This window comes from Streptomyces sp. NPDC029122 (assembly GCF_055569445.1).
This window is the reverse complement of the sequence record NZ_JBVHWK010000005.1, coordinates 1-42,338: the sequence shown is the minus strand read 5'-3', so window position 1 is coordinate 42,338 and position 42,338 is coordinate 1. Positions and strand designations below refer to the sequence as shown.

The 42,338-nt window shown below is 72.8% G+C and carries 43 protein-coding genes, 1 tRNA gene and 1 riboswitch; of the genes, 31 read left to right on the top strand and 13 right to left on the bottom strand.

What is annotated here, in order from left to right; genetic code table 11:
- Positions 1–135 precede the first annotated feature (135 nt).
- Entirely contained in the window at positions 136–1,449 is a 1,314-nt protein-coding gene (locus tag ACZ4WZ_RS08335) for a methyltransferase domain-containing protein (RefSeq protein ID WP_467886757.1), read from the bottom strand.
- A 377-nt stretch (positions 1,450–1,826) separates the two neighbouring features.
- On the opposite strand from ACZ4WZ_RS08335, the gene ACZ4WZ_RS08330 reads away from it, so the two are divergent.
- The 16 genes from ACZ4WZ_RS08330 (at position 1,827) to ACZ4WZ_RS08255 (ending at position 19,267) form a co-directional block, all read left to right on the top strand.
- On the top strand, positions 1,827–3,617 hold the full coding sequence (locus ACZ4WZ_RS08330) for a DUF5941 domain-containing protein (protein WP_467887373.1): 1,791 nt from the start codon (positions 1,827–1,829) through the stop codon (positions 3,615–3,617).
- Positions 3,614–4,366, top strand: a complete 753-nt coding sequence (locus tag ACZ4WZ_RS08325; protein ID WP_467886755.1) for a phosphocholine cytidylyltransferase family protein — start codon at positions 3,614–3,616, stop codon at positions 4,364–4,366. Before ACZ4WZ_RS08330 ends, ACZ4WZ_RS08325 begins: the two co-directional genes overlap by 4 nt.
- Positions 4,354–5,415: an iron-containing alcohol dehydrogenase family protein gene (locus tag ACZ4WZ_RS08320; protein WP_467886753.1), complete on the top strand. Its 1,062-nt coding sequence runs from the start codon at positions 4,354–4,356 to the stop codon at positions 5,413–5,415. The genes ACZ4WZ_RS08325 and ACZ4WZ_RS08320 overlap by 13 nt, the downstream gene beginning before the upstream one ends.
- Positions 5,393–6,172 (top strand): CDP-alcohol phosphatidyltransferase family protein, encoded by a 780-nt coding sequence (locus tag ACZ4WZ_RS08315; protein ID WP_388930978.1) that lies wholly within the window; start codon positions 5,393–5,395, stop codon positions 6,170–6,172. The genes ACZ4WZ_RS08320 and ACZ4WZ_RS08315 overlap by 23 nt, the downstream gene beginning before the upstream one ends.
- Before the next feature lie 8 nt (positions 6,173–6,180).
- Entirely contained in the window at positions 6,181–7,053 is an 873-nt protein-coding gene (locus ACZ4WZ_RS08310; protein ID WP_467887370.1) for a glycosyltransferase family 2 protein, read from the top strand.
- Positions 7,054–7,150: 97 nt separating this feature from the next.
- Positions 7,151–8,080: an ABC transporter permease gene (locus ACZ4WZ_RS08305; protein WP_467886749.1), complete on the top strand. Its 930-nt coding sequence runs from the start codon at positions 7,151–7,153 to the stop codon at positions 8,078–8,080.
- Positions 8,073–8,855 carry an ABC transporter ATP-binding protein gene (locus tag ACZ4WZ_RS08300; protein ID WP_467886747.1) on the top strand — a complete coding sequence of 261 codons (783 nt, stop codon included), beginning with the start codon at positions 8,073–8,075 and terminating at the stop codon, positions 8,853–8,855. Before ACZ4WZ_RS08305 ends, ACZ4WZ_RS08300 begins: the two co-directional genes overlap by 8 nt.
- Before the next feature lie 476 nt (positions 8,856–9,331).
- Complete coding sequence (hpnC, locus tag ACZ4WZ_RS08295) at positions 9,332–10,225, top strand: squalene synthase HpnC (RefSeq protein ID WP_467887368.1); 894 nt, start codon at positions 9,332–9,334, stop codon at positions 10,223–10,225.
- Positions 10,222–11,172 carry a presqualene diphosphate synthase HpnD gene (hpnD, locus tag ACZ4WZ_RS08290; RefSeq protein WP_467886744.1) on the top strand — a complete coding sequence of 317 codons (951 nt, stop codon included), beginning with the start codon at positions 10,222–10,224 and terminating at the stop codon, positions 11,170–11,172. The genes hpnC and hpnD overlap by 4 nt, the downstream gene beginning before the upstream one ends.
- Positions 11,172–11,519 carry a hypothetical protein gene (locus ACZ4WZ_RS08285; protein ID WP_467886741.1) on the top strand — a complete coding sequence of 116 codons (348 nt, stop codon included), beginning with the start codon at positions 11,172–11,174 and terminating at the stop codon, positions 11,517–11,519. Before hpnD ends, ACZ4WZ_RS08285 begins: the two co-directional genes overlap by 1 nt.
- Positions 11,516–12,895, top strand: coding sequence for a hydroxysqualene dehydroxylase HpnE (gene hpnE / locus ACZ4WZ_RS08280; RefSeq protein WP_467886738.1), 1,380 nt, complete (start codon positions 11,516–11,518; stop codon positions 12,893–12,895). The genes ACZ4WZ_RS08285 and hpnE overlap by 4 nt, the downstream gene beginning before the upstream one ends.
- Positions 12,892–14,043: a polyprenyl synthetase family protein gene (locus ACZ4WZ_RS08275; RefSeq protein WP_467886735.1), complete on the top strand. Its 1,152-nt coding sequence runs from the start codon at positions 12,892–12,894 to the stop codon at positions 14,041–14,043. Before hpnE ends, ACZ4WZ_RS08275 begins: the two co-directional genes overlap by 4 nt.
- Before the next feature lie 114 nt (positions 14,044–14,157).
- Positions 14,158–16,194, top strand: coding sequence for a squalene--hopene cyclase (shc, locus tag ACZ4WZ_RS08270; RefSeq protein WP_467886733.1), 2,037 nt, complete (start codon positions 14,158–14,160; stop codon positions 16,192–16,194).
- Entirely contained in the window at positions 16,194–16,829 is a 636-nt protein-coding gene (locus ACZ4WZ_RS08265; protein WP_467886730.1) for a phosphorylase family protein, read from the top strand. The genes shc and ACZ4WZ_RS08265 overlap by 1 nt, the downstream gene beginning before the upstream one ends.
- 6 nt (positions 16,830–16,835) lie before the next feature.
- On the top strand, positions 16,836–17,867 hold the full coding sequence (gene hpnH / locus ACZ4WZ_RS08260) for an adenosyl-hopene transferase HpnH (protein WP_388931001.1): 1,032 nt from the start codon (positions 16,836–16,838) through the stop codon (positions 17,865–17,867).
- The gene (locus tag ACZ4WZ_RS08255; protein ID WP_467886726.1) at positions 17,864–19,267 is read left to right on the top strand and encodes an aspartate aminotransferase family protein; all 1,404 of its coding nucleotides are present in this window, start codon (positions 17,864–17,866) and stop codon (positions 19,265–19,267) included. Before hpnH ends, ACZ4WZ_RS08255 begins: the two co-directional genes overlap by 4 nt.
- 79 nt (positions 19,268–19,346) lie before the next feature.
- Here the strand turns inward: ACZ4WZ_RS08255 and ACZ4WZ_RS08250 are convergent, their stop codons facing one another.
- The gene (locus tag ACZ4WZ_RS08250; protein WP_467886724.1) at positions 19,347–20,165 is read right to left on the bottom strand and encodes a tyrosine-protein phosphatase; all 819 of its coding nucleotides are present in this window, start codon (positions 20,163–20,165) and stop codon (positions 19,347–19,349) included.
- 318 nt (positions 20,166–20,483) lie between these two features.
- A riboswitch (cyclic di-AMP (ydaO/yuaA leader) is annotated at positions 20,484–20,646 on the top strand.
- A gap of 4 nt (positions 20,647–20,650) precedes the next feature.
- Between ACZ4WZ_RS08250 and ACZ4WZ_RS08245 the strand changes: the two genes are divergently transcribed.
- From ACZ4WZ_RS08245 to ACZ4WZ_RS08235, 3 genes are all read left to right on the top strand, one after another.
- Positions 20,651–21,658 (top strand): M23 family metallopeptidase, encoded by a 1,008-nt coding sequence (locus ACZ4WZ_RS08245; protein WP_467886721.1) that lies wholly within the window; start codon positions 20,651–20,653, stop codon positions 21,656–21,658.
- Positions 21,659–21,821: 163 nt separating this feature from the next.
- On the top strand, positions 21,822–22,607 hold the full coding sequence (locus tag ACZ4WZ_RS08240) for an SGNH/GDSL hydrolase family protein (RefSeq protein WP_467886719.1): 786 nt from the start codon (positions 21,822–21,824) through the stop codon (positions 22,605–22,607).
- A 138-nt stretch (positions 22,608–22,745) separates the two neighbouring features.
- Positions 22,746–23,981, top strand: coding sequence for an MBL fold metallo-hydrolase (locus tag ACZ4WZ_RS08235; RefSeq protein WP_467886716.1), 1,236 nt, complete (start codon positions 22,746–22,748; stop codon positions 23,979–23,981).
- Between the two features lie 13 nt (positions 23,982–23,994).
- Here the strand turns inward: ACZ4WZ_RS08235 and ACZ4WZ_RS08230 are convergent, their stop codons facing one another.
- The 4 genes from ACZ4WZ_RS08230 to ACZ4WZ_RS08215 form a co-directional block, all read right to left on the bottom strand.
- Positions 23,995–24,297, bottom strand: a complete 303-nt coding sequence (locus ACZ4WZ_RS08230) for a winged helix-turn-helix domain-containing protein (RefSeq protein WP_467886713.1) — start codon at positions 24,295–24,297, stop codon at positions 23,995–23,997.
- A complete protein-coding gene (locus ACZ4WZ_RS08225) occupies positions 24,297–24,749 on the bottom strand; it encodes a hypothetical protein (RefSeq protein WP_467886710.1) in 453 nt (150 codons plus the stop codon). Before ACZ4WZ_RS08225 ends, ACZ4WZ_RS08230 begins: the two co-directional genes overlap by 1 nt.
- A 98-nt stretch (positions 24,750–24,847) precedes the next feature.
- Positions 24,848–25,708: an alpha/beta fold hydrolase gene (locus ACZ4WZ_RS08220; protein ID WP_467886707.1), complete on the bottom strand. Its 861-nt coding sequence runs from the start codon at positions 25,706–25,708 to the stop codon at positions 24,848–24,850.
- Positions 25,709–25,847: 139 nt separating this feature from the next.
- Positions 25,848–26,753: an oxygenase MpaB family protein gene (locus tag ACZ4WZ_RS08215; protein WP_467886704.1), complete on the bottom strand. Its 906-nt coding sequence runs from the start codon at positions 26,751–26,753 to the stop codon at positions 25,848–25,850.
- Positions 26,754–26,808: 55 nt separating this feature from the next.
- Here ACZ4WZ_RS08215 and ACZ4WZ_RS08210 point away from each other — a divergent pair, with 55 nt between their 5' ends.
- Positions 26,809–27,432: a flavodoxin family protein gene (locus tag ACZ4WZ_RS08210; protein ID WP_467886701.1), complete on the top strand. Its 624-nt coding sequence runs from the start codon at positions 26,809–26,811 to the stop codon at positions 27,430–27,432.
- Positions 27,433–27,527: 95 nt separating this feature from the next.
- Here ACZ4WZ_RS08210 and ACZ4WZ_RS08205 read toward each other — a convergent pair whose 3' ends face one another.
- Positions 27,528–28,661, bottom strand: a complete 1,134-nt coding sequence (locus ACZ4WZ_RS08205; protein ID WP_467886698.1) for an amidinotransferase — start codon at positions 28,659–28,661, stop codon at positions 27,528–27,530.
- Between the two features lie 116 nt (positions 28,662–28,777).
- Here ACZ4WZ_RS08205 and ACZ4WZ_RS08200 point away from each other — a divergent pair, with 116 nt between their 5' ends.
- The gene (locus tag ACZ4WZ_RS08200) at positions 28,778–29,152 is read left to right on the top strand and encodes a hypothetical protein (RefSeq protein WP_467886695.1); all 375 of its coding nucleotides are present in this window, start codon (positions 28,778–28,780) and stop codon (positions 29,150–29,152) included.
- A gap of 82 nt (positions 29,153–29,234) precedes the next feature.
- On the opposite strand, the gene ACZ4WZ_RS08195 is transcribed toward ACZ4WZ_RS08200, so the two are convergent.
- On the bottom strand, positions 29,235–29,450 hold the full coding sequence (locus ACZ4WZ_RS08195; protein ID WP_467886692.1) for a hypothetical protein: 216 nt from the start codon (positions 29,448–29,450) through the stop codon (positions 29,235–29,237).
- A gap of 260 nt (positions 29,451–29,710) precedes the next feature.
- Here ACZ4WZ_RS08195 and ACZ4WZ_RS08190 point away from each other — a divergent pair, with 260 nt between their 5' ends.
- The 5 genes from ACZ4WZ_RS08190 to ACZ4WZ_RS08170 are packed head-to-tail and all read left to right on the top strand — an operon-like array spanning position 29,711 to position 33,614.
- Positions 29,711–31,582, top strand: coding sequence for a sensor histidine kinase (locus ACZ4WZ_RS08190; RefSeq protein WP_467886689.1), 1,872 nt, complete (start codon positions 29,711–29,713; stop codon positions 31,580–31,582).
- Positions 31,579–32,037: a roadblock/LC7 domain-containing protein gene (locus ACZ4WZ_RS08185; RefSeq protein ID WP_467886686.1), complete on the top strand. Its 459-nt coding sequence runs from the start codon at positions 31,579–31,581 to the stop codon at positions 32,035–32,037. Before ACZ4WZ_RS08190 ends, ACZ4WZ_RS08185 begins: the two co-directional genes overlap by 4 nt.
- Positions 32,034–32,471, top strand: a complete 438-nt coding sequence (locus ACZ4WZ_RS08180; protein ID WP_467886683.1) for a DUF742 domain-containing protein — start codon at positions 32,034–32,036, stop codon at positions 32,469–32,471. Before ACZ4WZ_RS08185 ends, ACZ4WZ_RS08180 begins: the two co-directional genes overlap by 4 nt.
- Positions 32,449–33,072, top strand: a complete 624-nt coding sequence (locus ACZ4WZ_RS08175) for a GTP-binding protein (protein WP_467886680.1) — start codon at positions 32,449–32,451, stop codon at positions 33,070–33,072. Before ACZ4WZ_RS08180 ends, ACZ4WZ_RS08175 begins: the two co-directional genes overlap by 23 nt.
- The gene (locus ACZ4WZ_RS08170) at positions 33,069–33,614 is read left to right on the top strand and encodes a GAF domain-containing protein (RefSeq protein ID WP_467886677.1); all 546 of its coding nucleotides are present in this window, start codon (positions 33,069–33,071) and stop codon (positions 33,612–33,614) included. The genes ACZ4WZ_RS08175 and ACZ4WZ_RS08170 overlap by 4 nt, the downstream gene beginning before the upstream one ends.
- Positions 33,615–33,637: 23 nt before the next feature.
- Here the strand turns inward: ACZ4WZ_RS08170 and ACZ4WZ_RS08165 are convergent, their stop codons facing one another.
- The gene (locus ACZ4WZ_RS08165) at positions 33,638–34,534 is read right to left on the bottom strand and encodes a transketolase family protein (protein WP_467886674.1); all 897 of its coding nucleotides are present in this window, start codon (positions 34,532–34,534) and stop codon (positions 33,638–33,640) included.
- A gap of 12 nt (positions 34,535–34,546) precedes the next feature.
- Entirely contained in the window at positions 34,547–35,248 is a 702-nt protein-coding gene (locus tag ACZ4WZ_RS08160; protein WP_467886671.1) for a transketolase, read from the bottom strand.
- Between the two features lie 158 nt (positions 35,249–35,406).
- Between ACZ4WZ_RS08160 and ACZ4WZ_RS08155 the strand changes: the two genes are divergently transcribed.
- From ACZ4WZ_RS08155 to ACZ4WZ_RS08145, 3 genes are all read left to right on the top strand, one after another.
- Positions 35,407–35,480, top strand: a tRNA-Pro gene (locus ACZ4WZ_RS08155).
- Positions 35,481–36,013: 533 nt separating this feature from the next.
- The gene (locus ACZ4WZ_RS08150; protein ID WP_467886668.1) at positions 36,014–36,766 is read left to right on the top strand and encodes an ASCH domain-containing protein; all 753 of its coding nucleotides are present in this window, start codon (positions 36,014–36,016) and stop codon (positions 36,764–36,766) included.
- Between the two features lie 282 nt (positions 36,767–37,048).
- A complete protein-coding gene (locus ACZ4WZ_RS08145; RefSeq protein WP_467886665.1) occupies positions 37,049–37,642 on the top strand; it encodes an isochorismatase family protein in 594 nt (197 codons plus the stop codon).
- A 185-nt stretch (positions 37,643–37,827) separates the two neighbouring features.
- On the opposite strand, the gene ACZ4WZ_RS08140 is transcribed toward ACZ4WZ_RS08145, so the two are convergent.
- Genes ACZ4WZ_RS08140 through ACZ4WZ_RS08130 form a run of 3 tightly spaced genes read right to left on the bottom strand, consistent with a single transcriptional unit; the run spans position 37,828 to position 40,389 of the window.
- The gene (locus tag ACZ4WZ_RS08140; RefSeq protein ID WP_467886662.1) at positions 37,828–39,030 is read right to left on the bottom strand and encodes an oxygenase MpaB family protein; all 1,203 of its coding nucleotides are present in this window, start codon (positions 39,028–39,030) and stop codon (positions 37,828–37,830) included.
- 32 nt (positions 39,031–39,062) lie between these two features.
- On the bottom strand, positions 39,063–40,115 hold the full coding sequence (locus ACZ4WZ_RS08135; RefSeq protein WP_467886659.1) for a polyprenyl synthetase family protein: 1,053 nt from the start codon (positions 40,113–40,115) through the stop codon (positions 39,063–39,065).
- On the bottom strand, positions 40,108–40,389 hold the full coding sequence (locus ACZ4WZ_RS08130; RefSeq protein ID WP_467886656.1) for a polyprenyl synthetase: 282 nt from the start codon (positions 40,387–40,389) through the stop codon (positions 40,108–40,110). Before ACZ4WZ_RS08130 ends, ACZ4WZ_RS08135 begins: the two co-directional genes overlap by 8 nt.
- A 269-nt stretch (positions 40,390–40,658) precedes the next feature.
- Here ACZ4WZ_RS08130 and ACZ4WZ_RS08125 point away from each other — a divergent pair, with 269 nt between their 5' ends.
- The gene (locus ACZ4WZ_RS08125) at positions 40,659–41,090 is read left to right on the top strand and encodes an Hsp20/alpha crystallin family protein (protein ID WP_467886653.1); all 432 of its coding nucleotides are present in this window, start codon (positions 40,659–40,661) and stop codon (positions 41,088–41,090) included.
- A 141-nt stretch (positions 41,091–41,231) separates the two neighbouring features.
- Positions 41,232–42,338, top strand: a 1,107-nt coding sequence (locus ACZ4WZ_RS08120; RefSeq protein WP_467886651.1) for an Hsp70 family protein, incomplete at its 3' end; no start/stop codon positions are given.

Sequence of the window (42,338 nt, the reverse complement as noted above, 5' to 3'; positions counted from 1 at the left end):
TCGGCACCCCCCCCTTTTCCTCCGACCCTCTCCCTTCATCCTGCCGCACAACACCGTCTCTTCCCCCCTTCTCCCCTCCCCCCCCCCCCCCCCCCGCCGGGGGGGGGGGGGGGGGGGCGGACGTCCGCCGGTGGATCAGATCCCGAAGGGGGCCGGATAGGAGATCGTGCCCGCCGGCACCGGAACCGAATCGTCCAGCACCAGGGCCATCATCGCCTCGTCGGGCACCTCGAAGGGCGCCCTGATCCCGAACCGCGAAGCGGGCACGAAACCGAACCGCGGGTAGTACGAGGGATGCCCCAGCACCAGCACCAGCGCCTCCCCGCCCTCCCGCGCGGCCGCGAGCAGCGCCCGTACGACGGCACTGCCGGCGCCCGAGCGCTGGACGGCGGGATCGGCGGCCACGGGCGCGAGGGCCAGCGCGGGCACCCCGTCCACCGCGCAGCGGGTCAGCAGGGCGTGCGCCGCCACCGACCCGTCCGGGCCCTCGGCCACGTACGAGAGCCCCGGCAGCCAGGCGCCCGGGTCGGCGCGCAGCGCGTCCACGAGATCAGCCTCCAGCGGGGTCCCGAAGGCCGCCAGGTTGACGGCCCGTACGGCCGCCGCGTCGGCCGCGGTCTCCGGGCGGGCCCGCCAGCGGCCCTCCTCCCCGGCGGTCACCGGGGCCAGCACGTACCCGGTGTACCCGTACTCGTGCCCGTGCCGCTCCCGTACGGCGAGCTCCTCGCGTACGCGGCCCAGCGCGGCCTCCCCGGCCGGGGAGGCGGCCCGGGCCGCCCGGACCCGCTCGCCCAGCGGGCCGTCGTACTCGGCCCGGTCGGAGTCGGGCTGCGGCCGCGTACCCAGGACCCGATACCCGGCGGCCTGGGCGGCCGCGGTGTTGCGGGCGGTGGAGCGCAGCGGGTACCGCGGGTCCCAGAAGGACCGGGCGCCGGGCGAGGGCTCCTCGACGGTCCACTCGCACGCGCTGAGCACGAGCCGGCCGTCGGGAGCGAGGAGGCGCTTCCACTCGGCGAGCGCCCGGTCGAAGCCCGGGGACACCTCCCCGCGGAAGCCGGGGGAGAAGGCGGAACCCTCCGCCCACACGAGGTCGAAGGAGCCGTCCCCGAAGTCCTCGCGGGGGAGTGCGCCGATGTCCGCCGGCACGGCGCGGACCCGTCCGGCGAGCCCGCGTGCCGCGGCGGCCGCGCGCAGCTCGTCGAGGAAGGGCCCGTAGGGGCCGACGGCGGTCACCTCGGCGGCCCCCGCCCCGCCCGCCTCGGCGGCGAGCAGCAGGGCGTCGCGGCCCGGGCCGCACCCCAGGACGAGGACGCGGGGCCGCTCGGGCAGCGGTCCGCACAGGGAGAGCAGGTGCCGGGTGGAGGCGTCGGAGCCGGGGGAGTGCCGGGGCAGCCCGCGGTACAGCTCCATGAAGGCGGCGAAGGAAGGAGAAGCGGTGTGGTCGGTCAACGTGAACCCTTGGAGACGGGGGCTCCGGCCGACGGGGCCTTACCGGTGTGGGGTCAGACCCGGCCGGACACCCGGAAGGAATCGGGGACGTACCGGAGTTCGCCGCGCACGGCGGCGACCACTGCGACGGTCATCGACCCACCTCCCGCGGATCCGGCTCTCGTGCCGCTCCTCTGCTGCGCGCCCGGTGATCACGCGCGCGCCGCCGTCCACCCTAACACCCGCCTCCGAAGGGGCCCGATCGCTCCTGAAGAGCTGGTGAATGCGCCCTTCCATTCATCCGATAGCCTCTGCCGACAGCCCTGCCGACGTGCTGCCGCCGCCCCCACCCGGGGCGCCCGCCCGTCGGGAATGTCCGTCGCAAGGAGTGAGTTCGTCTGCCGACCGCCATCCTCACCGGCCCGCCGGTACCCGGATCACCGCTCGAGGACGAGCTCCGGTCGCTCGGGTTCGACGTCCGCCCGGCCACCGGTCCCGAAGACACCGCCGCCGTCCTCGCCGCAGTCCCGGCGCAGGAGCGGGTGGCGGTCGTCGACAGCGCCTTCGTCGGGCATCCGCACGCCCTGCGCCTCGCGCTGACCGACCCGCGCTTCGACGCCTGCGCGGTGACCGGCGCCTTCGCCGTCCGGGCGGGGGCCCGCGCGGCCCTCGACAAGGCCGCCGGCCTGGCGCCGGCGGGCACCGGCCCGTACGCGGACCGGCTCGCCGCGACCGTGGAGGCCGCCGGGACCGCCGTCCAGCGGCCCGAGCTCGGCAGCCTGGTCGCGGCCGTGCCCGACGGGGAGGCGGAGCGCGCGGAGGCCCTCGCGGCCGTCGCGGCCGTGGACGACGAGGCGGTGCGCCTGCGCACGGCCGTGAAGTCCCGCGACGGCTTCTTCACCACCTTCTTCATCAGCCCGTACTCGCGATACATCGCCCGCTGGTGCGCCCGCCGGGGCCTGACCCCGAACCAGGTCACCACCGCCTCCCTGATCACCGCGCTGATCGCGGCCGGCTGCGCCGCCACGGGAGAGCGCTGGGGCTACGTCGCCGCCGGCGTGCTGCTGCTCGTCTCCTTCGTCCTGGACTGCACCGACGGGCAGCTCGCCCGGTACTCGCTCCAGTACTCGACGATGGGCGCCTGGCTGGACGCGACCTTCGACCGCGCGAAGGAGTACTCCTTCTACGCGGGCCTCGCGCTCGGCGCGGCCAGGAACGGCGACGACGTCTGGGCCCTCGCGCTCGGCGCGATGATCCTCATGACCTGCCGGCACGTGGTGGACTTCTCCTTCAACGAGGCCAACCACGACGCCACCGCGGCCGGGAAGTCCGTCACGGGCAGTCCGACGGCCGCCCTCTCGGACCGGCTCGACAGCGTCGGCTGGACCGTCTGGGCCCGCAGGATGATCATCCTGCCGATCGGCGAGCGCTGGGCCATGATCGCGGTGCTGACCGCCGTGACCACCCCGCGGACCGTCTTCCACGCCCTGCTGATCGGCTGCGCCTTCGGCGCCCTCTACACCACCGCCGGCCGGGTGCTGCGCTCCGTGACCCGCAAGGCCACCCGTACCGACCGGGCCGCGCGGGCCCTCGCGGACCTGGCCGACTCGGGCGTGCTCGCGTGGACCGGCTCCCCCCGCCCCGGGAAGCGGCCGGGCAGCGCCGCGCTGTGGCCGGCGCTCGCCGGCTCGGTGCTGATGGCCGGCGGTGCCGTGACCCGCGGCTTCGGAGACCCCTGGCTGATCGCGACCGCCGTCGCGTACGTGTTCCTCGCCGGCGCGGCGGTGGCCGGCCCGCTCAAGGGCCCCCTCGACTGGCTGGTCCCGCCGCTCTTCCGGTTCGCCGAGTACGTGACGGTCCTGGCCCTGGCCGCCCGGGCGGACGCCCCCGGGGCGCTCCCGGCCGCATTCGGACTGGTCGCGGCGGTCGCCTACCATCACTACGACACGGTCTACCGGATCCGTGGCGGCTCGGGCGCTCCGCCGCACTGGCTGGTGCGGACGACCGGCGGCCACGAGGGCCGGGTCCTGCTGACCGTGGTCCTCGCCGCCGTCCTCGCCCGTGACGCGTTCCCCGTCGCGCTCACGGCCATGGCCGTGTTCGTGGCACTCGTGGTGCTCGTCGAGAGCATCCGCTTCTGGGTCTCCTCCGGGGCACCCGCCGTACATGACGAAGGAGAACCAGCATGATCGGCCTCGTCCTCGCTGCCGGTGCCGGACGCCGCCTGCGTCCCTACACCGACACCCTGCCCAAGGCCCTCGTGCCCGTCGGCCCGGAGGGCAAGGAGGACAGCCTCACCGTCCTCGACCTGACCCTGGGCAACTTCGCCGAGGTCGGCCTCACCGAGGTCGCCATCGTCGTCGGCTACCGCAAGGAAGCCGTCTACGAGCGCCGGGAGGCCCTGGAGGCCAAGTACGGCGTCAAGATCACGCTGATCGACAACGACAAGGCCGAGGAGTGGAACAACGCCTACTCCCTGTGGTGCGCGCGTGACGTCCTCAAGCAGGGCGTGATCCTCGCCAACGGCGACACCGTCCACCCCGTCTCCGTCGAGAAGACCCTGCTCGCCGCCCGCGGCAACGGCCAGAAGATCATCCTCGCCCTCGACACGGTCAAGAGCCTGGCCGAGGAGGAGATGAAGGTCGTCACCGCCGACGGACAGGGCGTGCGGAAGATCACCAAGCTGATGGACCCGGCCGACGCGACCGGTGAGTACATCGGCGTCACCCTCATCGAGCCCGAGGCCGCCGAGCAGCTCGCCGAGGCCCTGAAGACCACCTTCGAGCGCGACCCCGACCTCTACTACGAGGACGGGTACCAGCAGCTCGTCAACGACGGCTTCACCATCGACGTCGCCCCCATCGGGGACGTCAAGTGGGTGGAGATCGACAACCACGACGACCTCGCCAAGGGCCGGACGATCGCATGCCAGTACTGACGCGGCTGATCCCCTCGCCGGTCGTCGTCGACATCAGCCGCGGGGCGATGGACAAGCTGGACGGCATCCTCGCCGACCAGCGGATCTCCACGTCCGGCCGGCTCGCGATCGCGATCAGCGGGGGCTCCGGACAGGCGCTGCGCGCCCGCCTGGAGCCGGCCCTGCCGTACGCCGACTGGTACCCGGTCGTGGACGGCACCATCGACTCGGCGGTCAAGCTGGCCGACGACATAAAGGGCCGCCGCTACGACGCCGTCGTGGGGCTGGGCGGCGGGAAGATCATCGACGTGGCGAAGTACGCCGCGGCGCGGGTCGGCCTGCCCATGGTGGCCGTCGCCACCAACCTCTCCCACGACGGCATCTGCTCCCCGGTGTCCATCCTGGACAACGACAACGGCCGGGGCTCCTACGGCGTCCCCACGCCGATCGCCATGGTGATCGACCTCGACGTGATCCGCGAGGCCCCCACCCGCTTCATCCGCGCCGGCGTCGGCGACGCGATCTCCAACATCTCCGCCATCGCCGACTGGGAGCTCTCGCACCGCGTCACCGGCGAGTCCGTGGACGGCCTGGCCGCCGCCATGGCCCGTACCGCCGGCGAGTCGGTGCTGCGCCATCCCGGCGGATGCGGCGACGACGAGTTCCTCACCGTGCTCTCCGAGGCCCTCGTGCTCTCCGGCATCGCCATGTCCATCAGCGGGGACAGCCGCCCCTCCTCCGGGGCCTGCCACGAGATCAGCCACGCCTTCGACCTGCTCCACCCCGGGCGCTCCGCGCTCCACGGCGAGCAGGTCGGCATCGGCGCCGCCTTCGCCATGCACCTGCGCGGGGCCGCCGAGCAGTCCGGCCTGTTCACGGAGGTCCTGCGCCGCCACGGCCTGCCCGTGCTGCCCGAGGAGATCGGGTTCAGCGTGGACGAGTTCGTCGCGGCGGTCGAGTACGCCCCCCAGACCCGCCCGGGACGCTTCACCATCCTGGAGCACCTCAACCTGTCCGCAGCCGAGATCAGGGACGCTTACGCCGACTATGCCCAGACCATCCGTAGCTGAACTCCGGCCCGTCGTTCACCCGCCGGGCGTCAAGGACCGGCGCAGTGGCGAGCACTGGGGCGGTCGCCTGTACATGCGCGAGATCTCCCTGCGCATCACCCGCCTGCTGGTCACCACCAAGGTCACGCCCAACCAGCTGACCTACGTGATGACCCTCGCCGGTGTCCTCGCCGCCCCGGCCCTGCTGGTGCCGGGCGTGCTCGGCGCCGCCCTCGGCGTGGTCGCGGTCCAGCTGTACCTGCTGCTCGACTGCGTCGACGGCGAGGTCGCCCGCTGGAAGAAGCAGTACTCGCTCTCCGGTGTCTACCTGGACCGGGTCGGCGCCTACCTGTGCGACGCGGCCGTCCTCGTCGGTTTCGGCCTGCGCGCCGCCGACCTGTGGGGCAGCGGGCGGACCGACTGGCTCTGGGCCTTCCTCGGCACCCTCGCCGCCCTCGGCGCGATCCTGATCAAGGCCGAGACCGACCTGGTCGGCGTCGCCCGGCACCAGGCCGGCAAGCCCGTGGTCCAGGAGTCCGCCGCCGAGCCGCGCTCGTCCGGCATGGCGCTCGCCCGCCGGGCCGCCGCCGCGCTCAAGTTCCACCGGCTGATCCTCGGCATCGAGGCCTCGCTGCTGATCCTGGTGCTGGCCGTCGCCGACCAGGTCCGGGGCGACCTGTTCTTCTCCAGGCTCGGCGTCGCCGTACTGGCCGGCATCGCCCTGCTGCAGACCCTGCTGCACCTGGTGTCGGTCCTGGCCTCCAGCAGGCTCAAGTGACGGCCCCGATGCGGCTGGGCGCCGTGATCATCACCATGGGCAACCGCCCCGACGAGCTGAAGGCGCTCCTCGACTCGGTCGCCCGGCAGGAGGGCGACCCCGTCGAGGTGGTCGTCGTCGGCCAGGGCGTCGAGGTCACCGGGCTCCCGGAGGGCGTGCGGACCGTCTCCCTCCCCGAGAACCTGGGGATCCCCGGCGGCCGCAACGTCGGCATCGAGGCCTTCGGGCCCGGCGGCGGCGAGGTCGACGCCCTGCTCTTCCTCGACGACGACGGGCTGCTGGAGCGCACCGACACCGCCGAGCTGTGCCGGCAGGCCTTCGCCGAGGACCCGCGGCTGGGCATCGTCAGCTTCCGCATCGCCGACCCGGAGACCGGCACCACCCAGCGGCGCCACGTGCCCCGGCTGCGTGCCTCCGACCCGATGCGCTCCTCCCGGGTGACCACCTTCCTGGGCGGCGCCAACGCGGTCCGCACGAAGGTGTTCCAGCAGGTCGGTACGCTGCCCGGGGAGTTCTTCTACGCCCACGAGGAGACCGACCTCGCCTGGCGGGCGCTCGACGCCGGGTGGCTGATCGACTACCGGGCGGACATGGTGCTGCTGCACCCGGCGACCGCTCCCTCCCGGCACGCGGTGTACCACCGTATGGTGGCCCGTAACCGGGTGTGGCTCGCCCGTCGGAACCTGCCCGCCCCGCTGGTCCCGGTCTATCTGGGCGTCTGGCTCGCGCTGACGCTCGTACGCAGGCCCTCGGCGCCCGCGCTCAAGGCCTGGTTCGGCGGGTTCAAGGAGGGCTGGACCACACCCTGCGGCCCCCGGCGTCCGATGAGGTGGCGCACGGTCTGGCGGCTGACGCGGCTGGGCCGGCCGCCCGTGATCTGACAAGCTCGGGTCTGGGACCATGGGCCCCACCACGGGTCCGGCGCTCCAGCCCCCGATGCCCCTCCTGCCGCATCTTGAAGACGGAAAGTTTCAACTTGTGAGTGACACAACCCACGACGGCGCCCTCGCCACGAGCAAGCCGCCGTCCGACGACGCGGGGCTCAGTCCCGAGGAGCTCGCCAGGAAGTACGGCCTGTCCGTCAGCGGCGCGCGGCCCAGCCTGGGCGGATACGTGCGGCAGCTCTGGGGGCGGCGCCACTTCATCATGGCCTTCTCCCGGGCCAAGCTGGTGGCGCAGTACAGCCAGGCCAAGCTCGGCCAGCTCTGGCAGGTGGCGACCCCGCTGCTCAACGCGCTGGTCTACTACCTGATCTTCGGCCTCATCCTGAACGCGGGCCGCGGCATGGAGAAGGGGGTCTACATCCCCTTCCTGGTGGTGGGCATCTTCGTCTTCACCTTCACCCAGAACTCGCTGATGGCGGGCGTCCGGGCGATCCCCTCCAACCTCGGCCTGGTCCGGGCGCTGCACTTCCCGCGCGCCTCCCTGCCGATCTCCTTCTCGATGCAGCAGCTCCAGCAGCTCATGTACTCGATGATCGTGGTGCTCGTCGTCACCGTCGCCTTCGGGAACCACCCGCGGCTGTCGTGGCTGCTGGTGATCCCGGCGCTGGTGCTGCAGTTCGTCTTCAACACCGGGCTCGCGCTGGTCTTCGCGCGGATGGGGTCCAAGACCCCCGACCTCGCGCAGCTGATGCCCTTCCTCACCCGTACGTGGATGTACGCCTCCGGCGTGATGTTCTCGATCAACGAGATGCTGAAGGACAGGCCGGCCTGGATCGCGGACGTGCTCCAGTGGAACCCCGCCGCGATCTACATGGACCTGATCCGCTTCGCGCTGATCGACGGATACGGCCGGGAGAACCTCCCGCCGCACGTGTGGGCCTTCGCGGCCGGCTGGGCCGTGCTGATCGGCCTCGGCGGCTTCGTGTACTTCTGGAAGGCTGAGGAGCGTTACGGCCGTGGCTGACAACACCCAGGGGCGCGTCCCCACCGTCATCGCGGACGACGTCCACATCGTGTACCGCGTCAACACCGGCAGCTCCGGCAAGGGCAGTGCCACCGCCGCGCTGAGCAAGATCCTGCGCCGGGGCAAGGGCGACGCCCCGGGCGTCCGCCGGGTCCACGCCGTACGGGGCGTCTCCTTCACGGCGTACCGGGGCGAGGCCATCGGCCTCATCGGCTCCAACGGCTCCGGCAAGTCGACCCTGCTGCGCGCCATCGCGGGTCTGCTGCCCTGCGAGTCCGGCAGGGTCTACACCGACGGCCAGCCCTCGCTGCTGGGCGTGAACGCCGCGCTGATGAACGACCTCACCGGTGAGCGCAACGTGGTCCTCGGCGGTCTCGCGATGGGCATGAGCCGCGAGCAGATCAAGGAGCGCTACCAGGACATCGTCGACTTCTCGGGGATCAACGACAAGGGCGACTTCATCTCCCTGCCGATGCGCACCTACTCCTCCGGCATGGCCGCGCGGCTGCGCTTCTCCATCGCGGCGGCCAAGGACCACGACGTCCTGATGATCGACGAGGCGCTGGCCACCGGTGACCGCAGCTTCCAGGTGCGCTCGGAGAACCGCATCCGCGAACTGCGGGAGAAGGCCGGCACGGTCTTCCTGGTGAGCCACAACAACAAGTCCATCCGCGACACCTGCGACCGGGTGCTGTGGCTGGAGAAGGGCGAGCTCCTGATGGACGGGCCCACCGAGGAAGTGGTTTCGGCGTACGAGAAGGCCAGCGGCCACTGACCCGAGGGTCCACCGCCGCTCCGGACCGCAGGCCCCCGCCGCTCACCGCGGCGGGGGCCTCGCCGTGGTCCGGCGCGGCCGGCGGGTGCGGGAGAACGGCCGGCGCGACGGAGCGCCCGGAGACCGAGAACGCCGGAGCGTGAGATTCCGCGGCCCGGGCCGACATTCCGGGGCGCGGGGAACACCCGATAGGCCCGCGCGGCGTTGTACAGCGTAAGCTGGACCAGTTCTCAATCGCGCCAAGAGGGGACGATTCCCCGCAGCCGGCTCCGTGGGGATACCCCCGGGCAAGGCCCGGCGGCGTGTCCGAAATAGGATGACTTGGGTCGGCAGTGTAGAACGGGAGACGTGACGGCAATGGCTACGGGAATTCTCCGGCCCCCAGGCACAACGGCCGTCCCCGCCCCGGGCGGCGGGCGGTGACCCCCGGGCACGGCATCCGTCCCGCGCCGCCGGCCGGCGAAGGCACCCCCGACCTGCTCCACACCAGGGCCACCCTCGGCAAGGCCGCGGCGGAGAACTTCCCCGTCGCCCCCGCCTTCCTCCCGCGCGCCTGGCGCGAGGGCCTCATGGCGGTCTACGGGTACGCCCGCCTCGTCGACGACATCGGCGACGGCGACCTCGCCCCCGGCGGCCGCGACGCCGTCCTCCTCGGCCTCGACGCCGCCGCGGCCGACGACCGGCTCGCGATGCTCGACGCCTTCGAGGCCGACCTGCTGCGCGTCTTCGGCGGCACCGACGGCCCCCCGCGCCACCCCCTGCTGCTGGCGCTGCAGCCCGTCGTGCGCGACCACCGCCTCACCCCCGAACCCTTCCTCGGGCTCATCGAGGCCAACCGCCAGGACCAGCGGGTGGCCCGCTACGCGACGTACGGGGAACTCCTGGAGTACTGCGAGCTGTCGGCCAACCCCGTCGGCCGCCTCGTGCTCTCCCTCACCGGCACCAGCACCCCCGAGCGGATCCGCCGCTCCGACGCGGTCTGCACCGCCCTGCAGATCGCCGAGCACCTCCAGGACGTCACCGAGGACCTGGGCCGCGACCGGATCTACCTCCCCGCCGAGGACATGCGCCGCTTCCACGTGAGCGAGGCCGATCTGGGGGCCGCCTCCGCCGGGGCGTCCGTCCGCTCCCTGATCGCCTTCGAGGCCGAACGCACGCGCGAGCTCCTGAATGAAGGCACGCCGCTCGTGGGTAGCGTCCACGGCAGGCTACGGCTGTTGCTCGCGGGATTCGTGGGAGGGGGGCGCGCCGCCCTGCGAGCCATCTCCGCCGCCGGCTTCGACGTGCTGCCCGGCCCGCCCAAGCCCACCCGGAGCCTCCTGCTCCGCGAGGTGGCCGCCGTCATGCGTACAGCGCCGAGAAAGGGGTGAGCCCGAACGTGGAGGGCCCCACACACGCGTCAGCACCGTCCGCCCAGGTCCTCGCGGCCTACAGCTACTGCGAGGCCGTCACCGGCACCCAGGCGCGCAACTTCGCGTACGGCATCCGGCTGCTGCCCACCGACAAGCGGCAGGCGATGTCCGCGCTGTACGCCTTCTCCCGGCGCGTCGACGACATCGGCGACGGCACCCTGGCCCCCGGCGCCAAGCTGGCCCGGCTGGAGGAGACCCGCGCCCTCCTCGGACGGATCCGGGCCGAGGAGATCGACGAGGACGACACCGACCCGGTCGCCGTCGCCCTCGCCCACGCCGCGCGCCGCTTCCCGATCCCCCTCGGCGGCCTCGACGAACTCATCGACGGCGTCCTGATGGACGTCCGCGGCGAGGAGTACGAGACCTGGGACGACCTCAAGACCTACTGCCGCTGCGTGGCCGGGGCCATCGGGCGGCTCTCGCTCGGCGTGTTCGGCACGGTCGGCCCGGCGGACCGCGCCGACGAGTACGCCGACACCCTGGGCCTGGCCCTCCAGCTCACCAACATCCTGCGCGACGTCCGCGAGGACGCCGGCAACGGACGGACCTACCTGCCCGCCGAGGACCTCGCCAAGTTCGGCTGCTCCGAGGGGTTCCAGGACGGCCGCGCCCCCGCCGGCTCCGACTTCGCCGGGCTCGTGCACCACGAAGTCCGCCGCGCCCGCGCCCTGTTCGTCGAGGGCTACCGGCTGCTGCCGATGCTCGACCGGCGCAGCGGCGCCTGCGTGGCCGCCATGGCGGGGATCTACCGGCGCCTCCTGGACCGCATCGAGCGGGAACCGGAGGCGGTGCTGCGCGGACGCGTCTCGCTCCCGCCCCACGAGAAGGCGTACGTGGCCGTACGCGGCCTGTCCGGCCTCGACGCCCGCACCGTCTCGCGCCAGAGCACCCGGAGGCGGACCTGATGCCGCCCACGGACCTCCCGCGCCCGGCAGCCCGCGCGGACGACGGGGTCCGTGCCGCCGCCGCCGGACCGGCCGGCGACCGTCACCGTTCCGCCGTCGCGCTGTCCGCCGTCGCGCCGTCCGCCGCCCGCCGGAGCCGTGCGGCGCGGGCCGCGCGCCCGGGGAACACCGCCGCGGCCGTCGGCGCCGCCCGGGCAACCCGGCCGGGCCGGGACGCGTCCCTCACCGCGGGCGCCGGCGGCGGGCGCACCGCCCGCCGAGCGGCCGGGCCCGTCCGGACGGGCTCCGACCGGAGCGCCGCACCCATCGGCCCGGAGGGCCGGAGCACCACCCAGGAGGCGTCATGAGCGGCAGCGACCAGCACGCCGTCGTCATCGGCGGCGGGCTCGCCGGCGTCACGGCCGCGCTCGAACTCGCCGACTCGGGAATGCGGGTCACCCTGCTCGAAGGGCGCCCGCGGCTCGGCGGCCTCGCCTTCTCCTTCAAGCGCGGCGACCTGACCGTCGACAACGGCCAGCACGTCTACCTGCGCTGCTGCACCGCCTACCGGTGGTTCCTCGACCGCGTGGACGGCACGGACCTCGCCCCGCTCCAGGACCGGCTCGACGTGCCCGTCCTCGACGTGGCACACCCCCGCGGACCCCGGCTCGGACGGCTTCGCCGCAGCGCGCTGCCCGTGCCCCTGCACCTGGCCGCCTCACTGGCCACCTACCCGCACCTCTCGCTCGCCGAGCGGGCGGGCGTCGGCCGCGCCGCCCTCGCGCTGCGCCGCCTCGACCCCGCCGACCCCGCGCTCGACGGGCTCGACTTCGGCACCTGGCTCGCCCGGTACGGGCAGTCGCCGCGCACCGTCGACGCCCTGTGGGACCTCGTCGGCATCGCCACCCTCAACGCCACCGCCGGGCAGTCCTCGCTGGGCCTGGCCGCCATGGTCTTCAAGACCGGCCTGCTCTCCGAGAACGGCGCCGCCGACATCGGCTGGGCCCGCGTCCCGCTCGGCGACCTCCACGACACCCTCGCCCGCAAGGCCCTCGACGCCGCCGGCGTACGCACCGAGCTGCGCACCCGGGTCACCTCGGTCTCCCGTACCGAGGAGGGGGCCTGGCGGGTCGACACCGAGGGCGAGTCCCTCGACGCGGGCACCGTCGTACTCGCCGTCCCGCAGCGCGAGGCGCACGCCCTGCTGCCCGCCGGAGCGCTGGCCGACCCCGACAAGCTCCTCGACATCGGCACCGCCCCCATCCTCAACGTCCACGTCGTCTACGACCGCAAGGTGCTCAAGCAGCCCTTCTTCGCGGCGCTGGGCACCCCCGTCCAGTGGGTCTTCGACCGCACCGACGCCTCCGGACTCGCCGACGGCGGCCAGTACCTGGCCCTGTCCCAGTCGGTGGCCCAGGACGACATCGACGAGCCCGTATCGGCGCTGCGCACCAAGTACCTGCCCGAGCTGGAGCGGCTGCTGCCGGCCGCGCGGGGTGCGAAGGTACGGGACTTCTTCGTCACCCGCGAGCGGACCGCCACCTTCGCCCCCAGCCCCGGCGTCGGCCGGCTGCGCCCGGGCCCCCGCACCGACACGCCGGGGCTCTATCTCGCCGGTGCGTGGACCGCCACCGGCTGGCCCGCGACCATGGAGAGCGCCGTCCGCAGCGGCCTCGGCGCGGCCCACGCCGCGCTGGCCGCTCTCGGCCGCCCCCGCGAACACCCCCTGCAGGAGGCGGTATGAGCACCACTACCACCAGCACAGCACGTACAGGAACCAGAGGAGAGCCAGTGAACCCGGGGAACCCGGCTGTCGAGAACACGGATGCCGGCACGGGCGGAGCCGGCGGGGGAGTGGAGAAGTCCGACACCCTGGCCCTCCTCGAACGCGGCCGCACGCTGTCGACGCCCGTGCTCCGCGCGGCGGTGAGCCGGCTCGCGGCACCCATGGACACGGTCGCCGCCTACCACTTCGGCTGGATCGACGCCCAGGGCAACCCGGCGGACGGCGACAGCGGCAAGGCCGTGCGCCCCGCCCTCGCGCTGCTCTCCGCCGAGGCGGCGGGCGCCTCCGCCGAGGTCGGCGTCCCCGGCGCCGTCGCCGTGGAGCTCGTCCACAACTTCTCGCTGCTGCACGACGACCTGATGGACGGCGACGAACAGCGCCGCCACCGCGACACGGTGTGGAAGGTGCACGGGCCCGCCCTCGCCATCCTGGTCGGCGACGCCCTGTTCGCCCTCGCCAACGAGGTGCTGCTGGAGCTGGGCACCGTCGAGGCCGGCCGGGCGACCCGCCGCCTGACCACCGCCAGCCGCAAGCTCATCGACGGCCAGGCCCAGGACATCTCGTACGAGCACCGCGAGCGCGTCAGCGTTCGGGAATGCCTCGAGATGGAGGGGAACAAGACCGGAGCCCTGCTCGCGTGCTCGGTGTCGATCGGCGCCGTGCTCGGCGGCGCCGACGACCGCACGGCCGACAAGCTGGAGGAGTACGGCTACCACCTCGGCCTCGCCTTCCAGGCCGTCGACGACCTCCTCGGCATCTGGGGCGACCCGGAGTCCACGGGCAAGCAGACCTGGAGCGACCTGCGCCAGCGCAAGAAGTCCCTGCCCGTCGTCGCGGCCCTCGCCGCGGGCGGACCCGCCTGCGAGGAACTCGCGCGGCTGCTCGCGGCCGACGCCAAGAGCAACGACTTCGAGAACTTCTCCGAGGAGGAGTTCGCCCACCGCGCCGCCCTCATCGAGGCCGCCGGCGGCCGCCAGTGGACCGCCGACGAGGCGCGCCGCCAGCACACCATCGCCATTCGGGCCCTCGACGACGTGGACATGCCGCAGCGGGTGCGCGAGCAGCTCGTCGCCCTCGCCGACTTCGTCGTCGTGCGCAAGAGGTGATCTCCGCCGGAAAGTGGATATGAATCGCGAGTCGCCGGCCGGGGACCCCTCCTGAAGGGACCCCGGCCGACGGCAGACCCGGGCACAGCAGAAGCACTGTTCGAAGGGGAAGCCATGACAGCGACGACCGACGGCGGCGGTGCGATCACCGACGGCGCGGATCCGCGACACGACAGCACGGCGGTCCCGGCCGCCGTGGCCACGGCACCGTCCGGCGGCGGCACCGGCCTGCGGAAGGCCGTCCAGGACGCCGCCGACCGGGCCACCGCCGAGCTGCTGGCCCGCCAGGACCCGGCGGGCTGGTGGAAGGGCGACCTGGAGACCAACGTCACCATGGACGCCGAGGACCTGCTGCTGCGCCAGTTCCTCGGCATCCGGGACGAAGCCGTCACCCACGCCGCCGCCCTGTTCATCCGGGGCGAGCAGCGCGACGACGGGACCTGGGCCACCTTCCACGGCGGACCGCCCGAACTCTCCGCCACCATCGAGGCGTACGTCGCCCTGCGCCTGGCCGGGGACCCGCCCGACGCCCCGCACATGGCCCGCGCCTCGGCCTGGATCCGGGCCCACGGGGGGATCGCCGCCGCGCGGGTCTTCACCCGCATCTGGCTGGCCCTGTTCGGCTGGTGGAGCTGGGACCACCTGCCGGAGCTGCCGCCCGAGCTGGTGTTCCTGCCGCCCTGGGTGCCGCTGAACATCTACGACTTCGGCTGCTGGGCCCGCCAGACCATCGTCCCGCTCACCGTGGTCTCGGCGCTGCGCCCCGTCCGCCCCGCCCCCTTCGCGCTCGACGAGCTGCACACCGACGCGCGCAACCCCGTCCCGGCCAAACCCCTCGCTCCGCTGGCCAGTTGGGACGGAGCCTTCCAGCGGATGGACAAGGCCCTGCACCTCTACCGGCGGCTCGCCCCGCGCCGGCTGCGCAAGGCGGCCATGGACTCCGCCGCCCGCTGGATCATCGAACGCCAGGAGAACGACGGCTGCTGGGGCGGGATCCAGCCCCCCGCCGTGTACTCGGTGATCGCCCTGCACCTGCTCGGCTACGACCTGGAGCACCCGGTGATGCGCGCCGGACTGGAATCCCTCGACCGCTTCTCGGTGTGGCGCGAGGACGGCGCCCGGATGGTCGAAGCCTGCCAGTCCCCGGTCTGGGACACCTGCCTCGCGGCCATCGCCCTGGCCGACGCGGGCCTCCCCGCCGACCACCCGGCCCTGGTGAAGGCCGCCGACTGGATGCTGGGCGAGGAGATCCGCCGCCCCGGGGACTGGGCCGTGCGCCGGCCCGGACTCGAGCCCGGCGGCTGGGCCTTCGAGTTCCACAACGACAACTACCCCGACATCGACGACACGGCCGAAGTGGTCCTGGCGCTGCGCCGCATCAGCCCCGGCCACCCCGAACCGGCCAGGGTCGAGGCCGCCATCGCCCGCGGGGTGTCCTGGAACCTGGGGATGCAGTCGAGGAACGGCGCCTGGGGCGCCTTCGACGCCGACAACACCAGCCCCTTCCCCAACCGGCTGCCCTTCTGCGACTTCGGCGAGGTGATCGACCCGCCCTCGGCCGACGTCACCGCCCACGTGGTGGAGATGCTCGCCGCCGAGGGCAGGGCCGCCGACCCGCGCGCCCGGCGGGGCATCGCCTGGCTGCTCGCCGAACAGGAGGCGGACGGCTCCTGGTTCGGCCGCTGGGGCACCAACTACGTGTACGGGACCGGCTCGGTGGTCCCGGCCCTCACCGCCGCCGGCATCGCGCCCTCGCACCCCGCCGTCCGGCGGGCCGTGCGCTGGCTGGAATCCGTACAGAACGAGGACGGCGGCTGGGGCGAGGACCAGCGCTCCTACCAGGACCGCTCCTGGGCCGGGAAGGGCGCCTCGACCGCCTCGCAGACCGCCTGGGCGCTGATGGCCCTGCTGTCGGCCGGCGAACGCGAGGGCCGTGCCGTCCGGCGGGGCCTGGCGTACCTGGTGGAGACCCAGCGCCCCGACGGGACCTGGGACGAGCCGCACTTCACCGGGACCGGCTTCCCCTGGGACTTCTCCATCAACTACCACCTCTACCGGCAGGTGTTCCCCCTCACCGCCCTCGGCCGGTACCTCCACGGCGAGCCGTTCGCCCCGGACCGGAGGCCCGTCCCGTCCGCCGGGGGGGTCTGATGCCCGCCCGAGCGGACCCGCCGCCGCTGCTGGTCGCCTGCGCGCTGCGCATCGAGCAGGCGGCCCTGCGCAGCGCGGGCCGCGCCGGTCCCGGGGCCGGCGCCCTGCTGCGTACCGGCATGGGCCCCCGCGCGGCCGAGCGGGCCGTCGCCCGGGCCCTGGAACGGCCGGGGATGCGCCGGGCGGCGGTCCTCGCCACCGGTTTCTGCGCCGGACTGGTACCCGGCATGCACCCCGGCGACCTGGTCGTCGCCGAGGAGACCCGGGACCCCCGCGGGGTGATCACCTGCACCGGCACCGCCCTGCTCGCCGAGGCACTGGCCCGCGCCGCTCCGGGCCGGACCGTGCACACCGGCGCACTGACCGGATCCGACCACGTCGTCCGCGGCCAGGAGCGCGCGCAGCTGCGCGCCACCGGCGCCGTCGCGGTCGACATGGAGTCCGCGGCCACGCTGTGGACCGCCGCGGCACCGGGCCGTCCCGTTGCGGCCGTCCGGGTGGTCGTGGACGCTCCGGAGCACGAGCTCGTCCGCATCGGCACGGTCAGGGGTGGAATATCTGCCTTCCGTGTCCTGCGTGCCGTACTGCCCGCGTTCTATGAATGGCACCGTTCGTTGCTGCTTCCCAGGAGGTGAATCCAGATGGCCATGCCTTTGCGACAGTCCATCAGGGTCGGGACCTATCTTCTCGAACAGAAGCTCCGCAAGCGCGAGAAGTTCCCATTGATCGTCGAGCTGGAGCCGCTCTACGCCTGCAACCTCGCCTGCGAGGGCTGCGGGAAGATCCAGCACCCGGCCGGGGTGCTCAAGCAGCGCATGCCCGTCGCCCAGGCGGTCGGCGCCGTCCTGGAATCCGGCGCGCCCATGGTCTCCATCGCGGGCGGCGAGCCCCTGATGCACCCGCAGATCCACGAGATCGTGCGCCAGCTGGTGGCACGGCGGAAATACGTGTTCCTCTGCACCAATGCCGTCCTGCTCCGGAAGAAGATCGAGAAGTTCACCCCGTCCCCCTACTTCGCCTTCGCCGTCCACATCGACGGCCTGCGCGAACGCCACGACGAATCCGTGGCCAAGGAGGGCGTCTTCGACGAGGCGGTCGCAGCCATCAAGGAGGCGAAGCGCCGCGGATTCCGCGTGACGACCAACTCCACCTTCTTCAACACCGACACCCCGCAGACGATCATCGAGGTCCTGAACTTCCTCAATGACGACCTCCAGGTCGACGAGATGATGATCTCGCCCGCCTACGCCTACGAAAAGGCACCCGACCAGGAGCACTTCCTGGGCGTCGAACAGACCCGGGAACTCTTCAGGAAGGCCTTCGCCGGCGGCAACCGGCGCCGCTGGCGGCTCAACCACTCCCCGCTCTTCCTCGACTTCCTCGAGGGCAAGGCCGATTTCCCCTGCACCGCCTGGGCCATTCCCAATTACTCGCTCTTCGGCTGGCAGCGCCCCTGCTACCTGATGAGCGACGGCTACGTGCCCACGTACCGGGAGCTGATCGAGGACACCGACTGGAGCAAGTACGGCCGGGGCAAGGACCCCCGCTGCGCGAACTGCATGGCGCACTGCGGCTACGAGCCCACCGCCGTCCTCGCCACCATGGGATCCCTGAAGGAGTCCCTGCGCGCCGCCCGCGAGACGGTGGGCGGCAACAGGGAACCGTCGGCATGACCCCCGGACGCGACGGGCGCCGGGGCTTCGACCTCGCCGCGCTGCTGGCCGAGCGCGGCGGGGAGCGCTACGAGCTGCACGCCCGCCACCTCAACCACCAGCTGCCCCGCATGCTGCACACCATCGGCTTCGACAAGGTCTACGAGCGGGCCGAGGGAGCCCACTTCTGGGACGCCGAGGGCAACGACTACCTCGACATGCTGGCCGGGTTCGGGGTGATGGGCCTCGGCCGTCACCACCCGGTGGTACGCCAGGCCCTGCACGACGTCCTGGACGCCCGGCTCGCCGACCTGACCCGCTTCGACTGCCAGCCGCTGCCCGGGCTGCTGGCCGAGAAGCTGCTGTCGTACAGCCCGCACCTCGACCGGGTCTTCTTCGGCAACAGCGGCACGGAGGCGGTGGAGACCGCCCTGAAGTTCGCCCGGTACGCCACCGGACGGCCCAGGGTCCTCTACTGCGACCACGCCTTCCACGGGCTGACCACGGGCTCGCTGTCCGTCAACGGCGAAGGGGGCTTCCGAGAAGGATTCGCCCCGCTGCTGCCGGACACGAAGATCGCGCTCGGGGACCTCGCGGCGCTCGAACGGGAACTCGCGCGCGGGGACGTGGCCGCCTTCGTGGTGGAACCGGTCCAGGGCAAGGGAGTGCACGCGGCCCCGCCCGGGTTCCTGCTCGCCGCGCAGGAACTGCTGCACCGGCACAAGGCGCTCCTCATCGCCGACGAGGTGCAGACCGGCCTCGGACGGACCGGGGACTTCTACGCGTACCAGCACGAGCCCGGGGTGGAACCGGACCTGGTGTGCGTGGCCAAGGCCCTCTCCGGTGGCTACGTGCCCGTCGGCGCGACCCTGGGCAAGGACTGGATCTTCCAGAAGGTGTACTCGTCCATGGACCGGGTGCTGGTGCACTCGGCCAGTTTCGGCTCCAACGCCCAGGCCATGGCGGCCGGGCTGGCGGTGCTGTCGGTCATGGAGGACGAGGAGCTGGTGGCCAACGCCCGGGCCATGGGCGACCTGCTGCGCGGACGCCTCGCGGCGCTCGTGGACCGGTACGAGCTGCTGCACGAGGTGCGCGGACGCGGGCTGATGATCGGCATCGAGTTCGGCAGGCCCTCCTCCCTGGGCCTGCGCAGCCGCTGGGCGGTGCTCCAGGCGGCCCGCAAGGGGCTGTTCGCCCAGATGGTCGTGGTGCCGCTGCTGCGCAGGCACCGGATCCTCACCCAGGTCTCCGGGGACCACCTGGAGGTCATCAAGCTCATCCCGCCGCTCATCGTGGACGAGGCGGACGTGGAGCGGTTCGTCGGTGCCTTCCAGGAGGTCATGGACGAGGCGCACGGCGGGGGCGGGCTCATGTGGGACTTCGGCAGGACCCTGATGAAGCAGGCGGTCGGCAACCGCTGAGGCGCCGGCCGGAGGGGGTCCGTCCGCGCCCCCTCCGGCCGCCTTCCGCCCCCTCCGGCTGCCCGTCCGGCTCCTGCGCTCAGTCCAGGAGCCGGTCCCGCAGCCGCTCCAGGGTCTCGGGGGCGAGCGCCAGCCCCTCGGCGAGGTAGCGGTCGACGCCGCCCCACCGTTCGTCGATGGCCGTGAAGGCCTCCAGCAGGTACTCCGCGCGGGCGTCGAACAGGGGCGCCAGCAGTTCCATCACCTCGGGGGAGCGGGCCTCGGGCGCGTCGCCGCCCCGGCGCACCCGGTAGCGGTTGTGCGGGGCACTGGACTCCAGGTAGTCCGCCACGATCGCCTCGCGCTCCACGCCCAGGGCGAGCAGGGTCACCGCGACCGACAGCCCCGCCCGGTCCTTGCCGGCGGCGCAGTGCATGAGCGCCGGCACGCTGTCCAGCGCGAGCGCGTGCACGACGCGGCTCTGTTCGGCGGTGCGCGTGTGGATGATCGTGCGGTACGAGTCCCTCATGCGGGCGGCCGCTCTGCCCTCGCCCAGGAGTCCGCGGAGCTGGTCGAGCTCGCCGTCGCGGACCATCTTCCAGAACTCGCGGCCGTCGGCGGGGTCCGTCAGCGGAATGTTCACGTTGCGCACACCGGGCAGTTCGACGTCCGGGCCCTCCAGGGCATGGTCGGCTGCGTTGCGGAAGTCGAAGACGGTGTGCAGTCCCAGCGATCCGAGGAACTCTGCATCGGTTTCGGTGGCATGCGCCAGATGTCCGCTTCGAAACAGTCGTCCCGGCCTGACCCTCCGTCCGTCGGTGGTCGGCAACCCGCCCACATCACGGAAGTTGCGCACTCCGGACAGCTCCGCACCGGGCTGGTGTCCGGCCGGAAGGGGCTGGGGTATCTGCTGAGTCACGTGTATTCCTCCGTGTGGTCCTGTGGTGTCCGAATTGATCCGGTTGGGAGCAACTTGCCGTATGTGGAGGCGAGATCGGGCAGGGCCCCGTGAGCCAGATCATACGGTGACCGTGCGTGCCTGATCACGAAAACCGAATTGCCTTGTGGAGGGGGTTGTTGATGGTGCGGAATGGACGCAGGGTGACCGGAATTCCATTGATCCTTCATATCTGCGATTGCGTCAGGTAATTCACGGCTTGTTGCCCGGTGCCCCGCTCGATTACCTTCGCGATCGATCCGGGTGGACCGCCTAATCCTGCCGCCGCCCGGGAACCGCACCCGACCATCGCGCGCGGCAGGAGCGGGGGAACCAGGTAGGCCGCTGTTCCGGAGCGTTTCCGGCGCAGCTTGGGGTGAAGCCGAACCCGTGCTCCGCACGTACGGCCGGACATCTCCAGTCCGAACCCGACAGCTCACCTCGCAGGCGCCGGAGAGGAATCCGCCATGCCCGCAAAGGGTAAGCACCGCCGTCCGAAGTCCCGTTCCATATCCCGCGGTCTCGCCGTCGCGGGAACCGGCGGGGCGGCCCTCGCGCTCCCGCTGATGGGTGCCGTCGGCGCCCACGCCGCCCCGGGAGCCGCCCCGGCCGAGGCCGCGCCCGCGCAGAGCGCGCAGGCCCCCGAAGCCCTGCCGTCGCAGGCCCCCGCCGCCGCACCCACCGTCTACACGGTCGTGCCCGGCGACTACCTCTCCAAGATCGCCGCCGAGCGCCGGCTGGACGGCGGCTGGGAGCGCCTGTACGCCGACAACCGCGAGGCCGTCGGCGCCGACCCGTCCCTCATCCACCCGGGCCTGAAGCTGACCCTCGGCGGCGGCCGGGCCGCGGCCCCCGCCCCGAAGGCCCCTGCGGCCCCGGCCGAGGGATCCTCGAGCGATGCTCCGGCCGGCTCCAAGGGCAAGACCGGCGGGAGCTCGTCCCCGAAGGGCACCGCGCAGGGCACGGCCAAGGGCTCCGGCGGCACGGCGGCCCGCCCCTCCGGCGGCACGGCCGCCCAGGGCTCCGGCGCCGCGGCCAAGAGCGAGAAGGCCTCCGCGCCCGCCACCGCCTCCGGGTTCACCGCCCCCGTCGCCGGGGGTGTCTCCACCCAGTACCGGGCGAGCGGAGCCATGTGGTCCTCCGGCTACCACACCGGCGTCGACTTCATCGCGCGCACCGGCACCACCGTGAAGGCCGTCGGCGCGGGCACCGTCGTTTCCGCAGGCTGGGGCGGCGCGTACGGCAACGAGGTCGTCATCAAGCACGCCGACGGCAAGTACTCCCAGTACGCCCACCTCTCCTCGCTGTCCGTCTCGGCGGGCCAGAGCGTCACCGGCGGCCAGGCCATCGGCCTCTCCGGCGCGACCGGCAACGTGACCGGCCCGCACCTCCACTTCGAGATCCGCACGGGCCCGTCCTACGGCTCGGACGTCAGCCCGCTCGCCTACCTCCGCTCCAAGGGCGTGAGCATCTGACGGCACCCGCCGTCGGCACGGTGACCCGCGTGGAGCCGGGACCCGAGGGGGGTCCCGGCCCCACGTGTACTTATTCCTTATCCCCTGCGTGGTATAGATCACGGCCCGTCAACCCCTCATTACGTTGGCGTAGGTTGGTTGCCAAGGTGAAGGATGTCTTTCCGTGGCAGCGACGAAGACGACACTGAAGACCATCGGCTCGTACGCGGCGATCGGGGACAGCTTCACCGAGGGCGTGGGGGACCCGGGACCCGGGGATTCTTATCTCGGCTGGGCGGACCGGCTCGCCGTGCTCCTGGCCGATCAGCGCGACGAGCACGACTTCCGCTACGCGAATCTGGCCGTGCGGGGCAAGCTCCTCGACCAGATCGTGGCCGACCAGGTCCCCAGGGCCAAGGAACTCGCACCGGACCTCGTCAGCTTCTGCGCGGGCGGCAACGACATCATCCGCCCCGGCAGCGACCCGGACGACGTCGCGGAACGGTTCGAGGCGGCCGTGGCCGACCTCACGAGTTCCGTCGGCCTGGTGATGGTGACGACCGGCTTCGACACCCGGGGCGTGCCGGTCCTCAAGCACCTGCGCGGCAAGGTCGCGACGTACAGCGCGCACGTCCGCGCCATCGCCGACCGGTACGGCTGCCCCGTGCTCGACCTCTGGTCCCTGAAGTCCGTACAGGACCGGCGGGCCTGGGACGGCGACCGGCTCCACCTCTCGCCCGAGGGGCACACCCGCGTCGCGCTGCGTGCCGCGCAGGTCCTCGGCTACGAGGTGCCGACCGACCCGGACCAGCCCTGGCCGCCCGTCCCGCCGCGCGGTTCGGTGGACGTGACCCGGGACAACATCCAGTGGGCGCGCGAGCACCTCGTGCCGTGGATCGGCCGCCGGCTGCGCGGAGAATCCTCCGGCGACCACGTCGAGGCCAAGCGCCCGGACCTGCTGCCGCTGTAGCGCGGGCGCGGGGGAGGGGCGGGGTGACGGTCGCGACACCGGCCCGGGCACGGCGCGGCGGAATCCTGCGGGGCCGGTGGGCGTTGGGATGGTCGTAGTCGTACGACCGTCCCTGCCTGCACCTTCCCAGGAGGCGCCTTGACCGGCTCCCTACCCCTGCGTCCCCGGCTGCGCGCCCTGCGGCCCGAAACCTTCGGCGCGGACCCCTCCGGCCCACGGCTGGAGCGGATCCTGCGCTCGCCGAACTTCGCCGACGGCGTCTTCCAGAACCCGGTCGGGGCGCGGATCAGGCCCTCCGGGTCGATGGCGGAGTTCGCGAAGACCTACTTCGACAAGGCGCAGCGGGTCCGGCGCAGCCCCGGCGCGCCGATCCCCGTGCACCCGACCACCCTCGCCGACCTCGCCAAGCCGCCGGCGAGCGGGTTGCGCCTGACCTGGATGGGCCACTCCAGCGTGCTCGCGGAGATCGACGGCCGCCGCGTGCTCTTCGACCCCGTGTGGGGCGAGCGGTGCTCCCCCTTCCCCTTCGCCGGGCCCAAGCGGCTCCACCCGGTCCCCGTGCCCCTGGCCTCGCTGGGCTCCGTCGACGTCGTCGTGATCTCCCACGACCACTACGACCATCTCGACCTCCCCACCATCAAGGCCCTCGCCGGCACGGACACGGTCTTCGCGGTCCCCCTCGGCGTCGGCGCGCACCTCGAGCGCTGGGGCGTCTCCCCGGACCGGATGCGCGAGTTGGACTGGAACGAGGCCACCGAGGTCGCCGGCCTCACGCTCACCGCCACGCCCGCCCGGCACTTCTGCGGACGCGGCCTGCGCAACCAGCAGTTCACCCTGTGGGCCTCCTGGGTCGTGAACGGCGGGGAGCACCGGATCTTCCACAGCGGCGACACCGGCTACTTCCCCGGCTTCAAGGAGATCGGCGCCGAGCACGGGCCGTTCGACGCCACGATGATCCAGATCGGCGCCTACTCCCAGCACTGGCCGGAGAACCACACGGACTACGTTCCGCTGCCGGGCGGCTGGCCGGACATCCACATGACCCCCCAGGAGGGCGTCCAGGCCCACCTCGACCTGCAGGGCTCCAAACCGCACGGCGTCCTGCTGCCGATCCACTGGGGCACCTTCAACCTGGCCTTCCACGCCTGGGCGGAGCCGGGCGAGTGGACGGTCGATGCCGCCGAGGAGGTGGGCCAGCCGGTGGCGGTCCCCCGTCCCGGCGAGCCCTTCGAGCCCGCCGGCAGGCTGCCGGCGGAGCCGTGGTGGCGTCCTGTCTCCCATCCGATCGCCCGGCCGTGGCGTCGCCCCGAGCCGGTGGAAGCCGCAGCGGACGAGTCCCGCGCGGGGGAACTGGACCTCGCCGAAGAGCGGTGACGGCTCGGGGCGGCTATGCCCGGGGGTCGCGGGCGGCCGCCACGATCCTCTCCAGCGCCGAGGCGTGCCGCTGGAACGCCTGCCGCCCGTGCGGAGTGAGGCGGAGGTGGGTGTGCCGGCCGGTGCGGCTGCGCGTCTTGCGTACCTCGACGTAGCCGGCGTCGGTGAGGGCGGTGATCTGCTTGGACAGGGCCGAGTCGCTGGTGCCCACGGTGTCCCGGACGAAGCCGAACTCGACCCAGTCGGCCGGGGCCAGCAGTGCGACGACCGAGAGCCGTGCCGGTACGTGCAGGAACTCGTCGAAGTCGGGGTCCATCAGCCCCGGCCGTTCCCGCGGATCATGGTCTCGAGGGCGGGGCGGAGCGCGTACGAGGCGCCCACGGCCGTCAGCGCGGTGACGGCGGCGGCGAACGTGTGCCGTGCCGGCAGGCCGGTGAAGTACGCGGCGATGGCCACCGCCCAGAAGAACACGAGGAGCAGGACGCCGAAGACCGCGTAGGACAGGGCCTCCGGGCCGGCGGCCCTGCGGCGGACGGGGGCCCGGCGCTGGTGCACGAACAGCCCGCCCAGGGTCAGGGCGTTGCCCGCCAGGACCGCGGCGGTGTTCCACGGGCTCGGCAGGTCGAAGGACGAGCACACGGCGAACAGGCCCAGCGCCGAGACGATCAGGTAGGGGCGGGAGTAGGCGTGACGGAGGTATGCGTCGAACGTCTGCTGTCGGCGGTGGTGAATGGCGTCCAGGGCGGTCCGGGCGTCGTGGGCAGTCATGTGCGGCATCCCTGATCGTGTGCTCCGTGTCTTCTTTCCTCACAGGAAACTACCATCTGTTTTCCTGAGAGGAAAGAAGCCGCTCCGTGGCGAACCCCCTACGCCCGCTGGTCGGCTTGGGCGGCGTGGGTGAGGATCGCTTCGGCCAGTCGTGGGAGCTGGGCCCGGGGGAGGGCGTGGCCCATGCCGGGCATCTCGACGAGCCGGGAGCCGGCGATCGACCGGGCGAGGTGGCGGGCGTGCGCCGGGGGGAACACGGGTTCGGCGTCGGCGGAGGTGATCAGCGTGGGCACCTCGTTGCGGGCCAGCTGCTCGGTGCGGTCCATGCCGGAGTGGTCGGCGCGCCCGTGGGTCATGGGGGCGTCGTACCGGCCCGCGTGCTCGATGATCCGGCGTTCCAGCGCGCGGAACTCCTCGGGGTCGAAGGGTGTTCCGGTGCCGTTGAGCGCCCGCCAGTGCCCGACCCTGCGGTCGAGTTCCGCTTCGAGACCGCGGTCCTCCCAAGGGGTCGCCCACATGCCGAGGATCTCCGCGTCGATGCCCGGCAGCTCCTCGTCGGGGGTGCGGCTGCTCAGTGCGCAGGTTCCGATCAGGGTGGCGCTGATGACCCGCTCGGGGTGGTCGGTCATGAGCAGCTGGGTCAGCATGCCGCCCATGGACATGCCGACCACGTGGGCGCGGTCCACTCCGTAGGCGTCGAGAACGGTGACGATGTCCTCGGCCAGGTCGAGGACGCGGTAGGGGTGCTCGTCGAAGGACCAGCTGGAGCGGCCGGTGTCACGGTGGTCGTAGCGGATGACGCGGTACTGCCGAGCGAGCGCCGCGACCAGTTCGTCGGGCCACCCCAGGCCCGAGGCGCCGGCCCCCATGACCAGCAGCAGGGCCGGGTTCCGGGGATCGCCGTGCTCCTGCGTCCACAGCCGCACCTCGGCGCTGACGGGGATCGTTCGCTGCTTCACGGTCACTCCTACTGAGACGAGACGTTGCGTCTTGCTTCGGGTGATCAGTGTGCCGGATGTGCGGGGCTCGGTCAATACGAGACGTCGCGTCTTGTCGTGGGTAAGGTGGTCGCCCCGTGCCGCCCCCAGCCGAGCGCCCTCAGCGGACCTCGTCCGGACCGGAGGGGTCCGACGGCGGGGGCGGATACAGCACCCAGCGCAGCGCCCACGTCACGGCATGACCGCCGACGCGGGCCACCGGCGCCGGGACCCGCGCGACCACGGGCAGCGGAGCGGACGTGACCGCCGACCTCGCCCAGGGCGGGAGCAGTTCCACGGCCGCCGCCGCCAGCAGCGCGTACGGCAGCCGGGCGGCCCCCGGCAGCGGCGGATCGGCCAGCAGGAACCGGGCGGTGTCCCGGGAAGCCGCCGTCGGCCGCAGCGAGGGCCGGTACCCGGCCATCCGCAGCGCCAGCTCCCGCTCGTCCTCCGGCGGCCGCTCCGCGCCCAGGGCCCGCGCCACCCGCGCGGTGTCGGCGAGGTACCCGTCGCGGCCCGAGGGGTCCAGGGGGTGCCGGCCGTACCGTTGGTGGGCCCGCAGGAAGCAGTACGCCTCCGCGATGTGCACCCAGGTCAGCAGCTCCGGGTCGTCCGCCCGGTACGGCACCCCGTCGGCCGTCCGGCCCCGGATCCGCGCGTGCACCTCCCGGACGCGTTCCACGGCCGCCGCCGCGTCGGCGCTCGTACCGAAGGTGGTGACCGCCAGGAAGGTACTGGTGCGCTGCAGCCGCCCCCACGGGTCGCCCCGGTACCCCGAGTGCGCCGCCACGGCCGCCATCGCGAGCGGGTGCAGGGACTGGAGCAGCAGGGCCGCCAGACCGCCGACGAACATCGACGCGTCCCCGTGCACCTGCCGCACCGGCCGCCCCGGCTCGAACCACCGGGGCCCCGGGGTGCCGTGGATCCGCTCGCGGTTGCGCGCGCCGTCGGGTCCGGCGACGCGCAGGAAGACCGCCTCGCCGGCTTGCCGCCTCAGCTTCCGGACGGCGGCCGTCGCCCGGGTCATGGGGCCAGTATGCGCCCGGCCGGGTCGGTCACGGCGTTCTGGGTAAGCGCGCGGCATGGAAGCCAAAGAGACCACCCCGCTGCGCGCCGTCGCGCTCGTGTGCACGCTGACGCCGTCCCCCGCCCCTTCGAGCTCGCACCTGCTGGCGGAACAGACCATGGCCGCCCTCGCGGACCACGGCGTCACGGGCAAGACCATCCGCGTCGTCGACCACGACGTCCGCCCCGGGGTCCGGACCGACATGGGGAACGGCGACGCGTGGCCCGAGATCCGCGAGACGATCCTCGGCACCGACATCCTGATCCTCTCCACGCCGATCTGGCTCGGCCACCCCGCCAGCGTCGCCCAGCGCGTCCTGGAACGCCTCGACGCCGAACTGGGGGAGAGCGACGAGGAGGGCCGCCCCCTCACCTACGGCAAGGTCGCCGGCGTCTGCGTCGTCGGCAACGAGGACGGCGCCCACAAGGTCAGCGCCGACCTCTTCCAGGGCCTGAACGACGTCGGCTTCACCCTCCCGGCGAACGCCGTCACGTACTGGGTCGGCGAGGCCATGCAGGGGACCGACTACCAGGACCTGGGCGAAACCCCGAAGAAGACCGCGGCGACCACCGCCACCCTGGCCGCCAACGCCGCCCACCTCGCGCGGCGCCTCAAGTACGCCCCGTACCCCGCCTCCTGACCGGCGGGGGCCGGGGGCCGGGAGCCGGGACCGGGCGGCGGCGCGGCCCCGGCCCCCGGCCGGAGGGCGGCTCCGGCGGGCCGGATCCCCCGACCTCAGGGGAAATACGACTCCAGCGTGCCGCGGCGGCGGACATCGAGCGTCGCGCAGTGGAACGAGCCCCCGAACGGCGCGTAGTGCCGCAGGTCGCACGGGATCGGCTCGTAGCCCCACGCCTCCAGCGCCCTGAGCATGCCGGTCTGCCGGCGCTCCACGATCACCCGCTTCTCGTCGACCATCAGGACGTTCATGCTGAGCCACTTGCCGCACATCGACGTGATCCTGAGCAGGGCCTCGTCGACCGGCTCCGGTTCCGGCGCCACCAGGACCTCCCACGAACGCAGCACCTCGGGCAGGCGGCCCACGTCGACGTACTCGGGATTGACCAGCACCCGGCCGGGCGAGAGCGGCATGAACGTGGTGTCGATGTGCATGGGCGTCCGGCAGCGGCTCTCGATCTCGTGGATCCGGTACACCGGTCCGAGATGGCGGCGCAGCCATTCGATCCCCATGCGGTTGGTGACGTTGCTCCGCGTCACGAACAGGTCCCGCCCCGCCCGTACGAAGTCGGCGGCGTCGAAGACCGGCTCGAACTCCGTGAGGATGTAGCGCATGGGCGCACCGTCCTCGGGGACGCGGTAGTCCGCGTCGTACAGGGCCTCGGTGAGCTGCGGCCTCGGGGCCGCCGTCCACCGGGCGCCGCGTCGGAAGTAGTCCTTGAGGACCGTGCGGTAGGCGTGGGACTCGAAGTACCGGCACGGCCAGGCCATCGGGGTCTCGATGATCTCGTCACCGACGACGAGCATGCTGTCCCGGGGGCAGCTGTGGCAGAAGCCGCGCGAGGACCAGTCGGGGGTGGCGAACCGCCGTGAGTGGTCCACCGGGTCCGGCCGGGTGACCGTGACCCCCAGCGACTGGAGGAGGACGACGAAGTCCTCGAGTTCCCGCCGGGCCGACTCGACCAGCACGCGCGGGTACCTGTGGCCGGCCGCCAGCCCTTGCAGGCGTGCCGCCCAGGGAGGGATGTTGCAGGCCACGACCGGATGCCTGGAGGGGAAGGTGGCGCCGTCGAGCCGCCCGACGATGATCTCCTCCAGGGGGTCCCACTCGTTGTGGGAACCGACCGGGGAGACGAGGGTCGCCTCGGCCGCCGCGGACCCGACGGGTGGTACCGGAAAGGTTGCCGCCATGCTCACCGCCTTCGCTCGACGGGCTGCTCGGTGACCCACGATAGCGAGCGCGCCACCGTTGCGCGCGGCCGCGCGTGACCTGGGCGGGGGCGTGGCGCGGGACTACGCTCCCCGGAATGGAACGCGCAGAGGTACTCAAGCGGGTGATCGGCATCCTCACCGACGCCCAGGACATCCGCCGGGCCGCCGAGGCAGGAGACTTCGCGGAGGACGACGACGCCCCGCCGGACACGGCCGGAGTGGCCACGCTGCTCCTCAACGAGATGCTGCCCTCCATCCGGGTGCCCGCCGACGCCTCCCCCCAGGAGGTCGCGGCACTGGTGGCCCGGGCGCTGGGCCCGGCCCTGCACACGATGGTCTCCGGTTTCAGCCTCGCCTTCACCAGCCTGGCGATGGCGCACGACAGCGGCCGGACGGACATCTCCTCGATCCAGGTCCTCCAGGAACTCGCGCTGGAGATCGAAGCCGGTACGTACGACGAAGGCCCGTAGGCGGCGGCGCCGTCACCCCGCGGCTGCCAGCCCGTCCGCAGACCTCAGTGCGGTCCGTGGGCGTCAGCCCGATCCGAGGCCGTCACCGCGATCCGTGCTCGCCGTGGTCGCCGTGCTGCTTGTCCCCGCCGTGCCCGCCGCCCATCCTCCGCTCCTGCCGCCTCCTCAGGTCCTCGGGCGTCGTCCCCGCCACCGGCTTACTGGCCTCGGGGTGCACCGGGTCGGGACCGGGATGGTCCTGCGCCCGCTCCTCCCGGCCCTTCCGCGGCTCCTGACCCCGTTCCGCCGTGCCCTCCATGGCTGCTCCCTCCTGGTTCGTCCCGTGGCCCTGCCCCTGCCCGAACCTGCAGCGCCCATGCGGGGCGACGCGGCCCGTGTCCGCGCGACCGGCGCATTCGGGCTGTCGTACGAGCGCTCCATCGGGAGCGGGAAGCACCCCGGTGAAGTTCCCCAACTGGGCGACTTCCGCGGGAGCGTGCGGTCTAGCGTGGGTATCCGGTGATCAACACCGGGCCCCGCGACACGCTGGGGGCCGGGCCCCACGTACCGAGGACGCCGATGTCCGGACTCCGCGCCGCCCGCCACGCCCCGTCGAGACACGCCGCGACGGGGCCGGGCCGCCAGATTCGCCCGCAGATGGTCCGCGCCGCCGTGCTGCCCACGCTCGCCGCCGGGCTGAGCGGGGCGGCCGCGGTCATGTTCACCCTCCACCTCGGCGGGGGCTCCGGCGAACGGGACGACCGGCTGTGGCCGGTGCTCGCGGGCTGCGCCCTGCTCGCCGTCGGCGCGCTCGCCGCCGCCCTCCTCGGGGCCCAGCGTGCCGCCAAGGCCGTCCGCGACCGCTGCGAGGCGCTGCGCCGCTCCAGCGTGCGGGGGCGCGAGGAGCTGCGGACCGCCGGCGAGCGGCTACAGCGCGGCGAGGCGGTGGCCCGCCCCGCGCGCGGGGACCGGGCGGGCGCCCCGCCGGAGGGCGATCAGGCCGGAGTGGACGAGTTCTGGCTGCTCGCGCAGGAGTTGAGGGTCGCTCGGGAGCAGGCGCAGGCGACCCTCGTACGGCTGGCCCTGCCGGCCCCTCCGACCGACAGCGACCGCAAGGTGGAGGTGTTCGTCAACCTCGCCCGCCGGCTCCAGTCGCTCGTGCACCGCGAAATCTCGCTGCTCGACGGGCTGGAGGACACCGTCGAGGACCCCGACCTGCTGAAGGAGCTCTTCCACGTCGACCACCTCGCCACCCGGATCCGCCGGCACGCCGAGAACCTCGCCGTGCTCGGCGGGGCCGCCTCCCGGCGCCAGTGGACCCGGCCCATCGACCTGAGCGAGGTGCTGCGCTCCTCGGTCGCCGAGGTCGAGCAGTACACACGGGTCAAGGTGGTGCCCCCGGCCGGCGGCACCGTCCGGGGCCACGCCGTCGCCGACGTGGTGCACCTGCTGGCCGAACTCGTGGAGAACGCCACCGTGTTCTCCGCCCCGGACACGGACGTGGTGGTGCGGGCGGAGCGGGTCACGGCCGGGATCGCGGTCGAGGTGGAGGACCGCGGACTGGGCATGCCGGCGGAGGAGCAGCACCGGATGAACACCCTGCTGCGCGACCCGGACCAGGTGAGCGTCCGGCACCTGCTGGCCGACGGCCGGATCGGCCTGTTCGTGGTGTCGGCGCTGGCCCGGCGGCACGGGATCGCCGTCGAGCTGAAGTCCAACATCTACGGCGGGGTGCTCGCCGTGCTGGTGCTGCCCCAGGGCCTGCTGGGGGCGGAGCCGCCGAACGCGGCCGACGCGGCGGGCGGTTCGCGCGCCACCTCGTGGGGCACCGTCTCCTGGCCGGACCCGCTTTCGGTCCCGGCCCCGCAGCCCGCCGTCCGCCGAGAGGCCCCGGCCCCGGCGGTACGGTCCCCACTGCCGGCTCCGGAGGTCCGGGCCGTGGAGCCGGCCCGGCCCCTGGACGCGGACCCCGCCCGGGGCGCGGGACCGGCTCCGGACGCCGCCTGGCCGCCGGACACCGGCACGGATCCGGGAGCGGCCCGGGCGGCAGCCCCGGCAGCCCCACCGGTCCCGGTAGCCCCAGCGGTCCCGGCAGCCCCCGCAGCCCCGGAGCCGGCACCGCCCATGGGGCTCGAACCGGTCAGGCGCCCCGGCCCGGGAGGGCACCCGGCGGTCGCACGGCCGACGGAACCGCAGCCGGGGCCCGCCCCCGCCTCCGGGACACCGGCCCCCGTCCCCCTGCCGCGCCGCATCCCGCACCAGACCTCCGCCCCCGAGGCGGCCCGGCCGTCCCTGCCCCGGCGCAACGCCCAGCAGCACCTCGCGCCCCAGCTGCGCGACACCCCCGCCCCCCGGCGGGCCGACGCGACCGAACAACCCGTGCACGACCCCGGCCTGATGGCGGCCTTCCAGCGGGGCTTCGGCCTCGCCCAGTCGGACGAACAGGCATGAACCCCAGCAAGGAGCACACCCCCATGGCCGGCGAACTGGCGACCAAGACAGGCAGCCTCTCCGATCTCGACTGGCTGCTCAGCGGTCTCGTCCAACGGGTGCCGTACACCCGTAGCGCGGTCCTGCTCACCGCCGACGGACTCGTCACCTGCGTCCACGGCATGGACTCCGACAGCGCCGACCACATGGCCGCCCTCGCCTGCGGCCTGTACTCCCTCGGACGCAGCGCCGGAGCCCGCTTCGGGGACGGCGCCGAGGTCCGGCAGGTGGTCGTGGAGCTCGACACGGCGCTCGTCTTCGTCTCGGCGGCCGGCTCCGGCACCTGCCTGGCCGTGCTCGCGGACCGGGAGGCCGACGCCGGCGTACTCGGCTACGAGATGGCGATGCTGGTCAAGAGCGTACGGCCGTACCTCGCGGCCCCGCCGCGCCGGCCCGTCGCCGACACGGAGCGATGAGGGCCTGGGCGAGGGGGGTCAACGGTTTCCCGGCGGGCGGTTTCCCCACGGCCCGGGACACACCCTGGCTGGACGATTCCGCCGGCCGCGTCATGCGCCCGTACACGGCGAGCGGCGGCCGCACCCGCCCCTCCGTCACCCTCGACCTGCTGTCCCTGATGACCGCGACCGGCGTCCGCCCGGGGGTACCGCTCGGCACCGAGCACACCCTCGCCCTGCGCATGTGCGCGGGCGCGGCGGCGGTGACGGTCGCCGAGGTGGCCGGCCAGCTCCGGCTCCCGGCCGTGGTGGTGAAGGTGCTGCTGTCCGACCTGATGGAGTACGGGGCCGTCATGGCACAGGCGCCCCGGTTCCCCCACGGCGGCGGCTCGTTCGCCGCCGACGACCTGTCGCTGCTGAGGGCGGTGCTCGATGGCCTGCGCGGACGGCTGTGAGACGGCGGCCCCGGCTCTGCCCCCGACCTTGAAGATCCTGGTCGCGGGCGGGTTCGGGGCCGGGAAGACCACCTTCGTGGGCGCGGTGAGCGAGATCGAGCCGCTGTGCACGGAGGAACTGCTGAGCGGGCTGGACGACGAGGGCTCCGACCGGGTCGACGGGCCGGCCGCGAAGACGGCCACGACGGTCGCGCTGGACTTCGGGCGCATCACCCTGGACGACCGGCACGTCCTGTACCTCTTCGGCACGCCCGGGCAGGAGCGCTTCTGGTTCCTGTGGGAGGAGCTGTGCGCGGGGGCGCTCGGCGCGGTGATCCTCGCCGACACCCGCCGCCTCGCCGACTGCTTCCCCGCCGTGGACTTCTTCGAACGGCGGGGGATCGGCTTCGTCGTCGCCGTCAACGAGTTCGACGGCAGCCACCGCTACACGTCCGAGGAGGTCCGCGAGGCCGTGGGGCTGGGCCCGGACGTACCCGTCGTACGCTGCGACGCCCGGCTGACCCGCTCCGGTACGGGGGCCCTGGCCGCCCTCGTCCACCACCTGCTGTCCACGGCCCGACAGGGCCGCCCACCACATTCGGATCCGGGGGAACCGCCATGACCTACTACGAATCGACCGGCCACCTGCTGCTCACCCCGGTGGACCGGGAAGCGCCCGCGCGGGCGGTGCGGCTGCGTGAGATGGACCTGGGCGAGCGGGCCGACGAGGAACTCGACGCCTTCGCGCGCCGGGTCGCCCGGACGCTGGAGGCCCCCTACGCCGGAGTCAACTTCGTCGGCGAGGAACGGCAGTTCTTCGCGGGCCTGCACCACGGCCCGGACGCCGCGGCGAGCGGCTACCCCGCCCGGGTGCTGCCCCGGGACCACGGCTACTGCCCGCACGTGGTGGTGCGGCGCAGGGCCCTGGTGCTGGAGGACGTACGCGACTTCGCGCGCTTCGCGGGCAACGCCGTCGTCGATGAGAGCGGCGTGCGCTCGTACCTCGGAGCGCCCCTCACCGACCGGGGCGGCTTCGTCCTCGGCACGGTGTGCGCCGTGGACGTGGTGCCGAGGCGGTGGGGGACGCAGGGCCTCACGACGGTCAAGGCGCTCGCCGCCGAGCTGGCGGAGCTGCTGCGCGGCCGGGAGGACCGCCGCGGGTGAGGGGCCCCGGCGGCCCGCCGGCCTCAGCGCAGGAAGGCGGTGATCCGCTGCCGGAGGGAGCCGGCGTCCAGGCCGTGGGCGGCGGTGTGCTCCTCGACGGTCCCGTAGCGGCGCAGCTCCGCCCGCCCGACGCCGAGGGCGAGCACGCGGTGCGGGACCTCGGTCAGGGCCCGCCCCGCGGCCGCCGCCGAGGTGCCGGCGAGGTACGGCTCGACCAGCACCACGTCGGCCGCGGCCCGCCCGGCGGCGGAGCGCAGGGCAGCGTCGTCGAAGGGGCGCACGGTGGCCGCGTACAGGACCGTGACGTCGAGGCCCTCGGTCGCCGCGAGGACGTTGTCGAGCAGCGGGCCGACGGCGACCACCACGCCCGCACGGCCCTCCCGTACGCTCTGGAAGCGCAGGTCACCGAGGGGGCGCGGCGCGGCGTTCGACTGCTGGGAGAGCCGGACGTACACCCGGTCGTCCCCGGCGGCGTACGCGTGCCGCAGCAGCGCCTCGGCCTCGTCGGGGTGGCCGGGCACGTGGACCGTCCAGCTGTCGAGGGTGTCCAGCAGTGCCACGTCGCCGGGTGCCATGTGGGTGAACCCGCCGGCCGGCCAGTCGTAGCTGGCGCCGGCACTGACCAGGACCCCGCCCGTGCCCTGGTGCCCGAAGTCCAGCTTGACCTGCTCGAACGGCCGCTCCACGAGGAAGCTTGCGAAGGTGTGCAGCACGGGGCGCATGCCCGTGAGGGCCAGCCCGCCGCCCACGCCGACGAGCAGCTGTTCGCGGATCCCGACGTTGATCACCCGGTCCGGGTGCCGTTCCAGGGCGGGCCGGAACCCGTCCATGGAGATCTCGGCGAGCACGAGCGCCAGCCGGGGATCCTCGTCGAGCAGCCGCGACGTGACCGAGATGAACCGCTCCCGCATGGTGTCCATGCCGTTTCCCCCTCAGAACTTCTTCTCGACGCGGGCGACGACGGCGTGCGGCCGGCCCGGATGCGGTGTGGTGAAGGCGGCGTACAGCGCCGCGTGGTCCCGTCCGTCCACGGTGACGGCGCTCCAGCCCGCCGCCTCGAAGCGGGAGGCGATCCCGCCGGGCCAGCCGTGGGTGGCGGAGTCGTTGTCGATCACCACGGTGTGCAGTGCCTCCAGCCCGGCCGAGCCGGCGTGGGCGATGGCCTCGTGGTTGCTGCCCTCGTCGAGCTCCGCGTCCCCGATCAGCACCCACACGGCGGCCTCGTCCAGCCCCTGGGCCCGCAGCCCGAGCGCGCTGCCGACGGCGAGCGGCAGCCCGTGCCCGAGGGAGCCGCTGCCGATCTCCACGCCGGGGATCAGGGTGCGGTCGGGATGGTGGCCGAGCGGGGAGTCGTACGCGCCGAAGCCGGGCAGCCAGTCGACGGGGAAGAACCCCTTGGCGGCGAGCACGGCGTAGTAGGCCATCGGCCCGTGCCCCTTGGACAGCAGGAACCGGTCCCGCCCGGCGTCCTGGGCGCTGCCGGGCCCGACGCGCAGCACCCGGTCGTACAGCACCCACAGCACGTCGAGCGTGGAGGTGGCGGCGGGTCCGTGCTTCTCGGCCCCGGTCATGAGCGCGATCAGCCGGTCCAGATCGTCGTAGCGGAGCCCGGTGTCCGCGGATACCTGTGTCATGCGGCAACGATGTGACCTCAAGCATGCTTGAGGTCAAGCCCGTGCCCGCCCGTACGTCACCCGGCCCCCGCGCCGGAAAGGTGCGCGCGACCACCCCCCGAAGTGCGGTATTGTTCTCGTGCCGGTCGGGCCGGGGGAAACCCCAGGTCAGCGGGCATCGGGACGTGGCGCAGCTTGGTAGCGCACTTGACTGGGGGTCAAGGGGTCGCAGGTTCAAATCCTGTCGTCCCGACTCGAAAGAGTCGCAGGTCAGGGGCCGTTTTGGAGCAATCCGAAACGGCCCCTTGATCGTTTTGGGGACCAGTCTCTGCGCATGGGGATCATGTCCCTGCTCAATGCAGGGAGGGTGGGTCGTGCGGCCTCGGGAGCGGACAGCACGGCGTCGATGGAATCGAACCAGGTGCGGGAAGGTCTCCGCCTCCACGAGCACGGCCCGCCACCGGCCCGAGTGAGCCAGGCGCCGACCAGGCGAGCACGTCACGGTCGGCTGCCAAGCGTGCAAGGCAATGCACACGGCATCCCCGAAACGACGCTGACCGCATCGATGACCAGCCATTCGTCGTCCGTGACCACGACCAGCCTCAGCCAGGCCGCTCCGTCGCTGCCCACGGGACCGCCAGAGGGGCCAGTCGAGGCGAGCCGAAATTCCGTGGAACCCACCTGCGTGGCGTGGAATGATCTTGGGCGACCGCTGACGAACGGGAAGGCTGAAACGTGTACGTACCGTCATCTGCGCGAGCTCTCGACGATGACGAGCGTGAGCTCGTGGAGCTGGCACGCCGCACCATAGACGCGCATACCGACGCCGGACCCGACGAACACGGGATCCACACGATGGGCGCCGCGGTCATGGCCGCCGACTACCGGATGTTCGCCGGCGTGAACCTCTACCACTTCACCGGCGGACCCTGCGCCGAACTCGTGGCTCTGGGAGCCGCACGGGCCCAGGGGGCCCGCCAGATGCGCTGCATCGTTGCCGTGGGAAACCACGGGCGGGGGGTCATCGGCCCGTGCGGGCGCGATCGGCAGGTCTTCGTGGACTACTACCCCACCATGCGCGTCATCGTGCCGACGCCCGCGGGGCCCAGGTCCGTTCTCGCCGCCGACCTGATGCCGCTGACTCAGCGATGGACCCCGGAAGGCATGAACGGCCTCGACCCATCGCTCTACCAGGACCCCGAGACGGCCGGTCCCCCGATCATCCGGTTCAACCCCCGCTACCTCGAAGACGTCCGCTCCGGCGCCAAGACCAAGACCACCCGCTTCCGGGACCCGGCCCAGCTCGGGCCGGCACGGCTGGTGTTTGAGAGCGACCCCGAAGTCGTCCTGCCGGCAGAGGTGACCGGCATCAGGCGCTGCCTGGTCAGCGACCTCACCAACCAGGACGCCCAAGCCGAGGGGCTGACGACCGCGACCGAACTCCGGGAAGGCCTCAAGGGCCACTACCCAGATCTCGCGGGAACCGACGAAGTCGACGTGATCACCTTCCGGACCGCCGACAGGACAGGGGCTGCTTGAACCGCGGAGGCACCAGCGACGAGTCCGCAGCCGGCAACGGCCGCACCTGATCGGGCGGTGCCGAACGGGGTGCCGTGCGGGCCGGTTGGATCGGTGAACGCGGCCGCGTCTTCGCGGCAGGGCATGTTCTCCCGTGTGGTGAACACCGTTGCGACAGTGCGAATCGTTCCTGCGGTGAAGGTCTGCGCCTGTGTGGGTGAGCGCAGCCCGCTATCCCTCCGGAGCAGGTGGGGAAGCCGGTAGAAGGTGGGGGTCGTTCCGTCGTCCTGAGGGGTGTTCGTGATGAGCCGAGGCTTGATCGTCGTGGATGTGCAGAAGGACTTCTGCGAAGGAGGCAGTGTTCCCGTCGCGGGAGGCGCGCAGATCGCCACCGCGATCGCCGAGCTGGTGGAGAGGAGCGGGGACGGTGACTACCAGTACGTCGTGGCCACCCGCGACCACCACATCGACCCGGGCAGCCATTTCTCCTCAAGCCCGGACTTCAAGGAGAGCTTCCCCGTCCACTGCGTCGCCGGGGAGGAAGGCGGGGAATTCCACCCGAACTTCGCCCCTACTGCCGTCGGCGGCAAGGTCGACGCCGTCTTCTTCAAGGGCGCCCACAGCGCGTCCAAGAGCGGCTTCGAAGGCGCGGACGCCGAAGGCACCTCCCTCGCGGACTGGCTGCGCGCACGGGGGGTGCGGAACGTCGACGTGGTGGGCATCGCGACCGACCACTGCGTGCGCGCCACCGCCCTGGACGCTGCCGCGGCCGGATTCGGAACCCGGGTACGCCTGGACTACACCGTCGGTGTCGCCCCCGACACCATTGCCTCCACTCTGGAGGACTTCCGCCGGGCAGGCATCGAAGTGTCCGGCAAGGCGCCGGCGCCGAGGTAGCCCAGCGGGCAGGACAACGCCCCCAGCCACACTACGAGCCGGCCCTCACTGGCCTGCCGCCTCGGAGAAGAGTGAGTGCGGACACGCGTGCTGCCTGTTCGGCGGCGAGGCGGGCCCGCACCTCCGGCCCAGGGGCGCTTCCACCCGCTGAGCCCGCGCCCTGCCGCCGCCCGTCACCGTTCACCTCACCCCGGAGGAGCCCGGTGGCCGGGCGGCTCCTGGCTTGCCGGGAGGATGGTCGCCGGCGGCGGGGTCCAGCGGCTCTTGGGCGGGATGGTGCCGCTGACCCCGAAGTCGTGCTTGAGCTGCTCGGGGATGGCGTAGTGCATCACGCGGCCGCGGGTGAGGGCGGACAGTTCGAGGACGCTGGTCAGGTGTCCGAGCCGGTCGAGGGCCCAGCCGGCCAGGGGTGAGCGGTCCTCGATGGTTTCCAGCAGCCCCAGCAGCGTGGGGGCGGCCTTGACCACGGTGTCCCAGGTGGTGCGGGGGACGTGCAGCCAGTCGGCGCAGGTGTCGCCGATCAGGTAGCGGATCAGGGCGGAGACGAGCGGGTCGAGGAAGGTGCCGGGCACGACCTCCTCGTAGAGGTCGATGAGCTGGCGGGTGAGCAGGGTGCCTTCCTCGCTGGGGCCCATGTGGCGGGTCATGTAGAGGTCGGAGAACGCGCGGGCGGCCCGCAGGTCCTCCGGTGCCTGGTCCTGGTCGACGCCGAGCATGGCGCCGACCACCCTCCAGGCGTAGTAGTAGGACTCGGCGCCCTCGGTGCTCATGTGGATGCCGAGGCGGTGCAGGGCGTCCAGGACCTGGATGGAGAACATCATCTGCCCGCCGATCATGTCCTCCTGACAGATCGGCGTGCCCAGGGCGGCGGTGTCCCAGCGGTCCTCGCGCCTGAGGTGGTGGCGGATGGAGGCGTGCAGCAGCCGTACCTTCTGGGCGGCGGGGATGAAGCGGCTGCCCGCTTCGAACGCGTCGGGCTGCATGAGGTAGACGGTGAACTGGCCCGTCTCGGCCATCCGCTTGGACGGGTACTTCAGCGAGTGGGTGGCCGACAGCAGCCTCGCCACGTGCGGCAGCACGTAGCAGGCGGGCATCGAGGCGAAGGACAGCGCGGTGGAGATGTGCACGTTGTTGTCGATGAAGAACAGCCGTGCCTTCTCCATCTCGCCCCAGTCCACCCAGGCCGGCGGAGCACCGGTCTCGTGCAGGTACGCGCGGGCGACCTCCGGCAGGCCCTCGGGGAGGTCCTGCCCGACGGTGGAGAAGTAGCGCATGAGCGTATTGAACTTGCCCACGTCGCCGCGTTCGAACAGGGCCGCCACGGTTGCGTCGGCGAGTTCGTCCCCCGTGGTGCGCAGGGCGTCCATGGACGCCTGGGTGTAGGTCATCGTGCTGCTCCGGTGTTCCGGTGGGGTGGCGGTCAGTGGACGCGGGTGGCCGAGAGCGTCGCCAGGTCCGCCAGTGCCGTGCGGGCTTCGGTGGTCAGGTCGGCGTCGGTCAGGGCGTCGTGCGCTTCGCGCAACCGGGCGGTGATCATGTCCTCGACGCGGGTGACGGCCCCGGTGCGGTGCGCGATCTCCCGCACCCGCTCCACCTGCCGCTCGCCGAGCTCCGCCCGCCCGAGCAGGTGGCGCAGCTCCCCGCGTTCCGCCTCGGTGGCGAAGGTGAGCGCGTGAGCCATCAGAGCGGTGGGCCGGTTCCCCGCCAGGTCGTCCGCGGGGTCCTTGCCGGTCCGTTCCGGATCGCCGAACAGCCCCAGCAGGTCATCGCGCAGCTGGAACGCCTCGCCCAGCGGCAGGCCGTAGTCGCTGTACGCCCGGATCAGGCGGGGCGGGGCGCCGGCGAGCAGGCCGCCGATCTGCAAGGGGTGCTCGACGGTGTACTTGGCCGTCTTGTAGCGGATCACCTTGACCGACGCGTCGGGGTCCGGCGGGGAGCCGGTGCGCAGGACTTCCAGGCATTCACCGGCCACCAGTTCGCGGGCCAGGACCGCCCAGAGGGGCCGGGCCCTGCTCAGGAAGGCGCCGGGCAGCCCCGAGGTGGTGAACAGGTCCCCGGCCATCGACATCAGCAGGTCTCCCACCAGCATGGCCAGGGCCCGGGCGCCGGCCTTGGGCCGCGGATGGCCGGTGAGGGCCCCGCGGAGGGCGACGTGCCCGGTGGGCCGGCCGTGCCGGGTGCGGCTGTGGTCGATCAGGTCGTCGTGGACGACGGCGGCCGCGTGGACCAGCTCGATCGCGCCGGCGGCGCGCACCAGTGCCTCGCTGTCCGGCTGGCCGGCCCCGCGCCAGCCCCAGTAGCAGAACGCCGCCCGCAGGCGTTTGCCGTGCGCGGTCGCGGCGTGCAGTCGCTCCGCGACCGGTGCCAGGGAGGCGTCGATGTCCGCCAGCGCCTGCGCTTCCGCGGAGACGAAACCGTCGAGGACCCGGTCGACGCGCTCCTTCAGGAAGGCGTGCGCTTCCCCTTCACTCATCGCCGCTCTCCGCCCGGACGCGGGCGGTGACGGTGCGGGCCAGGACCTCCAGGTGGGCCGGCGCGGCAGCGTGCCGGTCGAGGAAGAGGCGGCCGCGCGCCTTGGTCTCCTCCCGGCCGTCGGCCAGCAGGTCCCCCAGGTCGGTGCGGCGCAGCAGGCCGCTCAGGCCGTCCACCGCGCTGCTCAGACCGCTGACCGCCAGATCGGCGAGGCCGGCCACCAGGGCCACGGCGTCCTCGGTCAGCCGCGGCTCGCGGCCGTCGTGGTGTGTCACAGCATGTCTCCCGCACGGCGAGGCCCGCCCCGGCTCCGCGCCGGCCGGCGCGAAGCGCGCGCAGCGAATTGCGCGCCACGCGGTTCGAGTCTGGCCGCCGAGGCCCGCTCGGAGCGGCCCTAATGCACCATCGAGTGATCTTTGTTTGAGATCTGCGGAGGGGGCGCGGGGAAGCCCCTTGAGCCGACTCTTGTCAAGTTTATTGCCGCGCGCTATATAGGTGGTGTTGCCATGTGCATCTGTGACATGTGGGAAAGGAGTGAACGACGATGCTCATGCGAACCGATCCTTTCCGTGAACTGGACCGGCTGACCGAGCGCTTCCTGGGGACCGCCGCCCGGTCGGAGGGCATGCCCATGGACGCCTTCCGCGAGGGTGACGCCTTCGTCGTCGAGCTGGACCTGCCCGGCGTCGACCCCGCGTCCATCGACGTGGACGTCGACCAGAACGTGCTGAACGTCAGGGCGGAGCGACGGACCACCGCCTCCGGCGGCGACAGTGGCGTGCTGATCGCGGAGCGCCCCTCCGGCACCTTCAGCCGCCAGCTGCTCCTCGGCGAGACCCTGGACACGGAACGCACCGAGGCCTCCTACGAGGGCGGCGTGCTCCGGCTGAGCATTCCGGTCGCGGAGCAGGCGAAGCCCCGCAAGATCGAGATCAGGGCGGCCGGAGACGGCTCGCGCACGGAGCTCGACGCCTGACGGGCGCGCGGCGGGAACGCGGAGGCGGCGGCCTTCGCCGGGGCCGCCCCCTCCCCGGTCGCGGTTGTTTCGGTCAGCCGTGGACGATACGTCAACGACCGAAAGACGGCAACAGCCGAATCGATCCGAAGGGAGCCGATGATGGCACGCGCAGTCGGGATCGACCTGGGCACGACCAACTCCGTCGTAGCGGTCCTGGAGGGCGGCGAGCCCACGGTCATCACCAACACCGAAGGAAACAGGACCACCCCTTCCGTGGTGGCCTTCGGCAAGGGCGGAGAGGTCCTGGTCGGAGAGATCGCCAAGCGGCAGGCGGTGACGAACGTCGACCGCACCGCGCGGTCCGTGAAGCGCCACATCGGTGAGGCCGGCTGGCGTTTCCCGGAGGCCGGTGACATCGACGGCAAGCGGTACACGGCCCAGGAGATCTCGGCACGGGTCCTGCAGAAGCTGAAGCGCGACGCCGAGGCGTACCTGGGCGAGGAGGTCGCGGACGCGGTGATCACCGTTCCGGCGTACTTCAACGACGCCCAGCGCACCGCGACCAAGGAGGCCGGCGAGATCGCGGGCCTGAAGGTGCTGCGGATCATCAACGAGCCGACGTCCGCGGCGCTGGCGTACGGCCTGGACAAGGAGAACGACCAGACCATCCTCGTCTTCGACCTCGGAGGCGGCACCTTCGACGTGTCGCTCCTCGAGATCGGCGAGGGCCTGGTGGAGGTCAAGTCCACCAACGGCGACACCCACCTCGGCGGCGACGACTGGGACATGAAGATCGTCGATCACCTGGTGAAGCAGTTCCAGAACGCGTACGGCATCGACCTGTCCAAGGACAAGATGGCCCTCCAGCGTCTGCGCGAGGCGGCCGAGAAGGCGAAGATCGAACTGTCCGCCGCGACGGAGACGACGATCAACCTGCCCTACATCTCCGCCTCCGCCCAGGGCCCGCTGCACCTGGACGAGAAGCTCACGCGCTCGCAGTTCGAGCAGCTGACCGCCGACCTCCTGGAGCGCTGCAAGGCGCCGTTCCACAACGCGGTCAAGGACGCGAAGATCAAGGTCTCGGACATCGACCACGTCATCCTGGTCGGCGGCTCGACGCGCATGCCGGCCGTGACGGAGCTGGTCAGGGAGCTGACGGGCAAGGATCCGCACAAGGGCGTCAACCCGGACGAGGTCGTCGCCATCGGCGCCACCCTCCAGGCCGGTGTGCTCAAGGGTGAGGTCAAGGACGTCCTGCTCCTCGAC

Coding starts and splice junctions, on each gene's coding strand:
- ACZ4WZ_RS08225 (WP_467886710.1), bottom strand. CDS start 24,749: ATGACTGCCCACGACGCCCGGACCGCCCTGGACGCCATTCACCACCGC.
- ACZ4WZ_RS08310 (WP_467887370.1), top strand. CDS start 6,181: ATGCGGCTGGGCGCCGTGATCATCACCATGGGCAACCGCCCCGACGAG.
- ACZ4WZ_RS08315 (WP_388930978.1), top strand. CDS start 5,393: ATGCCCAGACCATCCGTAGCTGAACTCCGGCCCGTCGTTCACCCGCCG.
- ACZ4WZ_RS08265 (WP_467886730.1), top strand. CDS start 16,194: ATGCCCGCCCGAGCGGACCCGCCGCCGCTGCTGGTCGCCTGCGCGCTG.
- shc (WP_467886733.1), top strand. CDS start 14,158: ATGACAGCGACGACCGACGGCGGCGGTGCGATCACCGACGGCGCGGAT.
- ACZ4WZ_RS08215 (WP_467886704.1), bottom strand. CDS start 26,753: ATGACCCGGGCGACGGCCGCCGTCCGGAAGCTGAGGCGGCAAGCCGGC.
- ACZ4WZ_RS08205 (WP_467886698.1), bottom strand. CDS start 28,661: ATGGCGGCAACCTTTCCGGTACCACCCGTCGGGTCCGCGGCGGCCGAG.
- ACZ4WZ_RS08185 (WP_467886686.1), top strand. CDS start 31,579: ATGAACCCCAGCAAGGAGCACACCCCCATGGCCGGCGAACTGGCGACC.
- ACZ4WZ_RS08195 (WP_467886692.1), bottom strand. CDS start 29,450: ATGGAGGGCACGGCGGAACGGGGTCAGGAGCCGCGGAAGGGCCGGGAG.
- ACZ4WZ_RS08285 (WP_467886741.1), top strand. CDS start 11,172: ATGCCGCCCACGGACCTCCCGCGCCCGGCAGCCCGCGCGGACGACGGG.
- ACZ4WZ_RS08200 (WP_467886695.1), top strand. CDS start 28,778: ATGGAACGCGCAGAGGTACTCAAGCGGGTGATCGGCATCCTCACCGAC.
- hpnE (WP_467886738.1), top strand. CDS start 11,516: ATGAGCGGCAGCGACCAGCACGCCGTCGTCATCGGCGGCGGGCTCGCC.
- ACZ4WZ_RS08210 (WP_467886701.1), top strand. CDS start 26,809: ATGGAAGCCAAAGAGACCACCCCGCTGCGCGCCGTCGCGCTCGTGTGC.
- ACZ4WZ_RS08230 (WP_467886713.1), bottom strand. CDS start 24,297: ATGGACCCCGACTTCGACGAGTTCCTGCACGTACCGGCACGGCTCTCG.
- ACZ4WZ_RS08145 (WP_467886665.1), top strand. CDS start 37,049: ATGAGCCGAGGCTTGATCGTCGTGGATGTGCAGAAGGACTTCTGCGAA.
- ACZ4WZ_RS08125 (WP_467886653.1), top strand. CDS start 40,659: ATGCTCATGCGAACCGATCCTTTCCGTGAACTGGACCGGCTGACCGAG.
- ACZ4WZ_RS08245 (WP_467886721.1), top strand. CDS start 20,651: ATGCCCGCAAAGGGTAAGCACCGCCGTCCGAAGTCCCGTTCCATATCC.
- ACZ4WZ_RS08165 (WP_467886674.1), bottom strand. CDS start 34,534: ATGGACACCATGCGGGAGCGGTTCATCTCGGTCACGTCGCGGCTGCTC.
- ACZ4WZ_RS08170 (WP_467886677.1), top strand. CDS start 33,069: ATGACCTACTACGAATCGACCGGCCACCTGCTGCTCACCCCGGTGGAC.
- ACZ4WZ_RS08190 (WP_467886689.1), top strand. CDS start 29,711: ATGTCCGGACTCCGCGCCGCCCGCCACGCCCCGTCGAGACACGCCGCG.
- ACZ4WZ_RS08320 (WP_467886753.1), top strand. CDS start 4,354: ATGCCAGTACTGACGCGGCTGATCCCCTCGCCGGTCGTCGTCGACATC.
- ACZ4WZ_RS08275 (WP_467886735.1), top strand. CDS start 12,892: ATGAGCACCACTACCACCAGCACAGCACGTACAGGAACCAGAGGAGAG.
- hpnH (WP_388931001.1), top strand. CDS start 16,836: ATGGCCATGCCTTTGCGACAGTCCATCAGGGTCGGGACCTATCTTCTC.
- ACZ4WZ_RS08140 (WP_467886662.1), bottom strand. CDS start 39,030: ATGACCTACACCCAGGCGTCCATGGACGCCCTGCGCACCACGGGGGAC.
- ACZ4WZ_RS08180 (WP_467886683.1), top strand. CDS start 32,034: ATGAGGGCCTGGGCGAGGGGGGTCAACGGTTTCCCGGCGGGCGGTTTC.
- ACZ4WZ_RS08135 (WP_467886659.1), bottom strand. CDS start 40,115: ATGAGTGAAGGGGAAGCGCACGCCTTCCTGAAGGAGCGCGTCGACCGG.
- ACZ4WZ_RS08325 (WP_467886755.1), top strand. CDS start 3,614: ATGATCGGCCTCGTCCTCGCTGCCGGTGCCGGACGCCGCCTGCGTCCC.
- ACZ4WZ_RS08175 (WP_467886680.1), top strand. CDS start 32,449: ATGGCCTGCGCGGACGGCTGTGAGACGGCGGCCCCGGCTCTGCCCCCG.
- ACZ4WZ_RS08255 (WP_467886726.1), top strand. CDS start 17,864: ATGACCCCCGGACGCGACGGGCGCCGGGGCTTCGACCTCGCCGCGCTG.
- ACZ4WZ_RS08160 (WP_467886671.1), bottom strand. CDS start 35,248: ATGACACAGGTATCCGCGGACACCGGGCTCCGCTACGACGATCTGGAC.